The following is a 47,995-nucleotide window of genomic DNA, read 5'->3' as shown; positions in this document are numbered from 1 at the left end:
AGATTCGCGGCTACCGGATTGAACTGGGCGAGATCGAAGCGCAGCTGCTGCAAATTCCCTCGGTACAGGAAGCAGTTGTTATTGCGCGGGAGGATCAGGGAAGACAAAGCAGCTTGTGCGCCTATTTCGTCGCGCAGAGAATGCTGGCCGTTCATGAAATAAAGAAAGCATTGTCTGAGACATTACCAGGCTATATGATTCCTTCACATGTTGTGCAGATGGACAGCATTCCCTTGACGCCGAACGGAAAAGTTGATCGCAAGCGGCTGCCCGCCCCAACTGGTGATGCTGGGCATGGAGCGGATTATATAGCGCCGCGTTCGCTGCTGGAAATGAAACTGGTTCGCATCTGGCAGGAGGTGCTTGGCTTGGAGAACATAGGCGTCAGGGATCATTTCTTTGATCTGGGCGGCCACTCGCTAAGTCTTATGCGGCTGATTCAAAGAGTGTACGATGAGACGGGTATCACCGTTCCTCTTCATAAAGCATTCCGCTATCTAACTGTAGAAACGGTCGCCTACGAAAACGGGGAAGCTGAGTTTCAGAAGGACGGAAATCTATTTGAACAAATGAACAAGCACGGGGCATTCAACGTCTTTTGCTTTCCCCCCGGCGGAGGATTTGGCATCAGCTATCAGCGGTTAGCTAACGAATTGGACAATCATTGCCTGTTGTACAGTATTGATTTCATAGAGCAGACGGAGGATCGCGAGCATATGCTGAACCGATATGTGGACGAGGTTATCCGCGTTCAGGGACAGCCGCCGTATGTATTTCTCGGATATTGCTTTGGCGGGAATCTGATGTTTGAGGTGGCTCAGGCGATGGAGAGCCGCGGATACATTGTATCGGATCTGATTATGCTGGATGCTATGATGAAACATGCGCCAACGTCCATGGCCGAAGCTGAATGTGAGCTTGAAAACCTGCTCGAAGAATTAAAAAACGCGGCATACGGTGTATCGGATAATCCGCTAATTTGGGAACGAGTCCAGCACAAAGTACGGTCCAACCTGACCTACAGAGCGCGGCTTGTCAACCGGGGAACCGTTCAGGCTAATATTCATGAACTGATCGCGGAGGACAGCGAGGTGCTGCGAACGCAGCAGCTTTCGTGGAGTGAAGCAACCAGGGGCGATCATACGGCACTGACACTTACTGGCGACCATGAGGAACTGCTTAAATCGGAACGTGTCACGCAAACGGCAGCAGTTATTCTTCGAACGCTGAATCATATTCTGGCACAACGCGCAGAGTCGCAGCAGGTCGTGCAGAAAGGATGATTCACGTCTGCATTTTCTGAAAGGAGAAAATAACTGTGGAAAATGGGAATGACAAGGTTGCTTTGCGGGGAGCCTTCTTCTGGTTGCTCAAGCTTGCTAGCGCTCATTACCGCTGGATGACGGTGGGCATCCTTTCTGCGATTGCCGCTGCGGGTGCCGAGGTATGGACTGGCAGACTAATTGAACAGCTTACCACTTTTGCCAGCGACGACATGCACTTGGACTTGATGAAGGACGTAGGGTATACGATCGTCATTGTTATTATAATCGGAATTCCTGCAAAATATTTCACGGTGTATGGGATCGAAAAAAGCAGTGCATGTATGGTCCGGGACATGCGGAGTGAAGTCATTGCTCACCTGGGAAAACTACCTGTTCATTACCTGGATCGACAGCATTCAGGCGATGTAGGGTCTATGTTCAACAATGATATCCGAATTATTCATCAGTTCATGACCCGTTATTTGTACCAGTGGTTCTATCACCCGCTATTATTTTTAGGTTGTTTCACTTATTTATTGTGGATTCAGTGGCAGCTCATGGTGTTCAGCCTGCTGCTGGTTCCCGTATCGCTGCTTGCCTCCCGTTGGATCGGGAGGCAACTGGAGCAGCTGACGGAAGAAAACCAAGGTATGATGGGACAGATGAACGCCAATCTGCAGGATACGTTGGGAGGAATGCCGATTGTCAGGAGCTACTTATTGGCGGGAATCCGGTTCAAATCGTATCAGGCTTTACTCCGATTGAGCGTGAAAAAAAAGCTGTCGGTAAAAAAAAGGGAAGCGTGGATTAATCCTCTGATGACAACCCTGATGCTGAGTCCGATTATTTTTGCCGTGAGTTATGGCAGTTATTTAATTGCTCAGGGCATGTTTGCTACGGGTGAATTAATCGCTTTTCTTTACCTGCTGAATGTAAGCTTGAAGTCACTAGACCACTTTCCGGAGCTTATTGCCCAAACGTTTCAAATGTCAGGCGCAATAAAGCGTGTAGCGGCCATGTTGGCCCAGCCTGTAGAAAAGCAGGGGGGGCAGTCGCTAGTCCAAACGGATAATGCAGCCATAACGTTTGATAACGTATCGTTTTCATACGAAAGTAGCATTCCTGTACTCAAAAGTTTAAGCTTTACGATCCCGCAAGGGAGCATGATCGCGCTCGTAGGAGCAAGCGGCAGCGGGAAAAGCACCGTGTTTGAATTGTTATGCGGTTTTTATCCGTTGCAGGCAGACCATGGAGCGATCCGTGTATTTGGTCAGCCGATCAGTCAATGCAATCTGGAGGAATTACGCTCCTGTTTCTCTGTAGTTACACAGGAGGCTTATTTATTTAGTGGCACTATAGCCGAAAACATTGCATATGGGCGCGATAATGTTTCGATGGACGAGGTAATAGAAGCGGCAAAATCAGCGAATGCTCATGCTTTTATTATGGAGCTACCCGAAGGCTACCAAACTGAAGTTGGTGAGCGGGGCGGGTTTCTGTCAGGAGGACAGCGCCAGCGAATTACGATAGCCCGTGCCTTCCTGAAAAATGCTCCAATTCTGCTGATGGACGAGCCGACGTCTGCTTTGGATCCGTTATCCGAGAGTCTTGTAAAGGAAGCGTTAGGCTTGCTTATGGAAAATAAAACAACGCTTGTCGTTGCTCATCGGCTGTCTACGGTTCAGCATGCGGATGAAATTTGGTTTATGGAACACGGCGAGATTGTCGAAGCTGGCAGTCATGAGCAATTGCTTCGGCAAGATGGACGGTATACGCGGGCATTGCGGCAGGAGTTTGCCGAGACGGGGATCCGTAAGGAGGTGGCTTATACGTGAAGGCGATTAGCGGGCCGCTCCGTGACGTGCGGCAGCTCGGACTGATGATGAAGTTCATGAATCGGCGACACCGGGTGCCTTATGGTGTGGGTCTTAGCGTAACATCCATTAATCAAACGATATTTCTTATCTCATTCAGTCTGGTTGTTCAAAGTCTTGTCAATTTTGCCGAGTCCGGGGATACCGCTCAGATGTTTAGAGCTTTTTACCTGCTAGCAGGGGCATTAGTGTTGGAAAACATGATATCGCCCTGGTTTATCTACCTCTATCAACGTCATATTGAGCTGGCGATGGCGGAGGTACGAGAACTGCTGTATCAGAAGCTTTGCCGATTGAAGACTGCTTATCTCGAGCGTACCCATCATGGGGATTTATTGTCGAAATTGAATAATGACGTATCCGCCCTGGAATCTACGTATGCTACCACGTACTTCGCCATGCTGCTGCAGGTTATTTTCAGTATCGGGTCTATTCTGGCGATGGTAACTCTTCACTGGCAGCTTGCAGCTGCTTCGTTGGTCATTATGCTGGCGTCCTTAGCTCTCAGCGTGCGATTTGTTCGGCAAATCCGAACGTTACACGAACAATCGCTTGGTACACTGAGCAAGATGACCGAAAAGCTTTCGGATATCATGGGCGGCATCCGGTTGATTAAACTGTTTCAAATTGTGCCAATCTTCACAAAGTATCAAAGGCTGAATGAGCAGTGGGCGAAGACAGCTGAACACATCGCATACAAAAATGGAATATTGTCTGCAATTAACCATTTTGTTGGATATATTACGTTTTGCGGGATTATTGTGATCGGCAGCTTTCTCTATTCTCAGGGCTCAATAAGTATGGGAAGTGTTGCGGCACTGGCTGTGCTTCAATTGAATCTGACGAATGCCATAATGAATTTCGGAACGGTGCTGTCCCAGGCGCAGCAGGCACTGGCAGGAGCTGCCCGAATCCAGGAGCTACTGGGGGAAGAAGAAGAGCATGCAGGAATCCGTACAGCCAAAGACGGCTGCCTGTCCCAAGCGATGGTGGAATTTCAGGACGTTACCTTTTCTTATTCACCTGAGCGAAAGGTGCTGCACGGAGTAACCATGCAGGTTTTACCGGGGCATGTTGCTGCGATTGTTGGCGTGAGCGGTAGCGGTAAAAGCACATTGATCAAATTGTTATTGGGCTTCTATCCCCTTGATAGTGGAGAGATCAGGCTTCAAGGCCAGCCGCTGGGAAGCTATACGTTGGAGGAAGCCCGCAGACATTTTGCCTATGTGCCTCAGGACACGTTTCTGTTCACCGGAACGATTGAAGACAACATCCGTTACGGTAACCCGCATGCTACAACAGAAGAAGTGATCGAGGCCGCTAAAGCCGCTTACGCGCACTCCTTTATTGACGAATGGCCAGAGGGGTACCAGACTCAAGTCGGAGAAAGGGGAATGTCCATGTCCGGCGGCCAACGACAGCGGATTGCCATTGCGCGGGCCATTCTAAAAAATGCTCCGATCCTATTATTGGATGAAGCTACGTCTGCGCTGGACCCTGAATCGGAATACTGGGTACAGCAGGCGCTGGACCGTCTAATGAAAGGACGTACGACCATTTTGATTGCTCATCGTCCGAGTACAATTGAGAAAGCAGACTTCGTCATAATGATGGATCAAGGCAAGATTGTCGAGCAAGGCACTCATACGGATTTACTCGACCAGCAGGGGAGTTATGCCGGGCTGTTCGATGATACCAGATCGTTCAGCACAACAGCTTAATTGTACATCTCTTTGTATAAGCTATGAAATAAACCGCTGCGTTCAACGCAGCGGTTCTTGCTGTTTCCGCGCATAAACCAGAACGAGCAGCGGGCTGCCCGCCGCTTCTGCGGCTTCAACCCGGCATCCTGCTGCATCCAGCAGCGGCCGGATATCGGTGAGGCATGCATAGCTGGCGATCTCCTGGTCCGGTACCCGGCTCAGCTCGTCGCATAAATGCCGCTCGGCAAGAAATTGCTGCTTGTGCGACGCATCCCGGAACATAAAGTCAAGCAAGCCAAGCCGTCCGCCAGGCTTGAGCACGCGCAGCATCTCGCTGAGCGCGAGCGGCTTCTGCTCCGCGGACAAGTAATGAAAAGCGAAGCTCGTAGCGACGAAGTCAAAGTGCGCGTCCATGTACGGGATGGCAAGGAAATTGCCAAACCGGGTTTGCAGTCCGGCAAATTTGGTCCGGCAGCGCCGGAGCATTTCTCTGGAGCTGTCGATGGCGCACATCTGAGCGCCCTGCGCGAGCAGCCGGCCGGCCAAATTTCCGGTGCCGGTTCCGAGATCAAGGCCAAGCTCACCCGGCTGCGGAGCCAGACGATGTACGAGCTGCTCAAGCGCTTCCATATAGTTGACTTTGGCGCCGGATGCCGTTTCACCGCTGTGAACGCGCTCATCGTAACCTGGCGCCTGCTGATCGAAGTTCCAGGCGCTTTCCTTGCGGCTCCGAATTTCGCGCAGCCGTTTGGAGCTTTCCGCCAGCGGATAGACGTCCTCCGGCGCCAGTGTTTTTTGCCGATCGAGCAGCTCCAGCATGCGCTCTGTCGTTTCCATCAGCTGCTTCAGCTCCAGCCACTGCGTAATCGTCGCATTTTGCTGCAGCTCCAAATAATGACGCAGCTCGTCATCATTGCCTTCCTCAATATGCGCGAGCGCCTGCTTGATCTCACGCAGGGAGAGTCCGATTTCCCGCAGCGACATAATCGTTTGCAGTCGCCATAGCTCCTGATTGGAGAAAACACGGTACTGGTTGCTGCTGTTCTTGGCGGGCTGAAGCAGCCCTTTTTCTTCATAAAACCGGATGGTGCGGGGAGAAAGCTGCAGCCGTTCGGCCAGTTCCTTGATACGGATTGCAATCGACCGCCTTCCTCGTCAGGATGATTTGTTCATTATAAACATTTACGCAGCGTGAAGGTCAAGCGCCGCGCCAGCAAGGATATGCGCTGTAATGGCAATCCGCTATGGGAGGAGCTGCCATGGCCGGACTGGAAATCGCGCATAAAAAATGTGCCGCCGGGGATAATGTAATTTAATGTTTCTCCTTGGGAGGTAATCACGAATGACCCGAAACAAAGTCGAAATATGCGGCGTCGATACGGCAAAGCTACCGGTTTTGACCAATGCGGAAATGCGTGAACTGTTCGTCGCGTTACAGACGAGGAATGAACGATCGGCAAGAGAGAAATTGGTGAACGGCAACCTCCGTCTGGTGCTTTCCGTCATTCAGCGCTTCAACAATAGAGGGGAATATGTTGACGATTTGTTTCAGGTCGGCTGCATTGGCTTGATGAAGGCGATTGACAATTTCGATTTGAGTCAAAATGTAAAGTTCTCCACCTACGCGGTGCCGATGATCATCGGGGAAATTCGCCGGTACTTGCGTGACAACAACCCGATCCGGGTGTCCCGTTCGCTGCGGGATATTGCGTACAAGGCGTTGCAGGTCCGGGACCAGCTGACAAACCGGAACTCGCGCGAACCGACGATTTACGAAATTTCCGAGGTGCTGAATGTGCCCAAGGAGGATGTGGTGTTCGCCTTGGATGCGATTCAAGACCCGGTTTCGCTGTTCGAGCCGATTTATCACGACGGCGGCGACCCGATCTATGTGATGGATCAAATTAGCGATGACCGCAACAAGGATGTGTCCTGGATCGAAAGCATCGCGCTGCGCGAAGCGATGCGGAAGCTGAACGACCGCGAGAAGATGATTTTGTCGATGCGCTTTTTTGACGGAAAAACGCAGATGGAAGTGGCCGATGAAATCGGCATTTCCCAGGCCCAGGTATCCCGGCTGGAGAAGTCGGCGATCTCGCAGATGCAAAAGCATGTGAAAAACTGATGTACCTTTCCCCGCGAAAAACACGACCTGATCCGCCACCTGAGGTGCGGGGAAGGTCTTTTTTTATCAAGGGGGAATTTTCGCCGCCGCCGGATACTATTTGCTTGCCCGTACATACACATAAGGTAACGACAAAAGTTCGGTGGTGACCGCGGCATGAAATTGAACGATTTGCAAACGAAGGACGTCATCAATATCGTGGACGGCAAAAAGCTCGGTCAGATCAGCGACTTGGAGCTGGATCTGCGGAACGGGCGAATCGAATCTATTGTGGTGCCGAATGCGCCGCGTTTCCTCGGCTTGTTCGGACCGTCGATGGATGTCATTATTCCATGGCGCAACATTGTCAAAATCGGCGCGGATGTCATCCTCGTCAAAATCGAAGAAGTCCGCTCCTACCGTCAGGAAGAGCTGGAGATGGAGATGAACTACGAGTTTAACCGTGAATACCGGTGAATGCAAAGCAGAAGCAATTGCCCTGAAAATTCAACATATTCGCGTGTTCTTTTCATACGGATCGTGTATACTGAAGGTTAACGGATCACAGGGGGAGGGATTTGATGGAACCGTTTGTACGCAGGCGAGGAGATAACGGCAGTGAGTGGGTTGAGCTGGCGCCGTTCGTCAGCGCTTACCCGGAGTTGACTGCAGGCTTCACGACCCGTCTCGGCGGCGTAAGCCGTGCGCCGTTCGATAGCTTGAACTGCGGACTCCATGTCCCTGATGAGCCTGCGGATGTTGTAGAAAACCGGCGCATGCTCGCAGAAGGCTTGGGTGTTGCTTTCTCGGGCTGCACTTATGCGGAGCAGGTGCACGGCAGAGAAATTCAGGTCGTCACGAAGCGGGAGCGGGGCGCAGGCATCGACTCGCGGGAGACGGCGTTGCAGGCGAAGGACGGATTTGTTACCAATGAACGCGGCGTATTTCTGCATGCTTTGTTTGCTGACTGCGTCCCGATTTACATCTTTGATCCGATCCGTCAGGCCGTCGGGCTGGCGCATGCGGGCTGGAAGGGAACGGCGCTGCAGATTGCGAAGTCGCTGCTTGAGACGATGAGCGCCGCCTACGGAACGAAGCCGCGCGATGCGAGGGCGGCGATCGGGCCGTCCATCGGTGTGTGCTGCTACGAGGTGGACGAAACGGTCGTGCGCAGGATGGAGCGCGTGCTCGCCGAGCTGGGTCCGGCTGTGCCGGGCGATGACGGACGAACCGCTTATTATGAGCCGCAGCCGGGCGGCAAATATAAGCTGAATTTGCAGCAAGTCAACCGGCAAATCTTGAGCAAAGCAGGAATTTTGCCGTCTCATATCGAAATAAGTGGTTTATGCACGAGCTGCCGCACCGATTTGTTCTACTCGCACCGGAAGGAAGGCGGGCAGACGGGACGTATGGCGGCCTGGATCGGCCTGCGTGAGCTGTCGTAAACGGATCGCAAGGCGCGACCAGGCTTATGGCGGTAAGGTTTAGACAAGGAGAATTGCATTCATGAACAGTCAATTGCTGCAGCGTATACAACAGGTACAGGAGCGGATTGCCGCGGCCTGCGCCCGCGCGGGCCGCGACCCTCGCGAGGTCCATGTGGTTGCGGTTACGAAATACGTCTCGCTGGAGACGACCGGCGATGTGCTGCGGGCCGGACTTGATCAGGTCGGGGAAAACCGCTGGCAGGACGCGGCGGAAAAATGGTCGGCGTTTGGCTCGCAGGGCGTCTGGCATTTTCTCGGCCATCTGCAAACGAACAAGGTCAAGGACGTCGTCGGCCGCTTCACTTACATTCACTCGCTGGACAGACTTTCGCTGGCCAAGGAAGTGGACAAGAAGGCGACTGCGCTCGGCATTCAGGTTCCTTGCTTTCTGCAGGTGAACATCTCAGGCGAGGAAACGAAATATGGCTTGGCGCCGGAGGCTCTGCTTCCGTTCGCAGAGGAAATTCGCGGGCTGCAGGGCTTGCGGATTGCGGGACTGATGACGATGGCGCCTTATGAAGCCGAGCCGGAGGAAACACGTCCCGTATTTCGCGGATTGAGAGAGTGGCGCGACCGCTTGAATGACAGCGGGCTCCTCGGTTACGAGGTAAAGGAATTGTCGATGGGCATGTCCAATGACTTCGAGGTAGCAATAGAGGAAGGCGCTACCTGGGTGCGTCTCGGGTCCGTTCTCGTGGGTAAGGAATAGCAGGACTGGGCTGCCGGCAGACGGCACACAGAATGTTGAAGGAGGCTATCAACGATGGGTGTGTATAACAAATTTATGAATCTGATCGGACTGCAGGAAGAAGAAGAGACGGTTGAACGCGACCGGCAGGTCGAGCAGCATGAAGAAGTTGAAACCCCGCCGCAGGAAACGCGTAAGAATAAGGGGAATATTGTGAGTATCCATTCTCAGAAAAACATCCGGGTTGTGCTGCAAGAGCCGCGCTCGTATGAGGAAACGCAGGAAATCGCCGATCATCTGCGCAACCGCCGTCCGGTTGTCGTGAATTTGCATCGCGTCCGTTCGGATCAAGCTACGCGCATCGTTGATTTTCTGAGCGGAACGGTGTATGCGTTGAATGGCTCCATTTCGAAGATCGGGCCGAACATTTTCCTCTGCACGCCGGATACGGTGGAAATTCATGGCTCCATCAGCGAGCTGCTGCACGCGCATCCGGAGGAGTAAGTATTCTAAATTTAAGACGAGGTGAACAGTTTGGGCTCCATTGAGCATTATATTCTTACACTTGTGACGATTTATAGATACGTCCTGATCGCGTATGTCCTGCTGTCATGGCTGCCCAGCGCACGGGAAAGCTTTATTGGCGAGATGCTTGGCAAGCTGTGCGAGCCGTATTTGGGCATTTTCCGCCGCTTTATTCCGCCGATTGGCGGTATGATCGATATCTCCCCGATTGTTGCGCTGCTGGCTTTGCACTTCATTGGTATGGGAATTGTCGTCGTACTCGGCTATATCATTCCGTAAGCGCAGGTGACCTAAGCTGACAAACGCGAATATTTATGTGCATTTTCACCCTGACGAGCATCGGTTCGTCGATCAGGCGGACGAGTGGCTGCGCCGGGCGGAGCAGCATACCGTCAAGCTGACGGATTTTCTGGACCCGCGTCAGGCCGCCATTTTGAGCTCGCTTGCGAATACGCATCCCGATGTGCATATCCGCCTGGACGGCGGTTATCCGGAGGCGGAGCGCCGCCGGGCGATCGTTGCGCCAGACTATCGCGTGCTGGAGGCCGAGGATGTCGGTCTTCGCGTCATTGCCGTCAGCTCGCCGGATGACAGTCTGGCGGAGCTGGATCATGGCGATTACATGGGCGCGATTCTCGGGCTCGGCATGAAACGCGATAAAATCGGCGATATTCACCCGCGTGCGGACGGCTGTCACATCGTGGTCGCTGCGGAGAGCGCCGATTACCTCGCTTTGCAGCTCAATCAGGTGCATCGCGTCCACGTCCGGACCGAGCTGCTGGCCGTGTCTCAGCTGCAGCCTGCCGAGCTCCGGCTGGAGGAGCTTCAGCTGTCAGTCGCCTCGCTCCGTCTGGACGGCATCGCCAGCGATGTGTACAGGCTGAGCCGCGCCAAAGTGCTGCTGCCCATCAAGGCAGGCCGCTGCAAGGTGAACTGGAAGCAGGAGGAAGATCCAAGCAAGCCGCTCAAGGAAGGCGATGTTGTTTCCATGAAGGGCTTCGGACGCTTCAAGCTGCTGGAGGTTGAAGGGCTTAGTAAAAAAGGCAGACAACGGATTCGAATCGGCAAGTACGTCTAATTGCCGATTTTTTTGTATGCGAATGCAGGAATTTGCGGGCAGCTGTCGAATATACCAGTACGCTTGGATGCGGGTCCCGGGCCTAACGCTTGTCAAATTTGCAGGAGGTGCACCTATGGCTTTAACACCGCTCGATATACATAACAAAGAGTTCAGTCGTTCATTCCGCGGGTATGACGAGGATCAGGTCAATGAATTCCTGGATCAGGTAATCAAGGACTATGAAGCCTTGATCCGTGAGAATAAAGAGCTGCAAAACCAACTTGTGACGATTCAAGAGCGGCTGGATCATTTTGCAACGATTGAGGAAACGTTAAGCAAGACGATTATCGTCGCTCAGGAAGCGGCCGATGAGCTCAAGCAGAACTCAAAAAAAGAAGCCCAGCTTATTATAAAGGAAGCGGAGAAAAACGCGGATCGCATCATCAACGAGTCGCTCTCCAAATCCCGCAAAGTGTCCGTGGAAATTGAGGAATTGAAAAAGCAGGCGTCCATCTACCGCACCCGCTTCCGTACGCTGATCGAAGCCCAGCTGGAGCTGCTCAGCAAGGAAGACTGGAGCTCGCTGGAGCGCATGGAGATTGAACAGGCATAGGGGGAAGTTGACGCTTCGTGTTTTTTTGGATATACTCCTGTATGAGTTGTTATATGTAAAAGCGATGACTGGGACAAGTACTTGATATTTGACCGTTGCAAGCGAACCGGGGATTGGTGAGAGCCCGGACTTCGGCCGTCAAGGAATATCACCCAGGAGCGTCTCTTGAACCGGTCCGTACGTAGAGAGCATCGGATGACCCCGTTATCGGTCAGCGAGTGAAGATTTCCGTCAGCATGCTAGCCGTCAGGCAGCGAGGGGCTGATTGCGGGGTCTTAATCAGGGTGGTACCGCGAGACTTCTCGTCCCTTAGTGGATGTGAGGTCTCTTTGTTGTTGAATTCGGTTAGGAGTGAGAAGAAGCTTATGTCCAACATGGATTATGGAAAAACATTAAACCTGCTGCAAACGGAGTTTCCGATGCGCGGAAATTTGCCGCAAGCGGAGCCAAAGCTCCAGCAGCATTGGGATGAAGTCGATATGTATCGCCTTGTACAAGAGAGCCGCCAAGGCAAGCCCAAGTTCATTTTGCATGACGGGCCGCCGTATGCAAATGGCGATATTCATATCGGCCACGCGCTGAACAAGGTGTTGAAGGACATTATTGTCCGGTTCAAAACGATGCAGGGCTACGACGCTCCTTATGTGCCGGGGTGGGATACTCACGGCTTGCCGATCGAGCAGGCGATCGCCAACGGCGGCAAGGTGGACCGCAAGAAGATGAGCATTCCCGAGTTCCGGGATTACTGCAAGGACTATGCGCTGCAATGGGTGGAGAAGCAGAAGCAGCAGTTCCGTCGCCTCGGCATTCGCGGGGATTGGAGCAACCCGTATATTACGCTGCAGCCCAAATATGAGGCACAGCAAATCCGCGTGTTCGGCGGTATGGTGAACAAAGGCTACATTTATAAAGGGCTCAAGCCGGTTTACTGGTCTCCGTCCTCGGAAAGCGCGTTGGCGGAAGCTGAAATCGAATACAAGGATAAAACGTCAACGTCCATTTATGTGGCTTTTCAGGTGCAGGACGGAAAAGGCAAGCTGCCGGCCGATGCAGGCATCGTCATCTGGACGACGACGCCTTGGACGCTGCCGGCGAATCTCGGGATCAGCCTGCATCCGGAGTTTGACTACGTGCTCGTCGAAACGGCTGGCCGCAAGTTTGTGCTGGCTCAAGGATTGCTGGAAGCGGCAGCCAAGGAAATTGGCTGGACGGACGTGCAGGTGCTGGCTGCGTACAAGGGCAGCGAGCTGGAGCATGTGCTGTGCAAGCATCCGTTTTATGACCGCACCTCGCTGGTGATGGTCGGGGAGCATGTTACGCTTGAAGCGGGTACGGGCTGCGTGCATACGGCTCCTGGACACGGGGAAGACGACTTTGCAATCGGCCAGCGCTATAATCTTGGCGTGTTGTGCCCGGTGGACGATCAGGGTCATTTTACGGCGGAAGCTCCGGGCTTCGAAGGCATGTTCTATGAAAAAGCGAACAAAGTGATCACTGATCGGCTGCAGGAAAGTGCGCATCTGCTGCATGCCGCAATGATTCAGCATCAATATCCGCATGACTGGCGCACGAAAAAACCGGTCATTTACCGGGCGACCGAGCAGTGGTTTGCTTCGATCGACAAGTTCCGTCAACCGATGCTCGACGAGATCAAACGGATCGACTGGACGCCGGAATGGGGCGAAATTCGCCTGCACAATATGATCGCCGAACGCGGCGACTGGTGCATTTCCCGCCAGCGCGCCTGGGGTGTGCCGATCCCGATTTTTTACTGCCGCAGCTGCAACGAGCCGCTGGTTAATGAAACGACGATCGAGCATGTAGCCGGCATTTTCGAAAAGGAAGGCTCCAACGCCTGGTTCCTGCGTGACGAGCAGGAGCTGCTGCCAGCGGGCACCGTCTGCCCGTCGTGCGGACATGATCATTTCCGCAAAGAAACGGATATTATGGATGTATGGTTTGATTCCGGCTCCAGCCATGTCGCGGTGCTGGAAACACGCGAGGAGCTGCAATGGCCGGCCGATTTGTACCTGGAAGGCTCGGACCAATACCGCGGCTGGTACAATTCGTCGCTGATTACCGGCGTTGCGGTGAAGGGCGAGTCGCCGTACAAGGGCATTTTGAGCCACGGCTTTACGCTGGACGGCGAAGGCCGGAAAATGTCCAAGTCGCTCGGCAACACGATTGACCCGAATCAAGTGTGCGACAAGCTGGGCGCAGATATTTTGCGGCTGTGGGTATCGTCAACGGACTTCCAGGCTGACCAGCGCATCTCGGACAAAATTCTGACCCAAACGTCCGAGGGCTATCGCAAAATTCGCAATACGCTGCGCTTTTTGCTGGGCAATTTGTCCGATTTCAATCCGGCATCCGACCGGGTGGACACGGCGCAGCTCAGCGAGCTGGATCGCTTTGCCCTGATCCGGCTGCATCGGGTGACGGACAAGGTGATTCGCGCTTACGACAAGTACGAGTTCCATGTGGTGTACCAGGCGATTCATCATTTTTGCGCGGTGGAGCTGAGCGCGTTTTATCTGGATATTTTGAAGGACCGGCTGTATGTCAGCGCGGCGCAAGATGCGGGCCGGAAAGCGGCGCAAACGGTGCTGTACGATACGCTTGTTGCGATCACGAAGCTGATCGCGCCGATTTTGCCGCATACGGCGGACGAAGTGTGGCGTTACATTCCGGGTGTGGAGTTGTCCAGCGTGCAGCTGGCGTATTTGCCGGAGGTGGATGCTTCGCTGTTCGATTCGAGCCTGGAAGCGAAATGGGAGCAATTCAACAGTTTGCGTGACGAGGTGCTGAAGGCGTTGGAGGAAGCGCGCAAGGGCAAGCTGATCGGCAACTCGCTAAGCGCGGCCGTTCATCTGTACCCGAATGCGGAAGCTGCGGCGCTGCTGGCCGGCTTCGATCGGCTGGATCAGCTATTTATCGTATCGGAAGCCGTCGTTCATGAAGCAGGCGAAGCCGCGCCCGAAGAGGCTGCGAGCTTCAAGGAGCTGAGCGTCCGCATCGTCGTTGCAGACGGCGAGAAATGCGAGCGCTGCTGGATCGTCACGCCTGAGGTAGGACAAGATAACGAGCACCCGACGTTATGCGCACGCTGCGCAGGCGTCGTGAAGAGCGGCGCTGCGGTGTAGCAGCGGGTCAGCCGGTGCAGGCAAGCAGGACGGTCGGCTCTGACAAGCAGACTCTGGACGGAAGAACGGCAGATGGCTGCTCCTGTGAACGCAGGCAGTTCTAGTTCTACGGTTTTACTTACAACAAATAGCCCCAGGGCCGGTTCCGGTCCTGGGGTATGCCGATTATGGGATTGTCCGGCTAGCTCGCAGCAAGCGGGATTCGCATTAGGAGTAGTCGTCCTCCAGTGAAGCTTCCGGCTCCAGCAAACCTTCGCCTTCGCCGCTAGTCAAATAGTCCCGATAGGCGCGGTTGCGGACAACGGTTACATGCTGGCCGTACAAGTCGGTTGCCACAAAGCTTTCAAACGCTTCGACATAGCCGTCCTGCTCATCCGCTTCGATTTCCATCTGGCTGTAGGTGGAGGAAACGTTCGGGTTTTCGGCCATTGCCGGTGAGTTCGAGGTACCCCAGCTTTCGACGATCTGCCACGCATCTTCGCCGTCAAAGCGATTTTGCTCGGTTCGTTCATCCAGGCTGGTCCGGCCGAACGGCGGAGCCAGCAGCTTTTCTTCCACCGGCCGTCGCTCAGACGCATGCGGATCGGGCACGTGCTCCACGCAGTAAGCCGCTGTTGGCAGCGCCTGCAGACGCTCGAAGGCAATCGGCTGTCCGCAAGTCAGGCAAGTGCCGTAGCTGCCGGCTTGCATACGTGCTAGCGCATCGTTAATGTCGGACAGATGGCGTTCGGCATTTTCCAGCAGGGCAATATCCTTGCCGCGTTCGAACGTTTCGCTGCCGAGATCGGCCGGATGGTTATCGTAGGCGGACAGCTCGCCGGTCTGCTCACGCAGCGCGTGCTCCAATCCGTCATGTTCGTTGCCGGACAGATGGGCGTCGAGCCAGCGCCGTTCCTCCTGAAGCTGGCCAGACAGCTCGGTGAGCTGCGAAGAGCTCAGATGGGAGCGGGATGGATCAGGGGACATGGTCATCGCCTCCTTGGGTTGCTTGGACAGCTATAGTTTAAGCGGAGCCGTCAAGTTTTAGCTAGGTAAATCCTTGCAAGGTACGTCAGAGCGATAAGGAGCGGAACCAACCTATGAAATTTCTGAAGTATTATATCCTCGCGTTTGTCGTGCTGGTGCTCGATCAGGTGACGAAGTGGGTCATTGTCAATCGGTTGATGCTGAACGAATCCCGTTCGGTGATCGGCGAGTTTTTTCAGATCACCTCGCACCGGAATAAGGGAGCGGCATTTGGGATTTTGCAAAATCAGCGCTGGTTTTTCATCGTCATTACGCTTGTTGTCGTGGTCGGGATCATTTGGTATTTGAAGAAAACGATTGATGAAGGCAAACGGCTGCTGCCGGTTGCGCTTGGCTTGCTGCTGGGCGGAGCTGTCGGCAATTTCGTTGACCGTGCGTTGTTCGGAGAGGTTGTCGATTTTCTGCAATTTAATTTCGAATTTACGTGGTTTAATCCGCCGATTTATTACACGTTCCCGATCTTTAATCTTGCGGATTCCGCCATTGTGATCGGTGTCGGACTTATTTTCCTTGATGCGCTGATCAGCTGGCGCCGGGAAGTAAAGGAAGCGAAGGCGGCTAAAGCCGCGGGTCGCGAAAGCGGGGATGTGCAGCCATGAGCAGGCCGGAGGAAAAAGAGCTGCTGGAGGCAAACGAAGCCGAATGGGAGCAGCGCCAGGAATGGATGATTGAGGGCCAGGACGCAGGCGAGCGGATTGACAAATATTTGACCGAGGCGCTGGAGGCCGATATATCCCGTACGCAGGTGCAGCAGTGGATCAAGGACGGCCACGCCACGGTGGACGGCCGGATTGTGAAGCCTAACTACAAGCTGAACGCGGGGGAAGCGTTGTCGCTGCTGATTCCGGAGCCGAAGGAGCTGGAAATTGTCGCTGAGCCGATTCCGCTTGAGGTCGTCTATGAGGACTCGGATCTGATCGTCGTCAACAAGCCGCGCGGCCTCGTCGTTCACCCGGCGGTCGGCCATTATAGCGGGACGCTGGTTAACGGACTGCTGCATCATTGCCAGGACTTGTCCGGCATTAACGGCGTCATGCGGCCGGGTATTGTCCATCGGATCGACAAGGATACATCTGGCTTGCTGATGGCGGCGAAAAATGATCTGGCTCACGGCGGCCTTGCTGCCCAGTTGAAGGCGCATACGGTCAACCGCAAATATATGGCGCTCGTCCACGGCAATGTTCCTCATGATAACGGGACAATTGACGCCCCAATCGGGCGTGACCCGCGCGACCGCAAGCTGTACACGGTAACCGATCGGAACAGCAAGCATGCGGTTACGCATTTTCTGGTGCTGGAGCGCTTCGGCGACTATACGCTGCTGGAGCTGAAGCTGGAAACGGGGCGAACCCATCAAATTCGCGTCCATATGAAATTCATCGGGCATCCGCTTGTCGGCGACCCCGCTTACGGCCCGTCCAAAAGCAAGGGCGTGACGATGGAGGGCCAGGCGCTCCATGCGGCGGTGCTGGGCTTCGATCATCCGCGTACCGGGCAGTATCTGGAGTTTGAAGCGCCGCTGCCGGACGATATGTGCCGGCTGCTGGACGTATTGAAGTTGCGCTGAGACGAGCGCGAGGAACGGAGAGAACGATGGAAGCTATGGAGCAGCTTATTAATCCGAGCGTAAGGCAGATTGAAATTTCGGGCATCCGCAAAATGTCTAATCGGGTCGCCCGGTATCCCGGCGCGATTACATTGACGATCGGCCAGCCGGATTTTCCGACCCCGGCGCATATTTTACAGGCGGGCCGGCAGGCGATTGCCGACAACAAAACATCGTATACGCCAAATGCGGGCTTGCCGGAGCTGCGCGAGGCGGTAGCGGGCTTCGTGCGCAGCAAGTACGGCTTGTCGTACGACGCGGCGGATGAAATTATTGTAACGGCCGGCGCAAGCCAGGCGCTGGACATTACGCTGCGGACGCTGCTGACCGAAGGCAGCGAGGTGATTTTGCCGGGGCCGATCTACCCGGGCTATGAGCCGCTTGTTCGTCTGTGCGGCGGGGTGCCGGTTTATGTGGATACGACGGCGAATGGGTTCAAGCTGACGGCCGAGCTGCTTGAGCCGCATTTGACCGACGAGACACGCTGCGTCGTGTTATGTTATCCGTCAAATCCGACGGGCCGCGTGTTGTCAGTCGAGGAGCAGGAGGCGATTGGACGGCTGTTGGCGGACCGTTCGGTTTTTGTCATCTCCGATGAAATTTACAGCGAGCTGATCTACGACGGTACGCATCGCTCCTTCGCTTCAGTGGCCGGAATGCGCGACAAGACGGTCGTCATCAACGGCTTGTCCAAATCGCATGCGATGACCGGCTGGCGCATCGGCTTCACGCTGGCGCCCGCGTACTTGTCGCGGCATATGGTGAAGGTGCACCAGTACAACGTCACCTGCGCCAGCTCGATTAGCCAGTACGCCGCTGTCGAGGCGTTGACCGCAGGCATCGACGACGCGCTGCCGATGCGCGAGGAGTACCGCCGCCGTCGGGACTACACGTATGACCGGCTAGTGGCGATGGGCTTTGAGCTGGATAAGCCGGAGGGCGCCTTTTATTTGTTCCCTTCGATCAGGCGTTACGGTCTGTCCTCGACGGAATTTGCCATGCGGCTGCTGGATGAGCATCTTGTTGCAGTTGTGCCCGGCGATGCGTTTTCGGCGCTTGGAGAAGGGTATATCCGGTTGTCCTATGCGTATGCGATGGATGTGCTGGAGTCGGGACTTGATCGGCTGGAGGCATTTGTGCGGAAGCTGTAGACGCGTTGGCCGGGCCAGGCTTGCAGACGATGGAAGCGGCTTAAAAGCGGTGTGCCGCCACAGGATCAGGTCAGGGTGTCGGGTCGGTCGAATGTTCTCGGAGCTTCGGTTTTTTCTTGAGACGCTTGGCGCGCAAATGAATACGGTGCAGCAGCAGGTTGAGCGGCTTTCACAAAGTCAGGCTGGTATTGTGCGCCAACTGGACGAGCTGTCGGAGCGTCAGGACGCGTTTGAAGCGAAGCTGGATCGGATTGGTAAACTTGGCATGCAGGAATTGGAAATTGATCGCCTTAAGCGAATCAAATAAATAACGTAACAAAAAAGTCTCCAGCCGCGTTGGGAACGTCCCATGACGCAGACTGGAGACTTTTTTGGTTGAGATGCGGCTTCTTGCCGGGAACATAGCTTTAGAAGTCGGCGATTCACACGCTTCGTTTTTTCCTGTGGTTCACATGTTACGCCGAGCGCCAGCGCAAATAACGTGTCATCACGCCAATCGCCACGTCAATCGCCGCTTCATCCGGCTCCAGCTTGGCATGATGCAGCCCATAGGGCGTGTTGACGCCGAGCCAGAACATGAAGCCGGGAATGCTCTCCAGAAAATAGCCGAAATCCTCGCCGGTCATCGCTTCTGTGCATTCATGCATGGTAATCCCGTGCTCCGTTTGCGTTTCCTGCAGCCAGGCCATAAACGAGCGGGTGACCGTTTCTTCATTATAGACTTGCCGGTAGTTGGAGCCGTAGTCGATCACGGCCTGGCAGGCAAACGATGCCTCGATGCCGCTGACGACGGCTTCCAGCCGGGACTTGACGAGCGCCATCGTCTGAGCGGACAACGTGCGGATCGTGCCCTCCAGCCGTGCGCGTTCAGCGATGATGTTTTGCTTCGTGCCGCCGTCGATTTTGCCTACCGTGATGACGGCTGAGTCAAGCGGATTGACATTCCGTGAAATGATCGTTTGCAGCTGCCCGACCAGCTGGCAGGCGGCGATCACCATATCATTGGCCTGATGCGGGAAAGCCGCATGGCCGCCTTTGCCGATCAGGTCGATAAACAGCTCGGACGTATTTGCAAACAAAATGCCCGGCTTGACCGCAATGGTGCCAACCGGATATTCAGGCGCGATGTGCAGCGCGAATATTTCATCCGGACGAAATTGCTGGAACTCATCGCTTTGCAGCATCGGCAGCGCGCCGCCCGGCCCTTCCTCCGCAGGCTGGAAAATAAACAGCATATCGTCGCCAAGCGGCTGCTCGGCCACTTGCGCCAGCACGCCGAGACCGATGCTCATGTGCAGGTCATGCCCGCAAGCATGCATCATCCCAGGATGCCTGGATTGGAAGTCGTAGCCTGTGTCCTCCTGAATCGGCAGCGCGTCGATATCGGCGCGGTAAGCATACCGGCGGCGCGGCGCCGGTCCGGTGCCTTGGACATGAACGAAGATGCCTGTCCGCCAAGTACGAACCTCCAGTCGTTTCTGAGGCAGCTTGGCGATGAAATCGAGCAAATACGCTTGCGTTTTAAATTCCTGAAAGCCCAGCTCCGGAATCTGATGCAGCTCGCGGCGCACCTGAACGAAGCGGCTAAGGGGAGTAGGAGCAGTCATGTTTTCGGTTCAGCCTCCTTGAGTCGGTTACATGACCGCCCGTTTATGCTGCGGAAGCCAGACAAAGGACACAGCAGCGGCAGCACAAGCGGGCAGCTTGAATGGTCACGTTGTCCATCGGACAAAGCAAAACCCGGCGCTGGAAGCACCGGGCGAAGAAAGCCAACTGACACCAATTACAGCGTGCGCAGGTCTTTCAAAATTTCGGTTTTCGACTTCGTTTTGTCATCAACCTTCTTGATCACACGTGCAGGTGTGCCAGCGACTACGCTGAACTCAGGCACATCTTCGACGACGACAGCGCCCGCCGCTACGACAGAGCCTTGGCCGACACGTACGCCTTCGAGAATAACGGCATTTGCGCCGACGAGCACATCGTCTTCAATCACAACCGGCTGAGCGGAAGGCGGCTCGATAACCCCAGCGAGCACAGAACCTGCGCCGATGTGGCACATTTTACCGACCTTGACGCGTCCGCCGATTACAACGCCCATGTCAATCATCGTGCCTTCGCCGATGGAAGCGCCGATGTTGATCACTGCGCCCATCATGATGATAGCATTGTCGCCGATGCCGACCATGTCGCGGATGACCGCGCCCGGCTCGATGCGGGCGTTAATGCCCTTCAGATCAAGCAGCGGAATTGCAGAGTTGCGGCGGTCATTTTCCACCACGTAATCTTCGATTTTCGCGCCTTGCTCGTCGAGGATCGCCTTGATGTCAGTCCATTCGCCAAACAATACGCCGCTTTTACCGGAAACAAAAGCTTGAATGCCCTCGCCGAAAGCGATGCTCTCCAAATCCGTTCCTTTTACGTATACCTTAACCGGCGTTTTTTTCTTGCTTGTTTTAATGAGGTTGATAACCTCTTCTGTATTCATCTCGATCGACATAACGGGTACAGTCACTCCTTCAAATAAAGTCCTCGCTGCCAGAGCAAACGAAAGACGAACTACATCTTTTATAGCATAATCGACACGTTCTAGCAATGTTTGCCGGATGAAAAGCAGCGGTCAGGCGGAGAAAGCGGCGACGGGCGAGCGGGAGCGGCTAGCGAAAATGCCGGTTGCACTTTGCCCGATGCTGGGATAAACTTGCTGGCTAAAATCATTCATGAAATCAAACGACACGTATTGACAATCCTCTCATGGCGTGGGATAATGCTCGTAACTGAAAAGCACCTTTAAATACAGTCCCGAGAGGCTGACAAGGTGAACGAGGAAACGAACGGTCCATGCCCGGAATGAATCCGTCAGGCGCTGTCTGGCGGATGCTCCGGACGGACGTGTTCTTTTTACGCGCACACAACCTTGTCGATCCGGCAAGGTTTTTTTGGTGTCTTGCCGCGTCGGCGGAACGCAGGGCATCAGCGGTAGGGAGGCGGAGATCATGCAGCAAACGGATCATGTTTTGATGGATGAAACGGCGATTCGCAGAGCGCTGACGCGCATCGCGCATGAAATATTGGAGCGCAACAAGGGCTTTCAGGATTGCATTCTCGTTGGCATCCGCACGCGGGGCATTCATCTGGCGCGGCGGATTGCAGACCGCATTCATGAGATCGAGGAAGTGACGGTTGTTGTCGGCGAGGTGGATGTGACCAAATACCGCGATGATCGTACGGTGTCGTTGGAAACGGTCGGGGCGCCGGACAACGATCTGACAGCCGAACAGACTCAGGAAGAGCTGGCGGTACATAATAAGAAGATCATTTTGGTGGACGATGTGTTATATACAGGCCGAACGGTGCGGGCGGCGATGGACGCGCTGATGGATCTCGGGCGGCCGCAGATGATTCAGCTGGCTGTGCTGGTGGACCGCGGACATCGGGAGCTGCCGATCCGGCCCGATTACGTCGGGAAAAACATCCCGACCTCCCGGATGGAAAGCATTGAGGTGCAGCTGACGGAATCGGATGACATGGATCAAGTGTTGATTACAGGACAGAGGAGGCCAAGCGAATGACACAGCTACTTCAATCCAGCAAGCACCTGCTCGGCACAAAAGGAATGGCCGCAAGCGAGCTGACTGCGATTCTCGACCGGGCCGCGTACTGGGAGCAATATCCGGTTAAGGTGACCGGCCATTTGCAGGGGCGGTTTGTCGCCAATATGTTTTTCGAGAATAGCACACGGACGCGTTTTTCCTTCGAGGTTGCCGAGAAGCGACTGGGCGCGGAGGTGCTGAACTTCGCAGCAGCTGTCTCCAGCGTGCAGAAGGGCGAGTCGATCTACGATACGGTTCGGACGCTGGAGTCGATGGGGATCGACGCTGGCGTAATCCGGATGAAGCCGAACGGACTGCTGCCAGAGCTGGCCTCCCGCATCAAGGTGCCGCTGATCAACGCGGGCGACGGCAACAGTGAGCATCCGACGCAGGCGCTGCTGGATTTGTACACGATGCGCAAGCAGTTCGGCGAGTTCAAAGGGCTGAAGGTGGCCATCGTCGGCGATATTCAGCACAGCCGCGTAGCCAGGTCGAATCTGTGGGCGCTGCAAACGCTGGGCGCCGAGGTGAGCTTCTGCGCGCCGCCGCAGATGCGGGCGGATGAGCTGGCTGAGCATGCGCCGTACGTCACGATCGAGGAAGCGCTGCGCGCGGATGTGGTGATGATGCTGCGCGTGCAGCTGGAGCGTCACGAGGGCACGATTTTTGGCTCTGCCGAGGAATACCGCGCCGCTTACGGCCTGACAGCCGAGCGGGCTGCGCAAATGACGCCGCATGCGATCATTATGCACCCGGCTCCGTTTAACCGGAATGTCGAGATCGACGATGAGCTGGTTGAATGCGAGCGGTCGAAAATTTTCCAGCAAATGAGCCACGGCGTGCCGATCCGGATGGCGGTCATCGAGCGTGCGCTTAGCTAGGACGCGAGGCGCACACGGCAGGCGCGATGGCGATAAAACTGCCGGAGCGCATCTGACCGCAGCCAACGAAGCTTGATTGACGCAGCTTGGCGCCGGCTTTCTGTAATGGAAAACGAAGCGCGGCGCAAGATTTGCAATAGATGAATAACATGGAGGTTCTTATGGGCATCTGGATACTGAACGCAAGCGTCGTAACCGCAGGTAATGAACGGGGAACAAAACATGTGCTGATCGAAGGCCAGACGGTTGCGCGGATCGTCGACGGCGGTCCGGCGCCGGACACGGCGGGGCATACCGTCGTTGATGCGGCAGGCAAGCTGCTGACGCCGGGGCTGATCGACATGCACGTGCATTTGCGCGAGCCGGGGTTCGAGCATAAGGAAACGATCGCTACGGGGACGCGCTCGGCGGCACAGGGCGGATTTACAACGATCGCCTGCATGCCGAATACACGTCCGGTCATCGACACGGTGGATACGGTGAACTATGTGCTGGACAAAGCGAAGACGGAAGGCATCGTACGCGTGCTGCCCTACGGCTGTATTACGAAGGGCGAGCTGGGCCGCGAGCTGACCGACTTCGACGCGCTGAAGGCAGCAGGCGTGATCGGCTATACCGATGACGGCGTCGGCGTGCAAAGCGCGCAAATGATGAAGGACGCGATGGCGAAGGCCGCGTCGATCGGCATGCCGATCATCGCGCACTGTGAGGACAATACGCTGGTCGAGGGAGCTGCTTTTTCCGAAGGCGAGTTCGTCCGCAAGCACGGCTTGAAAGGAATTCCGAACGAGTCGGAGGCGATTCATGTCGGACGTGACATCCTGCTGTCAGAGGCAACGGGCGCGCATTACCATGTGTGCCATGTGAGCACGGAGCAGTCGGTACGCCTGATTCGTCATGCGAAGCAGATCGGCATCAAGGTAACGGCGGAGGTTTGCCCGCATCACCTGCTGCTGTCCGACGAGGACATTCCGGGCATGGACGCCAACTGGAAAATGAACCCGCCGCTTCGCACCCCGCGTGATGTACAAGCCTGCATCGAGGGGCTGGTCGACGGCACGATTGATATCGTGGTCACCGACCATGCGCCGCATAGCGAGGAAGAAAAGGCGCGCGGCGTCGATCTCGCACCGTTTGGCATCGTCGGCTTCGAGACAGCGTTCCCGCTGCTGTACACGAAATTCGTCGCGACCGGCGAATGGACGCTGGAGTTTCTAGTGGAGAAGATGACGAAGCTGCCTGCCGAGGTGTTTGGATTGCCGTGGGGCACGATCGCTGAGGGTAAACCGGCTGATCTGACTTTGATTGACCTGGAAACAGAGCGCGAGGTTGATCCTGCCGCGTTTGCTTCCAAGGGACGCAACACCCCGTTTACAGGCTGGAAGCTGCAAGGCTGGCCGACGATGACCGTCGTCGACGGCAGCATCGTCTGGAGCGCGTAAGCGGACCGCTGCTGCACGAATACGACGGAAGGCCTGGTCCTGACAGTCTTTCGCACACATACAGCATTACCATTTACAGAAGGAGTGAAGATCCATGCAGGCAAGATTGTTGTTGGAAGACGGTACATTGTTTACCGGCAAAGCGTTCGGAAGCACCGGCGACTCGGTTGGCGAGGTCGTCTTTAATACAGGCATCACGGGATATCAGGAGGTGCTTTCGGACCCTTCTTACTGCGGGCAGATCGTCACGATGACGTATCCGCTGATCGGCAACTACGGGATTGCGCGCGATGACTTTGAGTCGATTCGTCCGTTCATCCACGGGTTTGTCGTGCGGGAGCATGAGGCGGTGCCGAGCAACTGGAGAGCGGAATATTCGCTTGACAGCCTGCTGAAGGAGTACGGCATTATCGGGATCAGCGGCGTTGACACCCGGATGCTGACGCGCCGGATTCGCCACCACGGTGTTATGAAGGGCATTTTGACAACCTCGGACAAACGGGTGGAGGAGCTGCTGGAGCAGATGAAAGGAACTGCGCTGATGACCGATCAGGTATCGCGTGTGTCCACAAAATCGGTATACAGCGCACCGGGCACGAAGGAGCGGGTTGTGCTCGTTGATTTCGGCTCGAAAAGCGGTATTCTCCGCGACTTGACGAAGCGCGGCTGCGACGTTGTTGTCGTGCCTCAGGACGCGACAGCCGAGCAAATCCGCCGGCTTGCACCGGACGGCATTCTGCTGTCCAACGGCCCTGGGGACCCGAAGGATGTGCCGCATGCGGCGAGCATGATCGCCGAGCTGCTTGGCGAGTTCCCGATCTTCGGCATCTGTCTCGGGCATCAGCTGTTTGCGCTCGCAAGCGGCGCGGATACCGAGAAGCTCAAGTTCGGCCATCGCGGCGGCAACCATCCGGTCAAGGATCTGCAATCCGGCCGTTGCTACATCACCTCGCAGAATCACGGGTACACGGTGAAGGAAGAATCCATCGCAGGCACGGAGCTGGAAGTGACGCACATCAATAACAATGACCGGACGATTGAAGGCTTGCGCCACAAGCAATTCCCGGCTTTCTCCGTGCAATATCATCCGGAGGCGGCTCCAGGGCCGTTTGACTCCAGCTACTTGTTCGACGACTTCCTGACGATGATCCGCGATCATAAGCGGAATGCGCCGAAGCCGCCGCGTCAGGCGCAAATTGCTGCAGCGTACGAAGCGTCCAAACCTGCAGCCGGAACCGACTCGAAAGGAGAATTATCCTATGCCAAAAAATAATGAACTCAAAAAAATTCTCGTCATCGGTTCGGGCCCGATTGTCATCGGCCAGGCGGCGGAATTTGACTACGCCGGTACGCAGGCTTGCCAGGCGTTGAAGGAAGAAGGCTACGAGGTCATCCTGATCAACAGCAACCCGGCCACGATCATGACCGATACAAACATGGCCGATAAAGTATATATCGAACCGATTACGCTGGAATTTGTGACGCAAATTATTCGCCAGGAGCGTCCCGACGGCTTGCTGCCGACGCTGGGCGGACAAACCGGCTTGAACATGGCGGTGGAGCTGGCACGCGCAGGCGTGCTGGAGCGCGAAAACGTCAAGCTGCTCGGAACGCAGCTGTCGGCGATTGAGCAAGCGGAAGACCGCGACCTGTTCCGCGACCTGATGCGCGAGCTGGAGCAGCCGGTGCCGGATAGCGTCATCGTAACGACGGTTGAGGAAGCGGTGACGTTTGCGAACGAGATCGGCTACCCGATCATCGTTCGTCCGGCTTACACGCTGGGCGGTACGGGCGGCGGTATTTGCGCCAGTGAAGAGGAGCTGCGCGAGACGGTAGCATCCGGTATTCGCTACAGCCCGATTAACCAGTGTCTGATTGAGAAAAGCATCGCAGGCATGAAGGAAGTCGAATACGAAGTCATGCGCGACGCCAACGATAACTGTATCGTGGTGTGCAACATGGAAAACTTCGACCCGGTTGGCGTACACACAGGCGATTCCATCGTCGTTGCGCCGAGCCAGACGTTGTCCGACCGCGAGTACCAGATGCTCCGCTCGGCTTCGCTGAAAATTATTCGCGCGCTGAGCATCGAAGGCGGCTGCAACGTGCAGTTCGCGCTTGATCCGCACAGCTACCAATATTATGTCATCGAAGTAAACCCGCGGGTAAGCCGCTCCTCGGCGCTGGCGTCCAAGGCGACTGGCTACCCGATCGCAAAAATGGCGGCGAAAATCGCCATCGGCTACACGCTGGACGAAATCGTCAACCCGGTTACCGGCCAGACGTACGCTTGCTTCGAGCCGACGCTTGACTATATCGTATCGAAAATTCCACGCTGGCCGTTCGACAAGTTTACTTCGGCGAACCGCAAGCTGGGGACACAAATGAAAGCAACCGGCGAAGTTATGGCCATCGGCCGGACATTCGAGGAGTCCATCCACAAAGCAATCCGGTCGCTTGAAATCGGCGTCCATCGCTTGTTCCTCAAGGAAACGGATCTGCTGGACCAGGCGACGCTGGAAAGCCGTCTGATCAAGCCGGACGACGAGCGGATGTTCCTGATTGCCGAAGCGCTGCGCCGCGGCTATTCGGTTCAACAAATACAGGATCTGACCAAAATCGACTGGTGGTTCCTGTATAAGCTGGAAGGCATGATCCAGTTTGAGCAAGAGCTGCTGGCGCCTGAGCTGTCCGCCGAGCTGCTGCTGGATGCGAAACGCAAAGGCTTCACGGATCGCGCGATTGCTGAAGTGCGCCGCGGTGCGGATCAAGGGCTGAACTTGACGCAGGAAGCGGACGTGCGCGCTTACCGACTGGGACTGAGCATCAAGCCGGTCTACAAAATGGTTGATACTTGCGCCGCTGAATTTGAAGCGACGACGCCTTACTACTACTCGACTTATGAGACGGAAGACGAAGTGAAGGCAACGACGAAGCAGAAGGTTGTTGTACTTGGCTCCGGTCCGATCCGGATCGGTCAAGGGATTGAATTTGACTACTCGACCGTTCATGCGGTATGGGCGATTCAGGCAGCCGGCTATGAAGCAGTCATTATCAACAACAATCCGGAGACGGTTTCGACGGACTTCAATACGTCGGACCGGCTGTACTTCGAGCCGCTGTTCTTCGAGGATGTCATGAACGTAATCGAACGCGAGCAGCCGATCGGCGTTATCGTTCAGTTCGGCGGGCAAACGGCGATCAACCTGGCTGCTCCGCTGTCGGCGGCAGGCGTGCGGATTCTCGGCACCGACCTGGCCAACATCGACGCGGCGGAAGACCGCAAGAAGTTCGAAGCGCTGCTGCGCAGTCTGGACATTGCTCAGCCTCCAGGCGGCACAGTTACCTCAGTCGACCAGGCGGTTGGCATGGCGGCTAACTTCGGCTATCCGGTGCTGGTGCGCCCTTCGTACGTACTGGGCGGCCGGGCGATGGAAATCGTCTACTCCGATGAAGAACTGCTCAGCTACATGGAATATGCGGTGAAAATCAACCCGGAGCATCCGGTACTGATTGACCGTTACATGCTCGGCAAGGAAGTTGAAGTGGACGCGATCTGCGATAAGGACACGGTGCTCATTCCGGGCATTATGGAGCATATCGAGCGCGCTGGCGTTCACTCCGGCGACTCGATTGCAGTGTACCCGACACAGACAATTTCGGCGGAGCTGAAAGCGAAAATTATCGACATTACCACGAAGATCGCCCGCGGTCTGCAGGTAGTCGGACTTGTTAACATCCAGTTCGTTATCTTCCAGGACGAAGTGTACGTCATCGAGGTAAACCCGCGCTCCTCGCGTACGGTGCCGTTCCTGAGCAAAATTACGAACATCCCGATGGCGAACGTGGCAACCCGTGTGATCATGGGCGAAACCTTGAAGGATATGGGCTACGAAACAGGTCTGTGGCCGGAAGATACTTACGTATCTGTCAAAGTGCCGGTGTTCTCCTTCGCCAAGCTGCGCCGCGTGGATACGACGCTTGGTCCGGAGATGAAATCGACGGGCGAGGTTATGGGCCGCGACAAAACATTTGCCAAGGCGCTGTATAAAGGCTTGATCGGCTCCGGCATGAAGGTGCCGCCGACAGGCGCGATTATTGCAACGATTGCCGATAAGGATAAAGAAGAAGCGACGGAAATTTTGCGCGGCTTCGGCACAATCGGCTACCGCATCATTGCCACCGGCGGGACGGCGGATGCGCTGGAAGCAGCGGGTCTGAACGTGACGCGTGTGAACAAGCTGAGCGAAGGCTCGCCGAACATTCTCGATCTGATTCGCAACGGCGAAGCGCACTTTGTCGTCAACACCCTGACCAAGGGCAAGCTGCCGGAACGCGACGGCTTCCGCATCCGCCGCGAAGCGGTCGAAAACGGCGTCGTCTGCATGACCTCGCTGGATACGGTCAAGGCGCTGCTGCACGTGCTGGAGTCGATTTACTTCCAGTCCACGGCTATGCCTGTACACAGTTAATACGTCTGATCGACATACATCATTACGAAGTAGCACAGCGTCCCTCGGGGCCTGTGCTACTTGTCTGCATGGGTGAACTGGCATGCGAATGAAGCGTTTGTGAGCCAAGGAGCTGCCTGAACTATAAATGGAACCATCGACTGGAGGAGAAGCTATGAGCAAAAACCTGACATCGGTTGCGGAGCGCATCATTGTCGCGCTGGACTACCCAACCGCGCAAGAGGCTGAAGCGCTTGTTCGTTCGCTGGAGGGCATTCCGTGTTATATGAAGGTAGGCATGCAGCTGTTTTACAGCGCAGGTCCGCAGTTCGTCACGGAGTTGAAGGAGAAGGGCTACAACGTGTTCCTGGATCTGAAAATGCACGACATTCCGAACACGGTCAAAGGCGGGGCGGAAAGCATCACGCGGCTGGGCGTCGATATGTTTAACGTACACGCGGCGGGCGGCGTTAAGATGCTGGAAGCAGCGCGTGAAGGTGTGGAAAAGGGCCTGACCGGAGCTGGCAGCGCGGCCAAACGTCCGCTGTTGATCGCCGTGACACAGCTCACCAGCACAAGTCAGGCGGTGCTGAATGACGAGATCGGCATTGCCGGCAGCGTGGAGGACGCAGTCATCCGCTACGCGGAGCTTGCGAAGTCAGCCGGTCTGGACGGCGTTGTGGCTTCGCCGCTGGAAGTCGCCGCGATCAAGCATGCTTGCGGAGCTGGCTTTGTGACGGTAACGCCGGGCATTCGGCCTGCTGGAGCCGAGATTCTGGACCAGTCGCGGGTCATGACTCCTCCACAAGCGTTTGCTCAAGGCACCGATTATATCGTCATCGGTCGGCCGATTACGGCGGCTGTGGACCCGCGCGCCGCGCTTGAGGCGATTGTGGCGTCGGTGTAACGAACAGATGAGCAGCAGAACGGGGCTGCGCACGCTTAACTGATTTTGCTGGAGCTTTAGTATTCGATCAATCGAACCGAGGGAGAGATTCTACAATGAGCGAAACGACGATTCGTATCAATCCGCAGCTTTCTGAGCAAATCGCAACCGACCTGCTGGCCATCGGCGCGGTTGCGCTGCGCCCGCAGCAGCCTTTTACATGGACTTCGGGGCTGAAGTCGCCGATTTATTGCGATAACCGGCTGACGATTTCCTTCCCGGACATTCGCGAGCGGATCGCTGACGCCTTCGTAGCGCTGATCCGTGACAACTTCCCGGATGCCGAAGTGATCGCAGGCGCAGCGACTGGCGGTATTCCGCATGCTGCCTGGGTAGCCGCCAAGCTTGGCCTGCCGATGGTGTATGTGCGCGATAAGGCGAAGGGGCATGGCAAAGAAAATTTGATCGAAGGGCTGATCAAGCCAGGGCAAAAGACGGTTGTCATCGAGGACCTTATTTCCACCGGCGGCAGCTCACTCAAGGTAGCGCAGGCGGTCAACGCGGCTGGAGCCGAGGCGCTGTCCGTGCTCGGTATTTTCTCCTACCAGTTCGACAAGGCCAAGGAAGCGTTTGACGGCGGAGGCATTCCGTTTGAGACGTTGACGAACTATACGACGCTGATCAACGTCGCAGTAGGACAGGGCAGCATTCAAGAGCAGGATGTCGCTGCGCTGCAGGCATGGAGAGCGAATCCAAGCGAATACGGCAAGTAAGCTGAGCCAGGCCAAGTACGGCCTACATACAAAGACACCTCCTTCAACCACACGAAACGGGATTGACCCTGGTGGATAAGGAGGTGTCTTTTTTCTGCGAAGAATCACTTTCTTGCTCGTTATGACCGAAGCTCCGTGAAGGTTTCTTTGCAAAATTTGCGTTTCGATTCTTTTTCGTGAGGTGAGCCTAGTTGCTATAAAACGGGGCCGAGCCGCGTCTTTCTTAAGACTATAGAATTTATAAGTTTTCAGCGAGGCTGAATAATTCTATAGTCGCAAGAAAAGCTACCGCTAAAACACGGATGTATTTTCATCGAAGGTGCTTCGATCCGAAGCTTTTCTTATAGCTGCAGTCGAAAGGAGGCAAAACCATTGGAAATTCCGGATTCCGACTATTTCAAAGAAACTTTCCACGCCTTCTATCCGACAGTACGCCGCAAGCTGCTCGCGTTGCTGCGTGATGAGGCGATAGCTGAAGATTTGGCGCAGGAAGTGTTTCTGCGGCTATATCGCAACCCGCCAGACGAGCCAGGAGCAATCGGGGCATGGCTCCAGCGGGTGCTGACACGGATTGCCTATGACTATATGAGAAAGAAAGCGCGTGACGCGGCTTTGCAGAGCAAGCAAGAGCAGGCGGTGCAAACGATGGAGCGGCAACAACCCTCCAGTGAAGAGCAATTGCTGCTGCAACTGGAGCAGGAGGAGCTGAGAGAATGGCTGGAGCAGCTTCCTGAGCGTGATCGCAAGGTACTGCTGCTTCGGTATTCCGGTTACAGCTACGCGGAAATCGCCGAGCAGATGCAGGTGAACCCGCCATTGATCGGGTCATGGCTGCAGCGGGCTACGGTCCGGCTGAAGCGGCAGGCTGAAGCAAGCACAGTGTCAAATTCCATGAAATAGGAAGGAGCTAAAAGGAATGAGAGAAAAAGCATTGGAGGCCGGGAAGCAGCAGGCGGCTTCAGCAGCAGGCGATGGGGTTATTGCGACGGATACTGGCCGAAATACGGAAGAAGAGCATGAGCTGATAGCAGCTGCCTGGCAGCGTCTGCAGGGAAAGCTGCAGCCAGCCGAACGTGCGCCAGCGTGGGCTGTGTGGTCGGAGTTACGCGAGCGCCAAGCGTCTGATGAAGGCGGAGCGACGGAGGCAGAGACGGGTGTAAGCAGAGCTGCGACTGTAGCTGCAGCGAGCCGTGTTTCGGGAGGCCGTACGGTCATAGCCGAGGCTGAGAGCGGCGAATTCGACGCGCAGCCGACAGTGGCGCTGGCGGCTAGTGGCAAGCTGACCATGGACAGCGATGCTCAGGCCTCCGAAAGGCGCCATACTGGTAGTGAAAGCCTCAGCGCCGAGTCATCCGATATGGGGCAGCGCCAACGCCGACGATTGTCCGTGTGCTCCAGAAAATGGGTGGGTGCGCTTGCCGCTGCTTGCCTCGCAGTGCTCATTTTGGCGACGCCAACGGGCAACAAAGCTTTGGCTGCATTATTGAACCAATTTCGCATGCAGCAGGTGACCGAGGTGAGGGAGGATGATCTGGAACGGCTGCTGACGATGGCGATAGGCGACGGCAACCGGACAGAAGAAATGAACAAATTCGGCACGTTCACCCGCCAGTCAGGTACGGCTATGGGCAGGGTAACGGCGGAGCAGGCCAAGGAAGTGCTGGGCAAGCCGCTCAACCTGCCGGCTGATTTACAACTTGACAAGTACCAGCTGAGAGTCGGCTCGACCGATGAAATTACGTTCAAGATTCGGGTTGACGAGATTAACAAAACGATGAAGCATATGGGAGCGGTAAAGCTGCTGCCGCAATCGGTCGATGGAAAGACCATTAAGCTGAAGACGGGGCCAATTATTTTTGCTTATCCGCTTGGCGCGCGGGGCGGCTATACGCTGGAGCAGCAACCGGTTCCGGTGATTGAGGTGGAAGAGGCTGTACCCGTCGCGGAAGCACTCGAAGCGGTGCTGGACTTCCCGCTGCTGCCGGATACAGTCAAGCAAAGCTTGCGCCATGCAGATGTCACCAGCGGAGGCAGCATGCCGCTGCCGGTCATCACAGGGATGCAGACGGAAAAGGTTAAGGTCGGCTCCAGCGATGTGCTGCTGCTTTCTGAGAAGGGGGACAAGGGAGAGCTGTATTATAAAGCGACCTGGGTGCAAAATGGCATGCTGCTGGAGCTGAATGGCGTGCAGACGCTTACGACCCGTGAAGCCATGCTCGCCAAGGTGAAGGAGCTGATCGGATCGTGAGTTTGGCGGCGATTGAGGCGGTGGCGCTTACCAAAGCCTACAGCAACGGCCGAGGCTGCCGCAACATTACGCTGCGTGTGGAACAGGGGGAAGCCTTTGGCTTCCTCGGTCCCAACGGCGCAGGGAAAAGCACATTTGTTAAAATGCTTGTTGGTCTGGTACGGCCTTCGAGCGGTCAGGCAACATTGTTCGGGCAGCCGATCGGCTCCCTGGAAGCAAGGCGGCTGATCGGTTATTTACCTGAGCTGTATCGGTATCAGGAATGGCTGACTGGCGAAGAAGTGCTTAGGCTTCATGCCCGTCTCTGCGGGCTGGACAAGACGCAGACGAAACGGCAGCTGCCGGAGCTGCTGGAGGAGGTAGGGATCGGGTTGCGCGGCCGTGACCGGGTGAAATCGTATTCCAAGGGCATGCAGCAGCGTCTCGGTCTGGCTTGCGCACTTGTTGGCAATCCAAAGCTTGTTTTTCTGGACGAGCCGTCCTCGGCCCTCGACCCTCTGGGTCGGTTGGACGTCCGCCAGCTGCTGCAGCGGCTGCGGCGCAGAGGAGTGACGATTTTCCTCAATTCGCATCTGTTGGAGGAGGTCGAGGCACTTTGCGATCGGGTGGCACTGCTGAATAACGGCCAGGTTTTGCAGACAAGTGTTGTCCGGAATGTGCTGCAGGAGCAGGCAAAGTGGCAGTTTCACGTCAGCGGCTTTACGTTGCCTGTACTGGATTGGCTGCGCGAAGTGTCAGGGCTTGATATTCGCTTGAGTGCAGAGGAAACGGGCAACGACGGCTCAGAGCAAGTAGCTGACGGCGGGCAATGGAATGAAGCATTGACGCGGGCCAGTGGCGTACCGGGGGCCTCTTCTTCCGATGAGGTGTGGCTGGAGGCGACGCTGGAGCACGATGAACAGGCAGGCTGGGTCAACCAATTGCTGATCGAGCACGGTTTGACGCTTTATGAAGCTCGCAAATCCGTCGTCCGGCTGGATTCATGGTTTCAGGGCGCTGTTTCCGGCTTGAACCACAGGGGGGAACGATGATGCTGATCATGGTCCGAATGACATGGCTGGAGCTGCTGCGGAAGCGGGTATTGCTGATTACGATGCTGATGAGTGTACTGTTTTGCTTCATTTTCGCTTATGTCGGGAATGCGATCGGAGGCGAGCTGCGAAGGCCAGGGCTGGATACGGGAAGCATTTCCTTCGTGATGGAAAGCTTTGGGCGGGGGGCGATGATTTTATCGCTTGGCTTCTTCTTCGGCTCGTTTGTGCTGGCCTTCCTGTGTATATTCAGTTCGTTTTCCGTCGTATCAGGGGAAGCGGAGCAAGGCGTTTTGCTGTCTGTGCTGCCGAGGCCTTTGCCGCGAACGCACTGGTACATCGGACGATGGCTCGGCTTTGTCAGCTTTGGCATCGGGTATGCCGCCGTGCTATTCACCGCGATTTTAACGATTACGAGCTGGTACGCTGCCATTCCCCGCAGCCCGATGGCGATCCTGACGGCGTTTCTGCTGTTTGCGGCTGTGGTGCCGCTGCTTGTGTCGGTGTCGATGCTCGGCTCCTGCCTGCTTTCGGGTCTCGGCAACGGGACTGTGCTGACCATGTTGTACGGCGCAGGCTGGCTCGGCGGGATGATTGAAAAGGTGGCGACGGTCTTCGGATTGGAGGAGAAGTCAATCGAGCCGCTGCTCCGCATTGCCGGGCTTATTTCCCTCATCATGCCGACAGATTCGCTGCAGCGCAGAATGCTGGGCGAGCTGCTTGGTCTCGATGAAATCAGCGGGCTGATTGATATACAGCGGGTGTTGGCTCTATTTAGCTTGGGCGGGAATATGCCTTCGAACTTGTTTATTGGCTATGCAGCGCTGTATACGGCTGCTGCTTTTGTTACCGGTCTGCTGCTGTTCCGGCACAAAGATTTTTAGCTGCATGTTTAGCTGCTACAAAGAACCCTCTATCGAGGCCATTCAGAGCGCCTGTGGTCAGAGGCAGCTTTTTTATGGTTATGCAACTGTTCAGCTTTGCTGATGCTTTATAGATTATATAATTGCCAAAACGACCTTCGCAGATGGAAGGTCGTTTTTGGCAACTGTTCATGTTGAAGCAGGAGGGACGGGTCTACGGCGAAAAGTTTCCGTCGGCTGCTGGAGCAAGCTTTTGGACGCATCGAGTGTACTTGACTGACTCAGGTTTGCTCCCGCCAGCGGACGGCAAGCCGTTTCGCTTATTTGTTCAGCAGGGCGAGCCGGTAGGCGTATTCGAATAAAAATTCGAACGCCTCCAAATGCCGCTTCGCTTCAAACGCATTGGCGCCCCAGGCGCAAACCCCGTGCTTGCGGATCAAAATGCCGGGTATACGCGGCAAAATGGATTGCTCCACCAGCGCGGCGATGCGCGGAATGTCGGCGTAGTTCGGGACGATCGGAATGTCGATCTGAGCTTCCTCATCCCAGATGTTGAACGCCTTGATCAGCTCCACGCCGTCAATCGGCACGCTGCCCCGCTCGGCGTACAGCTCGGAGATGACATTGTTGAAGACGGTATGCACATGGAAAATTGCGCCGGCGCCGGTTGCTTTGTAAATTTCGCAATGAATGAGCGTTTCGGCGGAAGGACGCAGCGAAGTCGCTTCAATCGGCTGGCCGGACTGGTCCACAAGCAAGTAATCGGTCGGCGTATGGACAGACTTGTCTTTGCCGCTTGCGGTGACGGCGAAGGCGAACTGCTCACGCTCAAACGGGCCGACGCGAATGGACAAGTTGCCGCTGGTGCCGGGAAACCAGTTGCGGTTTGCGAGCAAGGTCTTGATATCGCGCAGCTCGGCGAACGCCTGCTGCTTGTCCTCTAACGTAAGGTGGCTGAAGTTCATCGTGCAGGTGTCTCCTTCAGTTCGGATATCACATCATAAAAGGTTTCAAACGGCTTGTAGTTCAAGCGCAGCTCCTCGCACAGGTCGATCAGCTGCGCTCTGGCGAACACTTTGTCCACCAGCTTCGCTCCGGCGAAATCCGTCACGCTGTCTCCGATCAGAATGCGTTCATATTGCTCGGTCGGATAGCGGCGAATAATCGCCGTCTTGCACATGCCGCAATCGTTGTCGCAGTGCGCATCACATGCGTGCGGCCAGGTGATGCGGATGTGCGAGCCGCTGAAGTCGCTGCCGTTGCAATAAATATGCGCCTGCGGAATCGGAAAAGCCGAAAGCACCGGATAGACGAAAAAGTCGATGCCGCCGCTAGTCACGAGAAATTGAACCTGCTCCTGCGCGCAATAAGCAAGCAGCTCGGCGAAGCCGTCGCGAATCCGCACATTGCCGATCGCATAATCGGCGACCTCCTGTCGGCGCTCGGTCGGCAGCAGGGCGAACATGCGCCCTACGCCTTCCCGGATCGAGATTTGCTTGCTGAGCACTTGCTCGACCAGCTTCTCCCAGCCTTCCGGCTTAAAATGCTTCATGATCGCGACAATATTGTCGTTGATCGTAATCGTGCCGTCAAAGTCGCAAAAGATGATGCGCTGGCGCTGCCCGTCTTGTAAGGTGCTCGTCATTCCTTGATCCCCCAGGCGTCAATCGCGGCCTGAAGCTCAGGACGCCCGTCAGCGGCATAAGCGCGCAGCGGCACGCCCGCGAGGCACGCGTCCATCGCTTGGCGGAAGGCGCGTCCGCCTGCTGCGGCTCCTTGCGGATGCCCATGTACGCCGCCGCCTGCATTGACGACGACATCGCGGCCGAAGTCGCGCAAAATCCACGGCACCAGACCGGGATGAATGCCGGCGGACGGCACGGGGAAGCTTGCGGCCAGCGCAAGCGGCTGCTCCGGCGCTGCGCCCGGCGTGTAATCGGTTGCCTGACGGGTCAGCAGCGCGTCCTTGATCGCCATATTTTCCGCCAGCGGCATCACAACAGAGCCGTAAGGCGACGGGAACAGCACCAGATCGGCGCCGGCGAGCCGCATCAGCTTGCCAAGCAGCACATTGGCGGCGATGCCATGGTAGGCCGACGGGTAGTAGGCGCCCGCCAGTGCCGGATGCGCCATGATCGGCACGTTGACGTCAGGATGCCGGGCCAGCTCGCTCAGCGCGTCGAAGCCGTAGGCCAGCACGTTGAACAGCAGCGCGTTGGCGCCTGCGCCGATGGCCCGCTTCGCCTGCTCGATCAGCCCGAAGGTCGGGCCGGTCAAGTTGGCGGCGTACAGCAGCTTTTGCCCGGTTTCGCTTTCGGCTTGCGCGGCCGCCTGCATGCACGTCGCTACACGCCGTTCGATCGGCGTCAGCGGGTTTTCGAATAAAATTTCATCGTCCTTGATCAGATCGACGCCGCCAAGCGCCTGCTGGTAAAATTGCTCGCGCAGCGCCGGAAGATCGTGGCCGATAACCGATTTGAAAATGCTCATCAGCAGCGGACGCTCCTGCACGCCGAGCAGGTCGCGCACGCCCTGCAGTCCGAAGCGCGGTCCGGCGAAGGCCGACAGGAAGCCGGCGGAGAACGACAGGTCGATCAGCTTGATGCGGCCATCCATCGACAGCTTGCCGAAGACGGTGACGAGCAGCGCGGGAATATCCCGGCTGAAATTGACGTCCGGGTAGGCGATGCGAATATCTGCATACCGTTCGCCCGGCTGGGCTTGCTCAGGCTCATGAACGGTTACGTCGACGACCTGGCCCAAATGCCGCTCCATCTCAGCTTTGCGCGCCTCAGGCAAGTCGGTCCAGCTGCCCACGGTCAGGCCGACCGCAATGCCGAGCGCTTTTTTATGAAAATCAGCCTTGTCGTCGTAAGTGCGATAAGTCGCGATGCAAGTCGAGGCATAGGTTGCTAAGGTCAAAGTGGGGACGCCCCTTTGCTGTTATTTGTTGGTTGACGCTGCGGAGTCGCTGATGACTGCGCCGATTTCGGCAGCCCGGCTGGCTGAGCGCAGCACGGCCTGAGCGACGGCTTCCGGGAAGCCGCGGCTGGCAAGCAGCTCCAAGGCCGCCTGCGTTGTGCCGTTCGGCGAGGTGACCTTGCGCCGCAGCTCGGCGGGCTCCTCGCCGGTCAATTCGACCATACGCGCCGCTCCAAGCACCGTTTGCACGGTTAGCCGGCGAGCTTCGTCCCGGTCCAGACCGCCCTGAATGCCGCCTTCAATCATCGCTTCCATCATATAGTAAATATAAGCGGGGCCGCTGCCGGACAAGCCGGTGATCGAGTCGAGCAAGGGCTCCTCAACAATGCTGACGATGCCGGTTGAACGGAATATTTGCTCGGCGACGGCGCGCTGCTCCTCGGTTGCGGCGGCTGAAAAGCTCAGCCCCGTTGCGCCAAGACCGATTGTGCTTGAGGTGTTCGGCATCGTGCGGGCAAGCGGAATGGCGCTGCTGCCAAGCAGCCCGGAAATCGTTTCGGTCGATAATCCGGCAATCACGGAAACGACCAGCTGCCGCTCGCTCATCAGCCCTTGCAAGCCGCGGACGCCCTCGACGGCGTCCTTCGGCTTGAAGGCGATCACGACGACATTTGCTTCCCGAATCGCTTGTTCTTTCTCGGAAGGGTGAAGCGACTGGCGAATGCCGTACGTTTGCGCCAGCTCCTGCAGCCGTGCTTCATTCGAGCGGTTGGTCACGAAAATTTGCTCCGGATGAACGCCGCCCTGATCAATAAGGCCGCGAATGATTGCTTCGGCCATGGAGCCTGCTCCGACGAAGGCGATCCGCAGGGAGGACCAGATGGTGGACATAGAGAACAGCTCCTTTTCAGCTATAGATGGTGGAAGAGGCGAATTAACCGCGAATTTGGCCGTTGCCGACGATCACATATTTCGTAGAGGTCAGCGCAGGCAGGCCCATCGGGCCGCGAACGTGCAGCTTCTGCGTGCTGATGCCGATCTCTGCGCCAAAGCCGAACTCGAACCCGTCTGTAAACCGGGTGGACGCGTTATGGTAGACAGCTGCCGCATCAATTTCATTCAGGAAACGGACCGCATTGTGCGTATCCTCGGTGACGATGCACTCCGAATGCTGGGTGCCGTGCGCAGTAATATGCGCAATCGCTTCCTCCACGCTGTCGACCAGCCGAATGTTCAAAATATAGTCATTATACTCCGTATCCCAGTCCTGCTCGCTGACCGGATGAATGGCCGCAACCAGCTCGCGGGAAGCCTCGTCGCCGCGCAGCTCAACGTTTTGCTGGAGGAATTGTCCGGCAATCGCCCGCAGATGGCGGGCGGCAAAGTCACGGTGTACGAGCAGCGTTTCCATCGAGTTGCAAACGGAAGGCCGCTGTACCTTGGCGTTGATGGCGATTTGCAAAGCCATGTCGGGCTGAGCGCTCGCGTCGATAAAGGTGTGGCAGACGCCTGCTCCGGTTTCAATGACCGGTACAGAGGCGTTCTGGACGACGTTGCGGATCAGCGAAGCGCCACCGCGCGGAATGAGCACGTCCAGCAGCCCGTTCAGCTTGAGCATCTCGTCTGCCGAGGAACGGCTCGGATCAAGGACAAGCTGGAGCGCATCGGCCGGCATGTCGGTCGCAGCCAGCGCCTCGTGCAGCACCTCAATAATACGCCGGTTCGATTCCAGCGCCGCCGAGCCGCCGCGCAGCACGACGGCGTTGCCGGTTTTCAGGCAAAGTCCGGCTGCGTCAACGGTTACGTTTGGCCGCGCCTCATAAATCATGCCGATGACGCCAAGCGGCACACGCAGCTTGCGGATCGCCAGACCGTTCGGCCGCTGGATGCTTTCCAGCTCCTCGCCGACCGGATCGGGCAGCGCCACAACCTCGCGCAGCCCCTCAGCCATGGCGGCGATCCGCGCTTCATTGAGGGCGATGCGGTCAAGCAGCGAGGAGCTGGTGCCGTTTTCGCGCCCGCGATGCAGGTCCAGCGCATTGGCTTCGATGATGGACGCCGCCTGCTCGACCAGCGCGTCAGCCATCCGCAGCAGCGCGTTGTTTTTTTGCTCCGTGCTAAGCAGTGCCAGCTTGGGAGCGGCCGCCTTGGCGATGCGCGCCTTGCGCGCGACCTCGGAGCCTTGGGCGGATTCGGACGATAACGTATCGGTAACGATTTGGGACATAGGGGAAGCCTCCTTTGGCAGCTTGAATTTATCTAAATAGGTGCTAACGTAATCCATTCGTCGCGGTGAATGACCTCGATCCGCGGCACCTCGATCCGCTTCTGCACCTCGTCGGTGCTCAGCCCGGCGACGGCTTGCAGCTGCCAGGAGGCGTAATTGACGACGCCGCGGCCAATCATCCGGCCCGTCTGATTGACGACCTCGATCACGTCGCCCGGATGGAAGTCGCCGCTGACCTCGCGCACGCCTGCGGGCAGCAGGCTGCGTCCTCCGACGACAAGCGCCTGCTCCGCGCCCTCGTCCACGACAACCGTGCCTTGCGGCTGGGAGTGGAAGCCGAGCCATTGCTTTTTCGTCGGCAGGCTGTGCGCCGTCGTGTCGAAGTACGTGCCTTTACCGGAGCCGTCGGCGGCCAGCAGCGTATCGCCCGGCTCGGTGACGCGGCCGATAAACAACGGGATGCCGCCGCGCATCGCGATCCGCGCCGCTTCCAGCTTGGAGCGCATCCCGCCGGTGCCGACCGAGGAGCCGGAGCCGCCCGCGAGCCGGTACAGCTCCTCGCTGATTTCGGTAACGCGGTCGATTCGCCGCGCGTCCGGATTATGGCGGGGGTCGCCGGTGTACAGGCCATCCACATCGGTGATGATGATCAGCCGCTGCGCCTTGACCAGATTGGCGACGAGCGCCGACAACGTGTCGTTGTCGCCGAATTTCAGCTCATCGACGGACACCGTATCATTTTCATTAATAATCGGCACCATGCCGCGGCGCAGCAGCTCTTCCAGCGTCATCTGCGCGTTGTGCACGCGTTTGCGGCTGACGAAGTCGGAGCGGGTTAGCAAAATTTGGCCGACGCCAATCCCGTGACGGGCAAAGGCTTCGTGGTAGGCCTGCATCAGCAGCGCCTGGCCGACGGAGGCCGCCGCTTGCTTCTCGTGCAGCTGCTTGGGCCGCGACGCGTAGCCAAGCTCGCGAAATCCGGCGGCGACAGCGCCCGAGGTGACGAGCAGCACGGGACAGCCCCGCCGATGGAGAGAAGCCAGCTCGCTGGCGAAAAATTCAATGTGCTGGCGATGGAGGCCGCCTTCGCTGGAGGTCAGCGAGCTGCTGCCGATTTTGATCACAACTGCTTGCTGCATAAGGATTCACACTTCTCTCTTCCGTATGAAATAAGCACAGGCCCTGGACGGCGATTGTCACGAAACATGAAAAAGGCCCCGTCCATGAAGGACGAAAGCCTGTAACTTCCGCGGTACCACCTTGCTTGATGACAACTGTCATCCGTCTCGGTTCCCTCGTAACGGCAGGGAAAGCCGTCCAACTCATCGCTGGCCGTTCAGGGGCGGGTTCGGATTGTCTTCACGGTAAATTCTCGCAGCCGATGGAATTTACTCTCTGGTCGTGCAGGGGCGATCCTACTGTTCCCTTCATTACGTTTTCCTATTTTCCAAGCATATCATGCGGCGGCGCGATTTGTAAAGCCGGCTGCGGCGGCGGACATGGTGAAGGGGCTGCTCCTTTCTGCAGAAGTAAGGAAAAATTAAGGTACGCGTTAGCAGCTCTTCAGGAAGCGAATCTACAATGAAGTAGATTCATGATCGCACTAGGCTGAAGGGGGAGCAACGAAGAAATGTATGTTATTGCCAAGCGGGAATTTTGGGGATTATGGAAAAGCTGGAGGTCGTTGATTACGGTAGCGCTGCTGCTGCTGACCTCTTACCTCTCGGTCAAAGGAGCGGCGTCGATGACGGCTGTGCTGGAGCTTACGGCGAGCGATGCCAGGCACATCGAGACAGCCGTGCTGCTCACGCTCCTTATGCTGGCCGGTCAATTACTCGTGGCGGGCTTATCGCATGACTGCATCAACCGCGAGACCTATGAACGTACAGCCCGGTTTATCGTGACGCGAACGTCGCAGGCGGCGCTGCTTTATGGCAAGTTTTTCGGCATCTTGCTGTTTTGGCTCGTTTGCATAGCCGGCTCTTTTCTGCTGATCGCCTTGTTTACCCATAGGTTTGATGCGCGGTCGCTGGCCATAATCATCAGCTTGCTGACATACCAGATCGGACTGTCTGTGCTGCTGTCTGTACTCATTCCACGTCCGGGCTATACGATGTTTCTGAGCGTTATCATCGGTCTGACCTTTCCTGGCGTCGGGCTATGGCTGACCTACACCTCCAACGGCTGGTTTCAATGGATGCAATACTTGATGCCGTACACGTATTTGCTGCGGGACGATGGTACGTTTGTTGTCAATATCGCCTTAGCCGGCCTCCTGCTGGTCGCTGCCCAACTTTGCTTCAGCAGGAGGGAATGCTGATGCATCCAGTCACTGCGAAGGCGATCGAAACGCGGCAGCTGGCGAAAGCTTACGGTGCGGCAAACATCGTCAGGGGCATCGACCTGATCGTGGAGCAGGGCGAGCTATTTGGCTTCCTTGGCCGGAACGGCGCAGGGAAATCCACCTTTATTCATATGCTCACGGGCATTATACGTCCCAGCGGCGGCTTTTGCTCCATTCTCGGCGCCCACGCCCTGGATAAGCAGGTGAAGCGAAGAATCGGGGTTTTACCGGATTTCACGGCCTTTTACGGCTCATCGCATGCGGTTGAGCATTTGCGCTTCTACGCGGAGCTGTCGGGCAAATGGGCCGATAAGGCTGCATGTGTGCGGGTACTGCAGCAGGTCGGGTTGGAGGAGCATGCTTACAAGAAGGTTGGCAGCTATTCGTTCGGCATGAAAAAAAAGCTGGGCATCGCTCAGGCGATTATCCATGACCCGGAGCTGATTTTTCTTGATGAGCCGACCTCCGGGCTGGATGCGGAGTCTGCGATTCAGATTCAGCATTTGATCCGCAAGCTGCACAGCAGCGGCAAAACGATTTTTATGACCTCGCATAATCTCGATGAGGTAGAGAAGCTGTGTACACGTATTGCGATTATGAAGGACGGGCTGCTGCTGAAAATGGGCACGCTGGAGGAGCTGCGTTCCTTCTATCAGTCAGGGTTGGCTGTGCAGGTGAAGCATGCCTTGATTGCGCCATTGGCGCAGGCCGAGGTGCGCGAACGGCTGGAGCAGATCGGCGCAATTCTGGAGGTGCAGGAAATGGAGTTTACCATCCAGGTTGATGCGGAGTCGCGTATTGCCGCGCTGCTGCGTGTGCTGAACCAGTATGAGGTCGATGTATACCGTGTGGGAGTGAAGGAGCCTTCGCTCGCAGATATTTTTCTCGACGGATAAGGCGCGAGTATTCTGCACGGCGCTCCGGCCTGCCTGCGTTTTTTGATCAATGCGCATCGTTGTACTATGATATAAGACAAGGGGCAACCCTGTTGTTACCCTCTACAGCTTGACAGCATGGCCAACGAATATACAGGAGGAGAAGCCTAATTATGGAAAAGGGGACCATTCGCCATATGGCCGTCTTTACACTGAAGTATTCACAGGAATCGGCAGAAACGATTCGTTTTCTGGAGGATGGACAACGTTTGCTAAGCGCGATACCTGTCGTTGCTAATTTTGAGGTGCTGCATCAGGTCAGTCCCAAAACTGATTTTGATTTTGCCTTCTCCATGGAATTCGCCAGTGAAGCGGATTACCAGGCTTACAATGAGCATCCTGACCATGTCGCGTTTGTCGAGGAGCGATGGAAGACGGAAGTTGCGAAGTTTCAGGAAATTGATCTTGTGCTTGTCTGATTCAATCCAGGCAAAGGCCGCGTAATCATGCGATTGCGCGGCTTTTTGCGCACCCTAGACTTGCCGAAGGCTTCAGCCTGAGCAGCGGCAGGGGATTCAGAACAAATTCAGCGCTTCCACCCGGCGAACCGCCTCGCGCAGCCGTTCCTCGGAGCAAAGCAGGCCAAGCCGGACGTAGCCTTCGCCATGCTCGCCAAAGCCGACGCCGGGGGCGACCACGATTTTCGCTTCGTTCAGCAGCAGGTCGGCGAACGCTTCGGACGTATAGCCTGCCGGTACCGGCAGCCAGGTGAAGAAGGAGCCTTGCGACCGCTGCGTTTTCCAGCCGATCCGGTCCAGCTCCGTGTACAGCGCCTCGCGCCGCGAAGCATACACGGCCACCAGCTCGCTGACGCAATCCTGAGGACCGGTCAACGCCGCCGCCGCCGCTTCCTGAATGCCGCCGAACAGGCTGCAATAATAATGATCCTGGATCAAATTGATCATGCGCACAATTTCCTTGTTGCCGAGACAGAAGCCGACGCGCCAGCCGGCCATGTTGTACGTTTTGGACAACGTATAAAATTCGATGCCGACTTCCTTCGCGCCGGGAACCTGCAGGAAGCTGACCGGCTTTTCGTCGCCGAAGCCGATCGCGCCGTAGGCAAAGTCGCTGGCGACGACGATGCCGTGCTGCCTGGCAAAACGAACCGTTTCTTCATAAAAGGAAAGGGAGGCGGCCGCTCCGGTCGGATTATTCGGGTAATTCATAAACATCAGCTTCGCCTGCTCGACATCGCCAGCCGCCAGGGAGCTGTAGTCCGGCAGGAAGCCGTTTGCTTCCTTCAGCGGCATAAACGCCATCCGTGCGCCTGCAAGCGCGACGCCGGACCAATAGTCCGGGTAACCGGGGTCGGGCACGAGGCACACATCGCCGGGATTAAGCAGGCATTGGGCGATTTCGACAAGACCGGTTTTACCGCCGAACAAAATGGCGACCTCCGTCTCCGGGTCCAGCTCGACGCCGTAATCCTCACGGTAGCGCTGGGCCACGGCTTGCTTCAAAAACGGATACCCGCTGAACGGCGGATATTTATGGTACAGCGGATTTTCGGCGGCGTTCTGCAGCGCTTTTACAATATGCGGCGGCGTCGGACGATCCGGGTTGCCTTGTCCGAGGTTAATGACATCGTGTCCGGCGGCGATTTGCTCGTTGGCCTTGCGCACCAGCTTGGCGAAAAATTGGGTAGGCAGCTGCTGCAGGCGGTCGGCAGGCTGCATCGGAAACGCGCTGACGGCGTGTTGAGAGGTTGGATTCATGATAAGCTCACTCCATAGCTAGAATCGGGCTGCACTTGGCACTTGGCAAAACCCTTATGTCAGATCCTTTTACTGTACCATGAAACGGCAGCACTGTATACGGCCGGAGCCCGGGGACAGGCTGACTGCGGCAGACAAAGGATGCGCCCAAAAACGCTGCTTTACTCAGCATTGAACTTGCCCGACGCTTCCACTATAGTTAAACCATTACACAGATGAAGAGGATGAGAACGATGACGCAATTGACCTGGAATGTGGCGCTGCTGCAGATGGATATCGCGATCGGCGAGCCGGAGCGCAATTACAGCAAGCTGGAGACGTTATTGCAGCAGGCTGTCTCGCATGAGACGAAGCCCGATGTGATCGTTATTCCGGAGATGTGGAACACCGGCTATGCGCTGGACCGCATCGAGGAGCTGGCAGACGCCGGGGGCGAGCGGACGCGCGCCTTGTTGTCCGCCTTCAGCCGGGAGCATGGTGTAAATATACTTGGCGGCTCGGTTGCGGAAAAGCGGGCTGACGGGATTTATAATACGACCTATGCATTTGACCGCGAGGGGCGGGAGGTCGGCTCTTATTCTAAAATTCACTTGTTCCGGCTGATGGACGAGGAGAAATATTTGCAAAGCGGCGATACGCTCGGCGGCCTGCAGCTGGATGGCGTAGCGGCAGGTACGATGATCTGCTATGATATCCGCTTTCCGGAGCTGGCCCGCAAGCTGGCGCTGAATGGCGCGCAGGTGCTGTTTGTTCCGGCGGAGTGGCCGAAGCCGCGCCTGCACCACTGGCGGACGCTGCTGCAGGCGCGGGCGATTGAAAACCAGATGTTTGTGATCTCCTGCAACCGTGTCGGCATAAGCGGGACGACCGAGTTTTTCGGACATTCGATGGTCATCGACCCATGGGGCGAGGTGCTGGCGGAAGGAGATGAAGCAGAGCAAATCGTGCGCGCGACGATTCCGCTCGGGCTGGTCAGCGAGGTGCGCAGCCGCATTCCGATTTTCGAGGACCGGCGGCCTGGTCTGTATACGTAGACACATCCCTTGATCTCGCAACCTAAAGCAAGGTGCAGCCGAGGCCGCGGGAAAAGCATCCCTTTTCCTGCGGTCTTTAACTTTCAGCAATCTCTCAGGAACATTAGACTGGAAACATGGTAGTATTCGGAATGACACCTGGTTGATAGCAAATGATGGGCAAACTTAGACAAGAAACAGACGGAAGGGAATGGGTGAGAAAATGGTTCAGAAAACAATTGTAGTATCCGCATTGGCAGGGATGCTTGTCCTCGGAGGCTGTACCGCTGGCGAGAGCGGCGGCAATACGACGCCGACAACGCCGGCGTCAGGCAGTGCAGCAGGCACTGGAGCAGGCGCAAACAATTCTGCAGGCAGCGGAAGCAGCGCGGCGGCTACCGGCGGAGGTGCGGCAGCAAACGGAGGGAGCGCAGCAGGCGGCGCGAGCACTGGCAATACGTCAGCAGGCGGCGCAGCAGCAGGCAGCTCCTCATCAGGCAGCGGCACGGCGACGAGCGGCGCGACGAAGACGGCTGCGGACGATACGGGATTGACCAAGCAGGTGACGCAAGGCCCGTATTACATTACGGGAACAGCAGCGCTCAAGGACGGAAACTTGAACAATGACAACCTGACTGGACAGAAAATCAAGGTGCAAGGGCATGTATACGCTGGCGATACGGGCACAACGCCGGTCGCAGGCGCGAAAATTGAAATTTGGCAGGCCGACGACAACGGTAACTACCATCCGGAGACAAATGGCGCGGCAAGCAGCTTCAGTGCAGACAAATTAAAGCTGCGCGGCTACGTGCTGGCCGATGACAAAGGCTATTACGAATACACGACGATTTATCCGGGCGAATACACGGGCCGTACCCGTCATATTCACACCAACACGACGGCCAGCGGCTATAAAGGGGTCATTACGCAGCTGATTATTCCGAGCAAGACGGGCGACAAAATGCCGATTGCTCAGGATAATATCGCGCAAAGCCTGCCTGCGTACAATCAGGTCAGCTTCAATGAGGTGAACGGCGTGCCGACGACCGTGTTCAACTATCGGCTCGCTGCCAACTAGCCATGAGCAGACGATTCGTACCAAGCAGCCTCCTCTTCGCGTTGCTTGCGGTCGCCGTGGCTGCAGGGCTTGTGTACAGCCTGCTGCCGAGGCCCGCAGCCGGAGAGCAGCTGATTTCCGGCAGCGGGCGCAACGCCCACGGGCAGCTGGCGAATTTTACGACCGGCGGCACGACGAGCAGCATCGACCTGCCGGAGAAGGTCAAGCAGGTCGCGGCAGGCTTCGACCATTCGCTGGCGCTGACCGAGACAGGCGCCGTCTATGCGTGGGGTGACAATACGTACGGCCAGGTGGGCATTGACAGCGCCAAAGGCATCGTAAGCGGGCCGCAGCGGCTGTCCGGGCTGCCAGCCATTACGGAGGTGAGCGCAGGGTTCCGCCACAGCCTCGCCCTGGACAGCGACGGCCGGGTGTGGGTGTGGGGAAACAATATCGCCGGGCAGCTCGGCACGGGCAGCCGCACCGATTTGCGCAAGCCGACGCTGATCGACCTGCCGGGCAAAGCAACGGCCGTATCGGCCGGCCATCGCTTTTCGCTCGTCACGCTGGACAACCAGAAGGTGTATGGCTGGGGCGCCAAGTGCGAGCATGATACGAAGCGCACGTTCGCCGAATTGATGCAGCTGATCGGCCAGTCCGCGACCGGCATCAGCTACTACGTGGATGCGAACGCCGACCCGAGCAGCAGCGATACGCAGGAGCTGTGCGAATTTCAAGGCTTTGTGGCGGTCAGCAGCCTGACGCCGGTTGAAATTCCCGAGCTGGCGGCGAGCACGCAAATCGTCGCAGGCTTCGGCCACCTGCTGGCGCTGCAGCCGGACGGCACGGTCAAGTCGAAGGGCTGCAACGCTTACGGCCAATTGGGCTACCCGACGGCGGATATCGTGCCTGCGGAGACGATTCCGGGATTGCGGTCGATCGTCGAGGTTGCGGCGAGCACGCGGCATTCGCTGGCGCTGGACCGTGACGGCCAGGTGTGGGCCTGGGGAGCGGACAATACAGGACAGCTCGGCAAAAATCTCGGCAATCTGGAGGGCGTCTTCGAGCCGGAAGTCGTGGCTGGGCTGCCTGCCATCGTCAGCATTGCCGCCGGGCATGACTTTTCTCTGGGGCTCGACAAAGAGGGCAGGGTGTGGGCGTGGGGCGTCAACACGAACAGCCAGGCGCCGGGGCTGGAAGCCGCGACCTATAATTCGGTGCCTCAGGCCACACAGCTTTCCAGCAAAAAACATATTGTAGCAGGAGGAGCCTTTGTACTGGCTTATTAGACGATCTGGACAGTGAGAAGTTCTTGTCGAAAAATCGTCACATAGAAAAATAACCCAATCAGCAGGTGGTCTGGTAT

General features: G+C 56.6%; 44 protein-coding genes and 2 other annotated features. Of the genes, 33 read left to right on the top strand and 11 right to left on the bottom strand.

Features of this window, described 5'->3' with window-relative positions:
- The 3 genes from AC6ROY_RS22885 to AC6ROY_RS22875 form a co-directional block, all read left to right on the top strand.
- A partial coding sequence (locus tag AC6ROY_RS22885) for a thioesterase domain-containing protein (RefSeq protein WP_500102892.1) occupies positions 1–1,283 on the top strand: 1,283 nt, incomplete at its 5' end.
- A 35-nt stretch (positions 1,284–1,318) separates the two neighbouring features.
- A complete protein-coding gene (locus tag AC6ROY_RS22880; protein WP_500102891.1) occupies positions 1,319–3,100 on the top strand; it encodes an ABC transporter ATP-binding protein in 1,782 nt (593 codons plus the stop codon).
- Between the two features lie 44 nt (positions 3,101–3,144).
- Positions 3,145–4,860, top strand: coding sequence for an ABC transporter ATP-binding protein (locus tag AC6ROY_RS22875; RefSeq protein WP_500102898.1), 1,716 nt, complete (start codon positions 3,145–3,147; stop codon positions 4,858–4,860).
- A gap of 42 nt (positions 4,861–4,902) precedes the next feature.
- On the opposite strand, the gene AC6ROY_RS22870 is transcribed toward AC6ROY_RS22875, so the two are convergent.
- Positions 4,903–5,961, bottom strand: coding sequence for a MerR family transcriptional regulator (locus AC6ROY_RS22870; RefSeq protein WP_500102897.1), 1,059 nt, complete (start codon positions 5,959–5,961; stop codon positions 4,903–4,905).
- Between the two features lie 223 nt (positions 5,962–6,184).
- Between AC6ROY_RS22870 and sigG the strand changes: the two genes are divergently transcribed.
- The 9 genes from sigG (at position 6,185) to ileS (ending at position 14,462) form a co-directional block, all read left to right on the top strand.
- Positions 6,185–6,967: an RNA polymerase sporulation sigma factor SigG gene (gene sigG / locus AC6ROY_RS22865; RefSeq protein ID WP_500102890.1), complete on the top strand. Its 783-nt coding sequence runs from the start codon at positions 6,185–6,187 to the stop codon at positions 6,965–6,967.
- A gap of 156 nt (positions 6,968–7,123) precedes the next feature.
- A complete protein-coding gene (locus AC6ROY_RS22860; protein WP_500102889.1) occupies positions 7,124–7,423 on the top strand; it encodes a YlmC/YmxH family sporulation protein in 300 nt (99 codons plus the stop codon).
- A 104-nt stretch (positions 7,424–7,527) separates the two neighbouring features.
- Positions 7,528–8,391 (top strand): peptidoglycan editing factor PgeF, encoded by an 864-nt coding sequence (gene pgeF, locus AC6ROY_RS22855; RefSeq protein WP_500102888.1) that lies wholly within the window; start codon positions 7,528–7,530, stop codon positions 8,389–8,391.
- A 61-nt stretch (positions 8,392–8,452) separates the two neighbouring features.
- Complete coding sequence (locus AC6ROY_RS22850; RefSeq protein ID WP_500102887.1) at positions 8,453–9,142, top strand: YggS family pyridoxal phosphate-dependent enzyme; 690 nt, start codon at positions 8,453–8,455, stop codon at positions 9,140–9,142.
- 54 nt (positions 9,143–9,196) lie between these two features.
- Positions 9,197–9,625, top strand: a complete 429-nt coding sequence (locus tag AC6ROY_RS22845; protein ID WP_500102886.1) for a cell division protein SepF — start codon at positions 9,197–9,199, stop codon at positions 9,623–9,625.
- A 30-nt stretch (positions 9,626–9,655) separates the two neighbouring features.
- Positions 9,656–9,925, top strand: coding sequence for a YggT family protein (locus AC6ROY_RS22840; protein WP_500102885.1), 270 nt, complete (start codon positions 9,656–9,658; stop codon positions 9,923–9,925).
- Between the two features lie 16 nt (positions 9,926–9,941).
- A complete protein-coding gene (locus tag AC6ROY_RS22835) occupies positions 9,942–10,724 on the top strand; it encodes a YlmH family RNA-binding protein (RefSeq protein ID WP_500102896.1) in 783 nt (260 codons plus the stop codon).
- Between the two features lie 115 nt (positions 10,725–10,839).
- Complete coding sequence (locus AC6ROY_RS22830) at positions 10,840–11,319, top strand: DivIVA domain-containing protein (RefSeq protein WP_500102884.1); 480 nt, start codon at positions 10,840–10,842, stop codon at positions 11,317–11,319.
- 55 nt (positions 11,320–11,374) lie between these two features.
- Positions 11,375–11,632 (top strand) — a binding site (T-box leader).
- A 61-nt stretch (positions 11,633–11,693) separates the two neighbouring features.
- The gene (ileS, locus tag AC6ROY_RS22825; protein WP_500102895.1) at positions 11,694–14,462 is read left to right on the top strand and encodes an isoleucine--tRNA ligase; all 2,769 of its coding nucleotides are present in this window, start codon (positions 11,694–11,696) and stop codon (positions 14,460–14,462) included.
- 207 nt (positions 14,463–14,669) lie between these two features.
- Here the strand turns inward: ileS and AC6ROY_RS22820 are convergent, their stop codons facing one another.
- Entirely contained in the window at positions 14,670–15,428 is a 759-nt protein-coding gene (locus AC6ROY_RS22820; protein ID WP_500102883.1) for a TraR/DksA C4-type zinc finger protein, read from the bottom strand.
- Positions 15,429–15,550: 122 nt separating this feature from the next.
- Between AC6ROY_RS22820 and lspA the strand changes: the two genes are divergently transcribed.
- From lspA to AC6ROY_RS22800, 4 genes are all read left to right on the top strand, one after another.
- Positions 15,551–16,087, top strand: a complete 537-nt coding sequence (lspA, locus tag AC6ROY_RS22815; protein ID WP_500102894.1) for a signal peptidase II — start codon at positions 15,551–15,553, stop codon at positions 16,085–16,087.
- Positions 16,084–17,055, top strand: a complete 972-nt coding sequence (locus AC6ROY_RS22810; protein ID WP_500102882.1) for an RluA family pseudouridine synthase — start codon at positions 16,084–16,086, stop codon at positions 17,053–17,055. The genes lspA and AC6ROY_RS22810 overlap by 4 nt, the downstream gene beginning before the upstream one ends.
- 35 nt (positions 17,056–17,090) lie before the next feature.
- Complete coding sequence (locus tag AC6ROY_RS22805; RefSeq protein ID WP_500102893.1) at positions 17,091–18,245, top strand: aminotransferase A; 1,155 nt, start codon at positions 17,091–17,093, stop codon at positions 18,243–18,245.
- Between the two features lie 91 nt (positions 18,246–18,336).
- A complete protein-coding gene (locus AC6ROY_RS22800) occupies positions 18,337–18,552 on the top strand; it encodes a hypothetical protein (RefSeq protein WP_500102881.1) in 216 nt (71 codons plus the stop codon).
- Positions 18,553–18,700: 148 nt separating this feature from the next.
- On the opposite strand, the gene AC6ROY_RS22795 is transcribed toward AC6ROY_RS22800, so the two are convergent.
- Positions 18,701–19,852, bottom strand: a complete 1,152-nt coding sequence (locus AC6ROY_RS22795) for an N-acetyldiaminopimelate deacetylase (RefSeq protein ID WP_500102880.1) — start codon at positions 19,850–19,852, stop codon at positions 18,701–18,703.
- Between the two features lie 176 nt (positions 19,853–20,028).
- Positions 20,029–20,745: a 2,3,4,5-tetrahydropyridine-2,6-dicarboxylate N-acetyltransferase gene (dapD, locus tag AC6ROY_RS22790; RefSeq protein ID WP_500102879.1), complete on the bottom strand. Its 717-nt coding sequence runs from the start codon at positions 20,743–20,745 to the stop codon at positions 20,029–20,031.
- Positions 20,746–21,241: 496 nt separating this feature from the next.
- On the opposite strand from dapD, the gene pyrR reads away from it, so the two are divergent.
- From pyrR to AC6ROY_RS22735, 11 genes are all read left to right on the top strand, one after another.
- Complete coding sequence (gene pyrR, locus AC6ROY_RS22785; RefSeq protein ID WP_500102878.1) at positions 21,242–21,817, top strand: bifunctional pyr operon transcriptional regulator/uracil phosphoribosyltransferase PyrR; 576 nt, start codon at positions 21,242–21,244, stop codon at positions 21,815–21,817.
- A complete protein-coding gene (locus AC6ROY_RS22780; protein WP_500102877.1) occupies positions 21,814–22,719 on the top strand; it encodes an aspartate carbamoyltransferase catalytic subunit in 906 nt (301 codons plus the stop codon). Before pyrR ends, AC6ROY_RS22780 begins: the two co-directional genes overlap by 4 nt.
- Before the next feature lie 161 nt (positions 22,720–22,880).
- Positions 22,881–24,161: a dihydroorotase gene (gene pyrC, locus AC6ROY_RS22775; protein ID WP_500102876.1), complete on the top strand. Its 1,281-nt coding sequence runs from the start codon at positions 22,881–22,883 to the stop codon at positions 24,159–24,161.
- 94 nt (positions 24,162–24,255) lie between these two features.
- The gene (locus AC6ROY_RS22770; protein WP_500102875.1) at positions 24,256–25,434 is read left to right on the top strand and encodes a carbamoyl phosphate synthase small subunit; all 1,179 of its coding nucleotides are present in this window, start codon (positions 24,256–24,258) and stop codon (positions 25,432–25,434) included.
- A complete protein-coding gene (gene carB, locus AC6ROY_RS22765; RefSeq protein ID WP_500102874.1) occupies positions 25,421–28,633 on the top strand; it encodes a carbamoyl-phosphate synthase large subunit in 3,213 nt (1,070 codons plus the stop codon). The genes AC6ROY_RS22770 and carB overlap by 14 nt, the downstream gene beginning before the upstream one ends.
- A 154-nt stretch (positions 28,634–28,787) precedes the next feature.
- On the top strand, positions 28,788–29,519 hold the full coding sequence (pyrF, locus tag AC6ROY_RS22760; protein ID WP_500102873.1) for an orotidine-5'-phosphate decarboxylase: 732 nt from the start codon (positions 28,788–28,790) through the stop codon (positions 29,517–29,519).
- Positions 29,520–29,614: 95 nt separating this feature from the next.
- The gene (pyrE, locus tag AC6ROY_RS22755) at positions 29,615–30,271 is read left to right on the top strand and encodes an orotate phosphoribosyltransferase (protein WP_500102872.1); all 657 of its coding nucleotides are present in this window, start codon (positions 29,615–29,617) and stop codon (positions 30,269–30,271) included.
- A gap of 372 nt (positions 30,272–30,643) precedes the next feature.
- Positions 30,644–31,171, top strand: a complete 528-nt coding sequence (locus tag AC6ROY_RS22750) for a sigma-70 family RNA polymerase sigma factor (protein ID WP_500102871.1) — start codon at positions 30,644–30,646, stop codon at positions 31,169–31,171.
- Positions 31,172–31,187: 16 nt separating this feature from the next.
- Complete coding sequence (locus tag AC6ROY_RS22745; protein ID WP_500102870.1) at positions 31,188–32,519, top strand: hypothetical protein; 1,332 nt, start codon at positions 31,188–31,190, stop codon at positions 32,517–32,519.
- Entirely contained in the window at positions 32,516–33,550 is a 1,035-nt protein-coding gene (locus AC6ROY_RS22740) for an ABC transporter ATP-binding protein (protein ID WP_500102869.1), read from the top strand. The genes AC6ROY_RS22745 and AC6ROY_RS22740 overlap by 4 nt, the downstream gene beginning before the upstream one ends.
- Positions 33,547–34,434, top strand: coding sequence for an ABC transporter permease (locus AC6ROY_RS22735; protein ID WP_500102868.1), 888 nt, complete (start codon positions 33,547–33,549; stop codon positions 34,432–34,434). Before AC6ROY_RS22740 ends, AC6ROY_RS22735 begins: the two co-directional genes overlap by 4 nt.
- A gap of 299 nt (positions 34,435–34,733) precedes the next feature.
- Here AC6ROY_RS22735 and AC6ROY_RS22730 read toward each other — a convergent pair whose 3' ends face one another.
- Genes AC6ROY_RS22730 through proB form a run of 6 tightly spaced genes read right to left on the bottom strand, consistent with a single transcriptional unit; the run spans position 34,734 to position 40,701 of the window.
- On the bottom strand, positions 34,734–35,378 hold the full coding sequence (locus AC6ROY_RS22730; RefSeq protein WP_500102867.1) for a methylthioribulose 1-phosphate dehydratase: 645 nt from the start codon (positions 35,376–35,378) through the stop codon (positions 34,734–34,736).
- Positions 35,375–36,058 (bottom strand): 2-hydroxy-3-keto-5-methylthiopentenyl-1-phosphate phosphatase, encoded by a 684-nt coding sequence (locus AC6ROY_RS22725; protein WP_500102866.1) that lies wholly within the window; start codon positions 36,056–36,058, stop codon positions 35,375–35,377. Before AC6ROY_RS22725 ends, AC6ROY_RS22730 begins: the two co-directional genes overlap by 4 nt.
- Positions 36,055–37,335, bottom strand: a complete 1,281-nt coding sequence (locus tag AC6ROY_RS22720) for a 2,3-diketo-5-methylthiopentyl-1-phosphate enolase (protein ID WP_500102865.1) — start codon at positions 37,333–37,335, stop codon at positions 36,055–36,057. Before AC6ROY_RS22720 ends, AC6ROY_RS22725 begins: the two co-directional genes overlap by 4 nt.
- 21 nt (positions 37,336–37,356) lie before the next feature.
- Positions 37,357–38,226, bottom strand: a complete 870-nt coding sequence (proC, locus tag AC6ROY_RS22715; protein ID WP_500102864.1) for a pyrroline-5-carboxylate reductase — start codon at positions 38,224–38,226, stop codon at positions 37,357–37,359.
- Between the two features lie 43 nt (positions 38,227–38,269).
- Positions 38,270–39,562: a glutamate-5-semialdehyde dehydrogenase gene (locus tag AC6ROY_RS22710; protein WP_500102863.1), complete on the bottom strand. Its 1,293-nt coding sequence runs from the start codon at positions 39,560–39,562 to the stop codon at positions 38,270–38,272.
- Positions 39,563–39,594: 32 nt separating this feature from the next.
- Positions 39,595–40,701, bottom strand: coding sequence for a glutamate 5-kinase (gene proB, locus AC6ROY_RS22705; protein ID WP_500102862.1), 1,107 nt, complete (start codon positions 40,699–40,701; stop codon positions 39,595–39,597).
- Between the two features lie 84 nt (positions 40,702–40,785).
- Positions 40,786–41,002: a binding site (T-box leader), on the bottom strand.
- A 190-nt stretch (positions 41,003–41,192) separates the two neighbouring features.
- Between proB and AC6ROY_RS22700 the strand changes: the two genes are divergently transcribed.
- The 3 genes from AC6ROY_RS22700 (at position 41,193) to AC6ROY_RS22690 (ending at position 43,260) form a co-directional block, all read left to right on the top strand.
- Positions 41,193–41,882: an ABC transporter permease gene (locus tag AC6ROY_RS22700; protein WP_500102861.1), complete on the top strand. Its 690-nt coding sequence runs from the start codon at positions 41,193–41,195 to the stop codon at positions 41,880–41,882.
- Positions 41,882–42,802, top strand: coding sequence for an ABC transporter ATP-binding protein (locus AC6ROY_RS22695; RefSeq protein WP_500102860.1), 921 nt, complete (start codon positions 41,882–41,884; stop codon positions 42,800–42,802). Before AC6ROY_RS22700 ends, AC6ROY_RS22695 begins: the two co-directional genes overlap by 1 nt.
- A gap of 152 nt (positions 42,803–42,954) precedes the next feature.
- Complete coding sequence (locus tag AC6ROY_RS22690) at positions 42,955–43,260, top strand: Dabb family protein (protein WP_500102859.1); 306 nt, start codon at positions 42,955–42,957, stop codon at positions 43,258–43,260.
- 96 nt (positions 43,261–43,356) lie between these two features.
- Here AC6ROY_RS22690 and AC6ROY_RS22685 read toward each other — a convergent pair whose 3' ends face one another.
- A complete protein-coding gene (locus AC6ROY_RS22685; protein WP_500102858.1) occupies positions 43,357–44,559 on the bottom strand; it encodes a pyridoxal phosphate-dependent aminotransferase in 1,203 nt (400 codons plus the stop codon).
- Positions 44,560–44,792: 233 nt separating this feature from the next.
- On the opposite strand from AC6ROY_RS22685, the gene AC6ROY_RS22680 reads away from it, so the two are divergent.
- The 3 genes from AC6ROY_RS22680 (at position 44,793) to AC6ROY_RS22670 (ending at position 47,918) form a co-directional block, all read left to right on the top strand.
- A complete protein-coding gene (locus AC6ROY_RS22680; RefSeq protein WP_500102857.1) occupies positions 44,793–45,593 on the top strand; it encodes a carbon-nitrogen family hydrolase in 801 nt (266 codons plus the stop codon).
- Between the two features lie 202 nt (positions 45,594–45,795).
- Positions 45,796–46,650 carry a dioxygenase family protein gene (locus AC6ROY_RS22675; protein WP_500102856.1) on the top strand — a complete coding sequence of 285 codons (855 nt, stop codon included), beginning with the start codon at positions 45,796–45,798 and terminating at the stop codon, positions 46,648–46,650.
- A 2-nt stretch (positions 46,651–46,652) separates the two neighbouring features.
- Complete coding sequence (locus tag AC6ROY_RS22670; protein WP_500102855.1) at positions 46,653–47,918, top strand: RCC1 domain-containing protein; 1,266 nt, start codon at positions 46,653–46,655, stop codon at positions 47,916–47,918.
- Positions 47,919–47,995 lie beyond the last annotated feature (77 nt).

The sequence above is a fragment of the Paenibacillus sp. sg306046 genome (genome assembly GCF_059821225.1).
This window is presented reverse-complemented; position numbering and strand designations above follow the sequence as displayed.

What these genes read in the sequence shown, in the direction of transcription:
- AC6ROY_RS22875 (WP_500102898.1), top strand. Translation starts at nt 3,145, where the DNA reads ATGATGAAGTTCATGAATCGGCGACACCGGGTGCCTTATGGTGTGGGT.
- sigG (WP_500102890.1), top strand. Translation starts at nt 6,185, where the DNA reads ATGACCCGAAACAAAGTCGAAATATGCGGCGTCGATACGGCAAAGCTA.
- AC6ROY_RS22860 (WP_500102889.1), top strand. Translation starts at nt 7,124, where the DNA reads ATGAAATTGAACGATTTGCAAACGAAGGACGTCATCAATATCGTGGAC.
- pgeF (WP_500102888.1), top strand. Translation starts at nt 7,528, where the DNA reads ATGGAACCGTTTGTACGCAGGCGAGGAGATAACGGCAGTGAGTGGGTT.
- AC6ROY_RS22850 (WP_500102887.1), top strand. Translation starts at nt 8,453, where the DNA reads ATGAACAGTCAATTGCTGCAGCGTATACAACAGGTACAGGAGCGGATT.
- AC6ROY_RS22845 (WP_500102886.1), top strand. Translation starts at nt 9,197, where the DNA reads ATGGGTGTGTATAACAAATTTATGAATCTGATCGGACTGCAGGAAGAA.
- AC6ROY_RS22830 (WP_500102884.1), top strand. Translation starts at nt 10,840, where the DNA reads ATGGCTTTAACACCGCTCGATATACATAACAAAGAGTTCAGTCGTTCA.
- ileS (WP_500102895.1), top strand. Translation starts at nt 11,694, where the DNA reads ATGGATTATGGAAAAACATTAAACCTGCTGCAAACGGAGTTTCCGATG.
- AC6ROY_RS22820 (WP_500102883.1), bottom strand. Translation starts at nt 15,428, where the DNA reads ATGTCCCCTGATCCATCCCGCTCCCATCTGAGCTCTTCGCAGCTCACC.
- AC6ROY_RS22810 (WP_500102882.1), top strand. Translation starts at nt 16,084, where the DNA reads ATGAGCAGGCCGGAGGAAAAAGAGCTGCTGGAGGCAAACGAAGCCGAA.
- AC6ROY_RS22805 (WP_500102893.1), top strand. Translation starts at nt 17,091, where the DNA reads ATGGAGCAGCTTATTAATCCGAGCGTAAGGCAGATTGAAATTTCGGGC.
- AC6ROY_RS22800 (WP_500102881.1), top strand. Translation starts at nt 18,337, where the DNA reads ATGTTCTCGGAGCTTCGGTTTTTTCTTGAGACGCTTGGCGCGCAAATG.
- AC6ROY_RS22795 (WP_500102880.1), bottom strand. Translation starts at nt 19,852, where the DNA reads ATGACTGCTCCTACTCCCCTTAGCCGCTTCGTTCAGGTGCGCCGCGAG.
- dapD (WP_500102879.1), bottom strand. Translation starts at nt 20,745, where the DNA reads ATGTCGATCGAGATGAATACAGAAGAGGTTATCAACCTCATTAAAACA.
- pyrR (WP_500102878.1), top strand. Translation starts at nt 21,242, where the DNA reads ATGCAGCAAACGGATCATGTTTTGATGGATGAAACGGCGATTCGCAGA.
- AC6ROY_RS22780 (WP_500102877.1), top strand. Translation starts at nt 21,814, where the DNA reads ATGACACAGCTACTTCAATCCAGCAAGCACCTGCTCGGCACAAAAGGA.
- pyrC (WP_500102876.1), top strand. Translation starts at nt 22,881, where the DNA reads ATGGGCATCTGGATACTGAACGCAAGCGTCGTAACCGCAGGTAATGAA.
- AC6ROY_RS22770 (WP_500102875.1), top strand. Translation starts at nt 24,256, where the DNA reads ATGCAGGCAAGATTGTTGTTGGAAGACGGTACATTGTTTACCGGCAAA.
- carB (WP_500102874.1), top strand. Translation starts at nt 25,421, where the DNA reads ATGCCAAAAAATAATGAACTCAAAAAAATTCTCGTCATCGGTTCGGGC.
- pyrF (WP_500102873.1), top strand. Translation starts at nt 28,788, where the DNA reads ATGAGCAAAAACCTGACATCGGTTGCGGAGCGCATCATTGTCGCGCTG.
- pyrE (WP_500102872.1), top strand. Translation starts at nt 29,615, where the DNA reads ATGAGCGAAACGACGATTCGTATCAATCCGCAGCTTTCTGAGCAAATC.
- AC6ROY_RS22745 (WP_500102870.1), top strand. Translation starts at nt 31,188, where the DNA reads ATGAGAGAAAAAGCATTGGAGGCCGGGAAGCAGCAGGCGGCTTCAGCA.
- AC6ROY_RS22735 (WP_500102868.1), top strand. Translation starts at nt 33,547, where the DNA reads ATGATGCTGATCATGGTCCGAATGACATGGCTGGAGCTGCTGCGGAAG.
- AC6ROY_RS22730 (WP_500102867.1), bottom strand. Translation starts at nt 35,378, where the DNA reads ATGAACTTCAGCCACCTTACGTTAGAGGACAAGCAGCAGGCGTTCGCC.
- AC6ROY_RS22725 (WP_500102866.1), bottom strand. Translation starts at nt 36,058, where the DNA reads ATGACGAGCACCTTACAAGACGGGCAGCGCCAGCGCATCATCTTTTGC.
- proC (WP_500102864.1), bottom strand. Translation starts at nt 38,226, where the DNA reads ATGTCCACCATCTGGTCCTCCCTGCGGATCGCCTTCGTCGGAGCAGGC.
- AC6ROY_RS22710 (WP_500102863.1), bottom strand. Translation starts at nt 39,562, where the DNA reads ATGTCCCAAATCGTTACCGATACGTTATCGTCCGAATCCGCCCAAGGC.
- proB (WP_500102862.1), bottom strand. Translation starts at nt 40,701, where the DNA reads ATGCAGCAAGCAGTTGTGATCAAAATCGGCAGCAGCTCGCTGACCTCC.
- AC6ROY_RS22700 (WP_500102861.1), top strand. Translation starts at nt 41,193, where the DNA reads ATGTATGTTATTGCCAAGCGGGAATTTTGGGGATTATGGAAAAGCTGG.
- AC6ROY_RS22695 (WP_500102860.1), top strand. Translation starts at nt 41,882, where the DNA reads ATGCATCCAGTCACTGCGAAGGCGATCGAAACGCGGCAGCTGGCGAAA.
- AC6ROY_RS22690 (WP_500102859.1), top strand. Translation starts at nt 42,955, where the DNA reads ATGGAAAAGGGGACCATTCGCCATATGGCCGTCTTTACACTGAAGTAT.
- AC6ROY_RS22685 (WP_500102858.1), bottom strand. Translation starts at nt 44,559, where the DNA reads ATGAATCCAACCTCTCAACACGCCGTCAGCGCGTTTCCGATGCAGCCT.
- AC6ROY_RS22680 (WP_500102857.1), top strand. Translation starts at nt 44,793, where the DNA reads ATGACGCAATTGACCTGGAATGTGGCGCTGCTGCAGATGGATATCGCG.
- AC6ROY_RS22675 (WP_500102856.1), top strand. Translation starts at nt 45,796, where the DNA reads ATGGTTCAGAAAACAATTGTAGTATCCGCATTGGCAGGGATGCTTGTC.
- AC6ROY_RS22670 (WP_500102855.1), top strand. Translation starts at nt 46,653, where the DNA reads ATGAGCAGACGATTCGTACCAAGCAGCCTCCTCTTCGCGTTGCTTGCG.